Below are 55,716 nucleotides of genomic sequence, written 5' to 3' on the forward strand. Positions count from 1 at the left end.
AAGGGGAAAGCTATCGACTGAAGCACGCGCTCTCCCATCAAAAGAAAATGACTTCTTCTTAAGTGACCGAAAGTTTCGCTGGCGGGGTTGTGTACAAAAGCCTGCATGATTATGTACTTTTTCATTGCAAAAAACAACCCCCGGTGGCCTAATTGATAGATATTGTTTTCCACGCCCCAATACAGGCGCGCTTCATGGGCTAAATCGGGACGAAGCTCTCCCGTAATGATCTCATCGGCCCGATTCCCACCGTGCGTTGTTACGGTCCCTTCGAAATCGACGATCATGGCTTCCCCCATTGAATCATTCACCCCGTCCGTCCCGCACATAGCAACGGAGGCGGTGTAAGCAAGGTTAGTGAAGGCGTTGGAACGATTCGTCAATTCCCAGGATTGTTGGATGGGAGGCGTGTAACCGGCTGTCCGTAAGATCACATTCGCGCCTTTATAGGCTAATTCCCGGCTTACTTCGGGAAACATGCCATCATGGCAAATGGCGAGACCTAACACACTGCCATTGGGACCTTGGCAAACAGGCAGACCGGTGTCTCCTGGTTCCCAAGGCTCTGCAGGTACCCAGGGGTGCAGCTTGCGATAGTGCAATTGAATGACACCCTGATTATCAATAATAAGACCGGTGTTGTACGGGTTTCCCTTTGAATTGGCTTCCATAATCGAAAAACAAGCCCATTGGTTGGTTCGACGACAACTTTCCTGCAGTTGCTGAACTTCCGGACCATCAACAGTACACATCAATTCTTCGGTTGTATCCATGGTGAGTCCGTGAAGCATATATTCGGGAAAAACGACAAGGTCAATGGGAGCGATAAATTGTTTCGCTTTTTCCATCATGTCACAAACTTTTTGTGTCTGTTGTTGCAGATCTTCTTTCGAATGGATGGTGGGGAGATCAAGCTGAACTAAGCCCACAACAACGCCATTTGGAGTTTTGTTTAAGCCACCTAAACCGTTCATTATATTCCTCCTTGTGTAAAAATGAAAAGTCTGAAATTCTTAAAGACAAGCCTTCCTAGTATTGAAAAAGCTTATCTTTAATATTTTTCCTTTCGAGGAAAGCTTAAAATCAATGATCTAAAATTGAATACTATGATAGCGTCTGCTTTCCAATATAATAAATATTGGAAAGTCACATACAAATAAAGTCTGTATACATAGGTTTTGCTTTTTTGTCTAAATACTACTGATAATCGTCATTATGTTGAGTGAAAAGGAACTAGAAAAGACACAGAATTCCTCAAAGTTTTTAAAGGTAAAGAAAATAAGTTCAATATACTGAACTTGTTTTCTTTAATATCTCAAAACTAGAAGTATACTTAATATATTGAGACAAAACCAAATAACTTCCGATAATACATCTTATGTTAACTAAAATCTTTAAGAGAACGTAAGAAGTTAATCTTTGCCCTTTTTTCTTTAATCAGCTTTCTTAATTATAGATGTTCATCTCGCAATAAAGAAAAGCAACATGCCGATAAAAATAATGGCGACGCCGACCACGATTATAATCATATATAAACAAATTCTAGTTTCAAGCCCGGATAAAAAACCAATAACGTTCCAATCAAGAAGCTATTACTCTACTTCTCATATAGCAATCTGTTCAAATTAGATTTCAAAGACTAATATTCACTAAATTATATATATTTAAGTTTACATAAACTTAAACGTTTTAATAAACATAATTCAGCTTTCAATAAATCAACTCATTTACATATAATATATGGGTTATCTACCCTAATTCTGTTTTTCATCAGCATCAACAATTACTAAAAACTAATCCATAGCATTGGCAATTGTCTATTTTTTGTCAACTCCTTACTCGTTAAAATAAAAGTTTTTCTCTATGTACTGTCTTAATAAAGCCATGCCGCTTATGTAACGTAGCAAAAATCGTAATTGGATGTTTTGCCACGTTGTCTACTCCTCGATTTATATGATTTCCAAGCGTTGCGAAAGGTCTACCTTTATCAACGCTAAAAATTTCCATTTTATTCAAATGAAAGGCTCTTCACCACAAGTTGGACTTGACCCGATAAGTATATGAAAAAAGCGGCTCTTCCTTTATCTTGGTATTGGACTAGAACACCGAGAAAGGAAGAAGCCAGTTGATTACCCATTTTATCAAAGAACTGCTGCACCTTCCAGCCTACGACTGGATCCATACATCCAAACCAAACGGCACCTGGGTGTTTCATCTTTCCCCGAAATACCGGCAAACGAGCTGTCCGGTGTGCGGGAGCGCCTCGCGACGGAAAGCAGAAACCGGACGGTTTCTCCGTCACACCCATACCGCCTCCACCGGCATCATTTGGATCCGTGTCCCCCGGGAACGCCGGGCTTGTACCGGATGCGGGGCCACGTTCACGGCCTCTCTGCCGGACCTTCCGGACCGTGGCTCTGCGACAGAGATGTTTCAGGAGATGGTGGTCCAGGCCTGTATCGGCCGCTCCATCGCCGATGGTGCCCGTACGTTCGGTCTTCCGTATACCACCCTGGAGCGCTGGTTTTACCGCCGGGCCCCAGCCCTGCTGACCGTTTCCACCCCCACGGTGGTCACCGTCGATGATTTTGCTTTTCGCAAAGGCCATACCTATGGAGTGGCCGCGATGGACTGGCACACCGGCCAGGTGCTGGCTATCGGAAGGGGGCGGTCCACCGCTGCGATTGCCCGTCTGTTGGATCAACTGCCAAACGCCATCGACGGCGTCGTGACCGACGGTGCTCCGGCCATGGCTCAGGCCGTTCACCATACCTACCCGGGCGCCGATCATATTCTGGATCGCTTTCATCTCATTCGATGGTTTACGGAAGCCCTAGCACGGAGGCGACGGTATTTGAACGTGGACCGCCGGCATCACGGAGCCAAACGACGGGCGGTGCGGCTGCTGAGCCGGCCGCCAGAAAGCCTGAGCGACCGGGAACGAGAAGAAGTGCGGGGGTGGTGCCGGGATGGGCCCATCCGGGCCATTTACCAGGCCCTTCAACACTTGCGTTATGTGTTGAAAAGCCGTACCTGGCCCCAGGCCCGGTATCGAATGAACGATTGGCAGCGTCGGTTTCTCTTTCACCCCACAGCCGTGGTACGAGATATGGGTCAGAGTATATTGAAACGCGAGAACGGCGTTCTCGCTGCGGCCGCCCGTCCGGAATCCAACGGCGCCGCCGAAGGGACCAATCATAAAATCAAGCTGATTCAGCGACGCGGGCACGGGTATCGGAATTTTGCCCATCTCAGCCTGCGGATTCGCCTGGAAACCGGAAACCGTCGAAGAAGACTCGTCAAGTCCATGTTTTGGTGAAGAGCCAAATGAAAACAGCATGAGAAGATTATCGACAAATTGTACGTTTAATTGTACAATATAAAAAAGGAGCTGATAACAATGACCGTCATGAATTACTCCAACGCGCGAAAGAACTTTAAAGGATTGATTGATAAAGTTAACGACGACAACGAAGCCGTCACTATCACCACCAAAGAACGAAACGCGGTGCTCATCTCAGAAGACGAATACAATCAATACCTTGAAACCATCTACCTGTTAAACAACCCGAGCAACGCCAAACATCTATCGGAATCCATCAATCAATTACACCAGGAAGAAACCACGACTGTCGATATCGATGAGTAAGTTGAATGTCTTATTTACCCATCATGCGTTTCAGGCTTACCAATACTGGCAGACCAAAGATAAAAAAACGCTCAAACGAATTAACCAACTGATTAAAAGCATTGAACGAGACGGGGCGTTGGACGGTATTGGGAAACCAAAGAAATTAAAAGGGAATTTAGCCGGCTTTTACAGTCGTCGTATTGATATCGAGCATCGCCTGGTGTATACCGTGGATGAAACACAAATCAGTATAATTGCCTGCCGATATCATTATTAGATGAAGCTTGTCGAGAAATATCCTTATAATACAGCGAACATAAAGGCTTGCTGGTTCCTTCCAGGTAGCCTTTTTTATGTTCCTCTCAAAAAGCGTATTTTTTGAGAGTCATATAAAGAACAAATCAACCTTTCTTTTTTTTACAAAAGAAAGAAACCTCGTCTCATGCGTGGCACCTGCTTCTGTCTATGGAGGAACAGGCAACATCCTGCCTTTTGTTATGGACTTTTATTTTTTATGAATATTTACGGTCCATGAAATTTTTGATCAACAAAAGAGAAAGCAGGAAAAGAACAATACCACAAATTTTTCATTTAGATTTTTTGGACTGGGAGGACTCCTTAGCCAAGTGCTGATAGGTCTGAACCAGTTCCTGTTTTTTCGTTCCGGCAGCTTCTGCAAGCTTGAATGCCTTCTTCATCTGTTCTTTTTGTTCTTCCCGGGACTGTTCCGGATCCATCACGTGACGGAGAATGGACGCAGTCCAGGCATCCTGCGAAGAACGGCCTTCCCGTAAGTACTTCCATAAGAAAACCGCCGCTCCAAGAACCATAAGGCCACTAAGTTTCCCTAAACGATGGCGCCGATAGCTGGCTGCATACGTTTTATGCATCTACTCATTCCCTTCTATTGCTGAATCAATGAATATTGTTATTATATTTTAGCATACGCGCACCCGTATTTTAGGAATCCAAAATTTTTTTTAAGAAAACTGGTTGACACTCCTGGGAATTTGTTTTAAGGTATTCATATACCCCATAGGGTAATATCGTTATGAAAGAAGGAACGTCTGATGGAATACACGGATCAAATGAAGCACCGGGTCAAACGTGTGGAAGGTCAACTACGTGGTATTCTCCGTATGATGGACGAGGAGCAGGACTGTAAGGAACTGGTGTCCCAGATGAACGCGGCTCGCACAGCCTTAGACCGCGCCGTGGGCCTCGTTGTCGGTTCCAATCTCGAACAATGCGTTCGAGAACAGACAGAAAACGGGGACAATGACGAACAGGTTATTCAGGAAGCTGTTAACCTTCTCGTGAAAAGCCGTTAATATTTTTTACCCCCTTGTATACCCTTACCGGTATATGTATAATAAGAATTAGACAAGGAGATGATGGCATGACGGAAACCAAAAAGACCACCATTGTATTATTCAGCGGCGACTACGACAAAGCCATGGCGGCGTACATTATCGCCAACGGCGCAGCCGCGTATGACCACGAAGTAACTATTTTCCACACTTTCTGGGGATTGAATGCTCTCCGCAAACCGGAAAAGCAAAGCATTGCCAAAGGAAAACTGGAAGCGATGTTCGGCAAAATGATGCCCCGAGGCGCCGACCGCATGGGCCTCTCCAACATGAACTTTCTCGGGATTGGACCGAAGCTGATTAAAAAAGTGATGAAAAAGCACAATGCCATGCCGCTGCCGGAGCTGATCGATATGGCCCAGGAGCAGGATGTACGACTGATCGGCTGTACCATGACCATGGATCTGCTTGGTCTGGATGAAAAAGAACTGCGCGATGACATTGAATACGCCGGCGTTGCGGCCTATCTGGGCGAAGCCTCCGACGGCCATGTGAATCTGTTTATTTAAATGGAAGCTCCCTGATCCTCAGGTATAGCTTGTGCGCCCATGAATGAGAACTATTACGACAGTTACGAAGCATAAAAATTAATCTAAAGGAGACATGATGAATGGAACCAAAAACAACGATTGATGCGAAGGGGCTTGCCTGCCCGCAGCCGATTCTGAAAACCAAAAAAGCCATCAAGGACATGGACAGTGGCGAGGTGCTTGAGCTGCACGCGACCGACAAAGGGGCGCAGAGCGACTTAACGGCCTGGACCAAAGCCGGCGGACACGAACTGCTGGACCACACCGAAGACAATGGCGTCTATAAATTCTGGATTCAAAAAGGCTAACAAAATCACAGTACAGGGAAGTCATGGTTTCACTTCCCTTTCGGGGAGGTTTTTCCATTGTCACTGCTGTTTATCGTCGTGATTTTCCTGCTGGGGTTTGTCGGTTCCTTTGTTTCCGGCATGGTTGGGATCGGCGGCTCGATCATCAAATACCCCATGCTGTTATACATCCCTCCTCTGCTCGGTGTGGCGGTCTTTTCCGCTCATGAAGTGTCCGGCATCAGTGCCGTTCAGGTCTTTTTCGCCACCATCGGCGGCGTCTGGGCCTACCGCAAAGGCGGCTACCTGAACGGGCAGTTGATTCTGTACATGGGCGGCAGCATTCTGATCGGCAGCTTTATCGGCGCCTATGCCTCGAATTTCTTCAGCGAAGCCGGAGTCAACATGGTGTACGCTCTGCTTGCGACCATCGCCGTGGTCATGATGTTTGTACCGAAAAAAGGCCTGGACGACCAGGATCTTACACGGATTACGTTCCATAAGCCTCTCGCCGCTGGATTGTCCTTCGTGGTCGGGATCGGGTCAGGCATTGTCGGGGCCGCCGGCGCATTTATCCTGGTGCCCATCATGCTGGTTGTGTTGAAAATCCCAACCCGCATGACGATCGCGACCTCGCTCGCCGTGACCCTGATCTCATCCATCGGGGCGACCGTTGGTAAAGTGGCGACCGGCCAGGTGCTGTACGGCCCGGCCCTGATCATGATTGTGGCCAGCCTGATCGCAGCGCCGCTCGGTGCCAAAGCCGGCCAGAAGGTCAACACCAAGCTGCTGCAAAGCATATTGGCCGTCATCATTTTAGCTACGGCCATTCAAATATGGATCCAGATCCTTAGCGGATAAATTGTTTGATTCTAGACACCTTCGGGCATAGCAAGAAGTAGAAAGCAAATAAGGAGGCATTCCCATGTTTCATTATACCGTCACCACCTCGAAACCTGTCCGTACAGCCGTCGAAGATCTCGAAGCCAACCTTAAAGACATTGGTTTTGGCGTGCTCTGGCATTTTGATCTGCAAGGCAAATTACAGGAAAAAGGCATCGACTTTCAGGACCAGCACCGGGTGCTTGAAGTGTGCAATCCGAAAGAAGCTGAACAGGTTTTAAATAAAAACAAGCTAATCGGCAATTTTCTTCCATGTAAAATAACCGTGTACGAAGAAGCAGGCTCTACGTATATTAGCATGCCCCGCCCGTCCGTATTGATGGAATTGGCCGAAGAGCCAGCGTTAACAGCGACCGCTGAAGATATCGAGCAGCGCTTGAAGCAAGGCATCGATCAAACCGTTTAAAAATTTTCTGGCCTCTTTTATACCCTATCCGGTACATGGTATAGAACGAATGAGAGGCAACTGAACGAACATGAAGGAAAAATACCCAACAACGATGAGGTGAATAGAATGACAGATGAAAAACGTATTGAAGAAGTCCAGCCCCAGGACGTCCAACAGGAACTTGAAAGCAACAGCGGCGTCCAAGTGATTGACGTTCGGGAGGACGAGGAGCTCGACGAAGGACGCATTCCCGAGTCGGTTCATATCCCTGTGGGAGATATCTCCGCGCGGATGAACGAACTCGATCCTAAGCAGTCCTATGTGACCGTCTGCCGCTCCGGCAAACGCAGTGAACGGGCAGCCGAAGCCCTCCAGGACCATGGCTTCAAAGTCCGCAGCATGGCCGGCGGCATGAACGAATGGACCGGTAAAACCGAGTAACATTTATTCTAACTTGAAGGAGCGATAATTGATGTATTTGAAATATTTTTATGACACGTCGTTAGCTCAGGCTTCCTATATGATTGGCTGCCAGGCCACCGGTGAGGCGGCCGTCATCGACCCATCCCGCAATATTGAAGACTATCTGCAGATTGCCCGCGAACAGGGTTTCCGTATTACCGGAGCATTTGAGACCCATATTCATGCGGACTTTGTCTCCGGGGTGACCGAGCTTGCCCGCCGGACTGGCGCCACCATCTATTATTCCACCGAAGGCGCCGACAACGGCGGCTACGAGTGGAATCAGGATCTGCCGCTCCACGGCGTGAAGCATGGCGAAACCATTTATGTTGGCAACATCAAGCTGAGAGCTCTGCACACGCCGGGCCATACGCCGGAGCATGTCTCCTATGAGCTCACCGACGGCGCCGCCGCCGATCATCCAATGGGCGTATTTACCGGCGACTTCGTTTTCGTCGGCGATGTCGGCCGTCCGGACCTGCTCGAAAAATCCGTTGGCGTCAAGGATTCCGCGGATCAAGGCGCCCGGCAGATGTTCGAGTCCCTCCAGCAGTTCAAGGAATACGGCGATTATATGCAGATCTGGCCGGGCCACGGCGCCGGCAGCTCCTGCGGCAAAGCGCTCGGTGCCGTACCAACAAGCACTGTCGGCTATGAGCGGATGTATAATCCCGCCTTTCAGCCGACCGACGAGCAGGCCTTCGTAGACTTTCTTCTCGACGGCCAGAGCGAGCCGCCAACGTATTTTGCCAAAATGAAAGAAGTGAACAAACAGGCCATGACTCCGCTCGCCGAGATCCCGGCAGCCGTGGAAATGCAGGGAACCGGCGACGACGTGGCCGCCCTGGCAGAGCAAGACCATACGATGGTCGTTGATACCCGCAGTGCCGCCGCTTTCGCAATGGGAAGCATTCCGGGCACCATCAACCTGCCGTACCCGGGCTCGTTTGCCGAATGGATGGGCCGGCTCGCCGACTATGACGCGGATATTTACCTGATCGCTGATCCAGCCGACCACCACGAGCTGCGCCGGATTCTTACCGGCATGGGCATGGACCGGCTGAAGGGATTCTTTGCCACGTCGGTGGTAGCCAGCGCCTCGAACCTGCGCACGTATACGAACGAAACACCGAAGCAGGTCGAAGAGCGTCGCCGTAACCAGGACGTGCAGATTCTCGATGTCCGCTACCAGGACGAATGGGACCAGTCCCACGTACCGGACGCGGTGCACGTGTCGCTCCAGCAACTGCCAAACCGGACCGATGAACTTTCCACGGATCAGCCGGTCGCCGTCCACTGCGCCTCGGGCAAACGCTCCGCGATCGCCGCCAGCATCCTCCAAAATCACGGCTTTGACGTGATCAACGTGGAGGGCGGCTTCATGAAATGGAAAAAGGAACAGCTCGAAACGACCAGCTAACCATCGCTGGAACGTGAACGATGTACTCAGGGGCTCTTACCTTATAGAGCCCCTTTTTTCATCGATCGGTAAAGAAGCATGCCAAGAGCTCCATTCGGCCTCTTCCATCTACTAGAGAGAGACAAACAACTATGCCGAACGTTTTTCTCCAAGACACTTATACGTTAGCACCAATAACAATACGAATGTTTAAAACTAAAGGTGATCCCTGATGCCAGCCACTGCTTCTATTGGAATTGTTGAAAACCGGCTTCCTTTTTTTCTATTGGTCCTCATCAACGTCTTTGTCGGCTCCATGGTCGGCCTGGAACGCACCGTGCTCCCGCTGATCGGTGAAGAGCTGTTTGGCCTCGCATCAGCCAGTGCCGCCCTTTCCTTTATTGTCAGCTTTGGATTTTCCAAAGCCCTGGTCAACCTCCTGGCCGGTGCGCTTGCCGATCGCTTTGGACGCAAGGAAATATTATTAATGGGATGGGCATTCGGCCTCTTCGTCCCTCTCCTGATTATTTTTGCCTCCGCCTGGTGGATGGTCATCGTCGCCAATATCTTTTTAGGTATCAACCAGGGGCTGACCTGGTCGATGACTGTAAATATGAAGGTGGATCTGGCGAAACCGTCTCAGCGCGGGACAGCTGTCGGCCTGAATGAGTTTGCCGGCTATATGGGGCTTTCCATGATGGCCGCCGTTTCCGGCTACGTGGCTTCGACGACTTCCCTGCGCCCCGAGCCGTTCTTTCTTGGTTTCGGCATCGTTGGCCTCGGGTTTCTGCTTTCCTTGTTCGTACCGGATACGAGCAGGCAGGTGGCCCGTCAGACGGCTTCCGGGGAAGCCTCCCTGCCCTTTTGGCAGGCGTTTGCCCAGACGACCTGGAAGCAGCCCGCCCTGTCGAGCTTCAGCTTTGCCGGACTGACGACCAATCTCAAGGACGGCATGGCGTGGGGCCTTTTCCCGCTCTTCTTCGCTTCCGGCGGGTTATCCGTCAGCCAAATCGGCGTGATCGTGGCGGCGTATCCCCTTACCTGGGGCATGGCCCAGCTGTTTACCGGTCCCTGGAGCGATGTAATCGGCCGCAAACGGCTCATCGTCGGCGGCCTGTGGCTGCAGGCCGTTTCCCTATGGGCACTCCTCGCCGGCGCTTCCTACGGATGGTGGCTCGGAAGCTCGGTGCTGCTCGGCCTCGGGACCGCGATGGTGTATCCGGTTCTCATCGCGGCGGTCAGCGACACGGCCCCCGCTCCCTGGCGGGCCAAAGCGAACGGGGTGTACCGTTTCTGGCGGGACAGCGGGTACGCCTTCGGGGCCTTGCTCGCCGGCCTGTTTGTGGACACGCTGAATGTTTCCTGGGCCATCGGCCTCGTGGCTGTGCTTCCCTTTGCCGCCGGCATCGTCACGCTCGTTCGTATGCAGGAATCCTGGAAAAAGGATTAACAGGCTGCGGTTATCTTTTCTATCTGCCTGTGCTGGCCGGTCCCTGTCGCCAGCGTCGTGCTTTTAGTGTTGAGTTCAGGGTATTTTCGCATATATGTGTAAAAAACAACGATTAATGGGAGGTGAAGTGAATGATGAACGGTAGCAGCGGCATGATGAGCGGTGGAATAGTTGGCTTTGGCTTTCTCGTGCTCCTTCTTCTGGTTCTTATCGTTGTGGTGCTTGTCTGGATGTTTCGGCCTTCGACCAAGCATTCGTCCCGGACCAAATCGGGCACCGCATCGGAACGGCTCGATCAACGTCTGGCGAACGGCGACATTTCTGAAGAAGAATACGACCGGTTGAAACGAAAAATCAACGACCATTAAATGGAAAGAAAGCAACGACTTCTCCTTTGATAGTTGTTGTTTTTTTGTTCCTAGAGGAGATTTATCACTTCTTCGATATAATTCCTATACCGTAAAATAAGGAATCCTTTTTTTAAAAGTAGTTTTTATACAGTATACGAAATTTTTAAGAGGATACTAACACCCAACGCATCGCCAACTTTTTGAAGTTTAATTTTCCGTTTAGCAAAAATGCTTTTATAGTAAAACACCCGAACACAAACAGTTTCGATGATTTTAAGGGATAGCTGTTGATAGAGGTCCAATTACTCGGTTTGGGAGTGATGGCTCCTTCGACAAGTCAGAACACTTGTTTCATTTGTTCTTTATGTATCTTCCGGAATGGCTCTCCGCCTGCAAGATACTGAAGTATAGACTGGCCCTGGGCCTCCGGCGAAGGTCGGGTTTGCTTTGACGCAATCCCCTGGAAACGGTAATTCCCCATGGGTACCATCATATTGAAAGCTCTTTTTATTGAAACTAGCGAAGGTCTTCACACTTTCTCCATATTTTTTTCATACAATCATAAATGATTTGCTCAAATTTAAGATATTAGTTACCTAATAGAGAAAGAAGGCCCGCTAGTGACCCCCTATCACGATAATACTCCAGGGCAGCGTATCGACATGCTTGATCAAATACGCGGCGTAGCTTTGCTTGCAATTTTTATTGTCAATATTTCCGGGCTTTCCCGCGTCGTTATGACTGATCCAACATGGCTCGACACTTCCCTCAAAACCATTATTTCAATTATTTTTGAAGACAGTGCCCGGCCGTTGTTTGCAATGATGTTTGGCCTCAGCCTCGTGCTCATTTACGATCGGATGCATGACAAAAGCGGTAATCCCTACCCCACCCTTATCCGGCGGCTCGTCATCCTGTTTTTCGTCGGAGGGCTTCACGGCTACTTTGTCTGGGCCGGGGACATCCTGCTCATGTACGCCTCAGCGGGGCTCGTGCTGCTCGGTTGTCTCCGGCTTCCTCCCCGGTGGCTGTTGGGATTAGCATGCTTTTTTTGGCTTGGTTATGCTGTCGGGATTGATCTTTTGAATGGGTACACATCTCTTCAGATGAACCCCGAACAATGGATGAAAGACGCCCTCCCTCCGAATCGAACTTATCCAACCGGGGTTGAATATCTGTTCATTGAATGGTCGTCGATGATCAACCATTTCGGCTATTTCTTTTTCGGCATGTACGCTTATCGAAGTAGCTTTTATTCAAAAGTACTTAAGAACCGGGGTCGCAAATGGCTATTCACTCTGGGCTGCTTTCTTATCGGCATTCTAGGAAAAACGGGGAGCTATATCAAAATCGACAGCCCTATCCTTTATCATTTGGACGATCTTTACGCCTTTCTGGTGAGTATCAGTATCGCCCAGGCACTGCTTCTGATTGGTACAAGCCATCAACGAGCTTCCACTGGGCTTTCGATGTTTACTGCTGTCGGGAAAATGACTTTCACTCATTACCTCCTGCAGTCGCTTATTTTTGTGAGCCTGTTCCGCCCAAGCGGTCGAACATTTTTCAACGGTTTTGGGGTTTTGGACCCACCGAGCTACGTGTACGCTTTAAGTATTGGTGTGCTGGTGTTTGCTATCCAAGTACTTGTTAGTCCATTATGGCTAAAATATTTTTACTACGGCCCATTGGAATGGGTTTGGCGAATCGGTACTTACATGAAATGGGTGCCTATGGTTCGCAGAAATGACCATCGTTATTAAAGGAACATTTCTACCATTTCAGGCATCAAACAAGCTGCTTCCCAGGAGATCTGGAAAGCAGCTTGTTTCGTTACCTTGTTTTTTTATTTTCACCTAAGCAGTTGAGCGTTAATCGCAACAATCACGGTACTGGCACTCATCAATACTGCCCCGACAGCTGGGCTGAGGAGAATCCCCAAAGGTGCCAATACCCCAGCGGCTAAAGGAATGGCGACAATGTTATACCCTGCTGCCCACCACAGGTTTTGGATCATTTTCCGGTATGTCTTCCGGGATAAATCAATCACGGAGAGCACATCTAATGGGTTGCTTTGCACCAACACGACGTCCGCCGTTTCCATTGCCACATCCGTCCCGCTTCCAATCGCGATTCCTACATCCGCCGTGGCGAGGGCCGGAGCATCATTGATGCCGTCGCCCGTCATGGCGACCTTTCGACCGGACTGCTGGACCTTTTTCACTTGGTCCGCTTTGTGATCTGGGAGCACTTCGGCATACACTTCTTCAATCCCAAGCTGGTTGGCTACCCAATCGGCGACACGTTGATGATCCCCAGTCAACATGATCGGTTCGATGTTTTGTTGCTTCAGCCTTTCTACCGCTTCTTTCGCTGAGTCGCGCACCATATCTGCGAGGGCAATCATGCCGGCGTAACCACCGTCAATCAGAACAAACACGACGGTTTTTCCTTCCGTCGAATACTGATCAAAGATCGCTGTGTCATAATCCATGCGTTCCTGCTTCATGTACCCGGGACTCACCACTTGGACCTGTTTCCCTTCGACCGTACCGCTTAGGCCTTTTCCTGTCATGGTTTCAAAATGCTGCACAGTCGGCGGGCGTTCCTGCTGCTCTTCCATCTTTCTCATAATGCCCCGAGCCAATGGATGTTCCGATTGTTGTTCCACCCCGGCCGCGTACCGCAAGACGTCCTGCTTGTCATAGGCTCCGTCTGCTTCAATATCGGTAACCCCAAAATTTCCTTCTGTCAGAGTACCGGTCTTATCAAAAATAACCGCTTCAATATTGCGGGCACTTTCAAATGGCGGTCGGTTGCGAATTAACAGTCCTTTCTTGGCGGAAATGGCGGTCGAAACGGACACCACCAGCGGAGCCGCCAGCCCAAGCGCGTGTGGACAAGTAATAACCATAACGGTGACCGCCCGTTGAACCGCCATATCAATAGCATTGCCCAAAGCTATCCAAATGATGAAAGTGCCAATACCAGCCGCCAAGGCCAAGTAAAACAGCCATTTGGCCGCACGATTGGCTAAATCCTGCGCCCGGGACTTCGATTCTTGCGCTTCTTGAACCAATGTGACGACTTGAGATAAATACGTCTCATCCCCCGTCTTGGACACCCGAATCGTTAAACTGCCATCCTGGTTGACCGCCCCACCAATCACTTCTTCCTCCACGTTTTTTTCTACCGGCACCGATTCTCCGGTCAGCATGGATTCATCAACCGACGACGATCCATCGATAATAATCCCATCCACGGGCACCTTTTCTCCTGGCTTAATGAGCACATGATCGTCTTTCTGCACCTGATCGACCGGCACGTCTTCGGTGCTTCCGTCGCTGTTTAATCGATGGGCTTCATTGGGCATCAGTTTAATCAGTTCTTTCAACGCATTCGAGGCGCCCATGATCGAACGCATTTCAATCCAATGGCCCAACAGCATGACGTCAATCAGCGTGGCCAGTTCCCAGAAAAAATTCCGGCCGGACCAGCCGAACACGACCATCGTGCTGTAGCCATACGCGACCACGATCGCTAGGCCGATCAGCGTCATCATGCCCGGGTTCTTCTGCTTGATTTCATCAATGGCGCCCGTTAAAAATGGCCAACCGCCGTAGAAAAAGACGATCGTTGCTAAACCAAAGAGAATCCAAACATCATAAGGAAAGCCCCAGTCCAATCCCAGAAACTGCTGGATCGCATTCGTTAACAGCAAAATAGGAATCGTCAGGATGAGCGATACGACAAACCGACGCTTAAAGTCTTGAATCATCATCTCATGATGGTCGTGATGATCGTGTCCTTCGTGATGGTCCTGGTGCTCATGAGAAGCATCCTGATCTTCTTCGTGTTCGTGCTTCTGATGGTTATCCTTGGCCACGTTATCCCTTCTTTCTAGTATATTGTTCTTCAAATACCCTTCCCCAGTATTTTTGCCTATAAACGTTTTAGCCTGTCTTATACGTTTTAACGCCTTTAGGGGACCGTCAATCATTTGGTGTAAACGGCGATCCATTTCCAATCGTAACGTGAACCCTGCGTTTGAATCATGTCTTCCCCATGATGGCGGACCTGGGCGACCTTCAGATGGCAGCGGCTGGCAAATGTTTCATGGTAGGCCCCCTCCCGACTGATGAAAACCGTTCGAAGGACCTCTTCAGGCAATCCTCTCCCTAAGATGAATCCTCATGTTCATTAAAATAAGCCCAGCCTATACCAGCTGGGCAAAAACCTAACGTTGGGAACCAGCAACAGTACCCGCCTTCTCTTATCATGCTTTCTGCTTGTCCTGGTTGTTTTCTAGTCGACCAGTATTTGCATGTTTAGATTCTGATCCTTTCAAGGACTTGACTTCTTCCCTCAGCTGATGATTCTCCTCCATGACATCTGCCATCTTTAATGGAACAGATTCTTTTTCTTCTTGCGAAGAAGCCTGTAGCTGACTGCTACTGGGCTCTTCGGTATCCTTGTTTTTGGTCCCGCCAAACATCCCCTTCATGCAGAACAACATTATAAGGGGACAGGCTAATAATAAAAGAAGTGTCCAGCTCATCATTTCACCTCCATTTTCATGTAAGTATAAACCCCATTTGTGTAGAAAGTTTAAAGAATTCCATGCAATTGGTTTTTATTTTACTTTTTTTATGTTGTATGGAAAGACGAAGGAGGGCTCCTGAACATTCTCTTATCGGAGGCCCGCGTCCAACGATATCGCCGTAAAAATAACATATCCTCCCTTAGATGCCGGGCCCGTCTTTGCTTAAGTATCTTGTTTTGGCAAGCCCGGCCCGTCTCCGATAGACCATCAGGCTTACGGCACCGACAATCAAGAGCACCGAAAGCAGCTGCGCCACCCGGATCGTATCAAACAGCATGAGGCTGTCGGTTCGCATCCCTTCGATGAAAAAACGCCCGAAGGAATACCAGATCACATACGTTAAAAACAATTCCCCGCGGCGGAGATTAACCCGGCGCAGCCCTAAAAGCAGTACAAATCCGGCCAGATTCCACAGCGATTCATACAAAAATGTTGGATTGTAGTAAGCCCCTTCGATATACATCTGATTAATAATAAAGTCCGGCAACTGCAGCCCTTCCAAAAACGAGCGACTCACTTCGCCGCCGTGAGCTTCCTGGTTGATAAAGTTGCCCCAGCGGCCGATGGCCTGTCCTAAAATCAGGCTTGGCGCGGCAATGTCCGCCAGTTTCCAGAAAGAGATGCGCTTGATTTTCGCAAAGACGATGGCCGTAAGGACGGCGCCAATCAGTCCACCGTGGATCGCGAGGCCGCCTTCCCATATCGCCAGAATACTGCCCGGGTTCCGGGCATAATAACCCCACTCAAAAATTACGTAATACAACCGGGCCCCGATAATGGAGATCGGAATCGCGAAAATGAGCAAATCCGCAAAAATGTCATCCGGGAGCCCTCGTTTTTTCGCTTCATAAGACGCTAATATATAACCAAGCAGAGCGCCCAGGCCAATGAGAACGCCGTACCAGTAAATCGGTACCGACCCCACTTCAAAGGCGATCCGGTCGATCGGCTGCATCGATGAAACCATCATATGTTCTGTCACTCCTAACTACTATAGGTGCTCTAAATACTTTTTTCCCGTCCTTCATCATCTATTTCACCGGGCCGATAATTACCGGGCCGTGTTCACACTCCACCGTTTCAGCCCGAAGCTCATTGCTGCCGTTTGGTATCCAGGTCGTTCGTCAATTAGCCGATCCTCCGTTATCGATATAAAAAAGGAGAGCTTTAAAGAATATTTAGACTTCCACGTTATAACCCTATTCTTCCATAGCTTCTAAGTGAACCACAGCTTTTGCTACGCCATCTCATGTGTTTAATGAATGTTCCACGAATATGTTGCAGGGGTCCCATGTCATACCCTGAACATGGACCATCTTTTCCATTGTTTCACCTCCTTTACCTGATGATTTTCACCCTTTATAAACGTGTCATATAACTTTCCGAAACCCCTGTTTTGCCGAAAGGTTACATGGAAATCCTGCGTTTATATTATAAGGGACTCATGTGTAGAAAGTATGAAGACAACGTATAAAGTAGCCCCATGCAATTATTTGGATAAAAATGACTCCAACGAAAGATTCTTAAGAAATCTTCACAATTTCTCCATATTTAAGAGGTACAACTACTTATGTACCCACTTTGATGCACCAAGGAGGAAAAATACAATGAACAAACACATGACATGGGGAATCGCTGCGACCACTTTCGGTCTGCTGCTGGCCCCGGTAACCATGGAAGCTTCTCAAAGCGATAACACCAACGCTTCTAGCCCGATGGCAGATCATCACGAAGAAAGGAGTTCCTCGGGCATGATGGCCGAAGGAACGCAGGGACCAATGGTCAATATGCTCCAGCAAATGTTGCAGGATCGTGGCATTTCCACCGACGTAGACGGCATTTTTGGTCCCCAAACCAACCAAAGCGTACAAACATTTCAAGAAGAGGCTGGTATCGCCGTGGACGGCATCGTTGGTCCCCAAACGATGATGGCATTGCAAGACAGTATGAGCGAAAACATGGGGATTTTACGTACTGGAGACGCCAACATGCACGTCCGCCATATGCAACAGCTATTAACCAATCAGGACATTGAAACGAACACCGACGGCATCTTTGGCCCAGAGACCCGAGAAAACGTGATGAATTATCAGCAGGAACACGAGCTTCAAGTAGATGGCCTCGTTGGTCCGGAAACCATGGGACACATGATGGACGGCATGAACCCGGAAGATCGTCAACAAATGATGGGCATGATGGGAATGATGAACAACGATCAGCATCAGCAAATGAAAGGGTCCATGGGAGAACACAAGGAGAGGCATATGAATCCTTCCAGCTCCGGAGAAGTCCCGGATGATCTGTCGAAAGCGGAAAGCCCTGCATTTGAAGTAGGGGATACAGCTACGATAGAAGCCGATCATATGGAAGGCATGGAAGGAGCGACCGCCACCATCGTCGGAGCTTATGATACGACCGCCTATACCGTGACGTTCCAACCTACCCATGGCGGAGACCTTGTCGAAAATCACAAATGGGTCATCCATGAAGAATTGAACAACACAGGTGAAGCATCGTTACAACCGGGGGATACAGCCGTGCTTGACGTCTCGCACATGGACGGCATGAACGGCGCCACGGCGACCATCGATACCGCGGAGGAAACCACCGTGTACATGGTCGACTTCACCACCACGGATGGGGAAGAAATCACCAATCACAAATGGTTGACCGAAAGTGAACTGCGCAGTAACTAACGTTCATTCCGTGAAGCAAGCAACCGTTATAAGCAAACCAAACGTTCTCTCTACCAGAGGGAACGTTTGGTTTACCTACACGCAGTAGTGCCCGTGTCCAATAATGCTCGTGGAGATACTTCTATCGCGAGGAAAAGAGGGAAATAGACATGCCAGTCAACGAGGACCACCGTCGGTTGTTTTTGAAAAATACCCTGGGCCTGGATGATGGCTACCGTTTGGGAGGAAAGTTACACCTTTCTTCCCAATATCCGTGGTTGGAACAGTTCTTCCACTCGCTGATGCAGGACAAGTCGACACGCCGATTATTTCAACAACTGGCCAACTGGGACATGTACACGTACCGTCATTCCTTTGATGTCTTTCTTCTGGGCTCCCTGCTGGCTCACCAATTAGCATGGCCGAATAGACGCGAGATAGCGCGCGGGTTGCTGCTTCATGATATCGGCAAAACGGCTATCCCCCGCTCGATCTTAACCAAACAGGAAACCCCCACGCTGCGGGAATGGAAATTACTCAAAACCCATGCTCGGCATGGGTATGACATCCTAACAGCCCATGGGTTCTCGGAAACCATTGCCTGTATGGCCCACAGCCATCACGAACGCTTGGACGGCCGTGGTTATCCGGATGGAAAGGCGGCGTCTGACCTCGAAGATCCTGTTCGACTTTTAGCCGTCGTCGATGTCTATTCCGCGCTGTCTCTGGACCGCCCTTACCTTTCAGCGGTGCCGCCCCACCAAGCAGTGCCCATGGTACGAGAAGAAGTTGGTCCGTTAGATCCACGGTATGTTCGTGCTTTGGGCGAGTTGCTGGGCATTTTTCCCTTGGGAGCCACGGTTCAATTAACGAATGGCGCCACGGCGGTTATTGTGGACATGGAGGAAGCGCTCCCCACACTGCCTCGCGTCCGGAACAGTCAAACCAACGAGACCTTCTACCTTCCCATCGATCAAACCATCCAGATCAATCAGTGGATCGACCCCTTTTAACGTTTGCCGTATTTCTGGGCGCAGCGCTCATCTTTTCATGACGATATAAAAAAGAAGAAGCAAGGCGCCCAGAGGAAGGAAAACCCAAAAGCAGACCAGCGCCAACTGATAAATAGACGTATGCAACGTCATAAACGGCGCCGCCCAGATGGCAGACATCGTCAGGCAACCGAGACCGATAACGATAAACGCGATAACAACCACCCATTCGATCCGCTTCATGTCATGTTCCTCCCTTCCATTCCTTGTATACAGACGCAGGCCCCATCACGACTCTTCAAACTTATACCCCACGCCCCAGACGGTGTGAATCGGGTTTTTTGCTTGATAAAAGGGGGTTAATTTCCATCGAAGGTTTTTCATGTGCGTATCCACCGTGCGCACGTCGCCCATGTAATCCATGCCCCAAATCTGCTGAAGCAACAGTTCCCGGCTAAACACTCTTCCGGGCTTCACGACCAACGTATGAAGCAGGTCAAATTCCTTCGGGGTTAACACGACTTCTTCTTCCGAGATGGACACCGATCGCTTGTCCGGATTCATCCGCAGCCGGCCTCGTTGGATTTCCTGAGACGGTTCCGGGGATAAGGGAAAGTCATAGGACCGGCGAAGAAGCGCGTGGACCCGGGCCACCAGTTCTTTGGCTTCAAATGGTTTCGCCAGATAATCATCCGCCCCCAACTGCAGCCCCTCCACCCGGTCCTCCAGGCCGGCCCGGGCGGTCAGCATCAATATCGGTACCGCACTGGACGCGCGCACCGTTTCACAAACTGTCCAGCCATCGGTTTCCGGCATCATCAGATCCAGGATGAGCAGGTCATACGACTGCTTGTCCCAGAGAGCCAATGCTTCTGTTCCTCCAGACGCTTCGGTAACACGGTAACCGGCGTGCTGCAAGTAGATACGCAGCATCTGCCTCATCGGAAATTCATCATCTACTACCAGAATGTGATATGTTTCGCTGTCTTTCATTTTCTTCCCTTCCTTTTACGAGCACCCATCTATGTATGTTAATTATATATTATTATGAAGAAAGCCGCCGGACGTGGTCCAGCGGCTCCCCGTGCTCTCCGGTTATGTGGCTATTTGTTCGCACGCTTCCGCGCAGCGATAGCAGGCATCGGCGCAGTCTTTGCAGTGCTGATGATGCTCGTGCTTCGCGCATTCATCTCCGCAAGCGCGGCAAATTTTGGCGCACAGCGCACAAATCTCTTTCGCAAAGGGGCTGTTGCTTTGCATGGCTTTCGCCGCAAAGGCACATATATCTGCGGCTTCGCGATCGAGGCGGATACATTCGGCCATCATTTTCACGTCGTCTTCTTTCAGGCAGTCATCAAAACAGCGATTGCATTGTTCCATGCAACGAAGGCATTCTTGCACACATTCGTCGTAAGTCATGGCAACCATCCTTTCTTTTTTTTGAGATTCCCTCACCCCGCCACCTACTTTTATTGTGCCCCCTGCATGTGAAGAAAGTGTGAAGAACCATCAAAAAATTTCTTTCCATTAAACATCTTTTCCAAGCGAGGGGAAGATGAGCCTGAAACACGTGCCTTCTCCCGGGATACTGGAAACGTGAATCTCTCCGTCATGCGCATGCATTAATTGCTGCACGATGGCCAATCCCAGCCCCGTGCCCCCGCCTTCCCGCGACCGGGACTTATCCACCCGGTAAAATCGATCGAAAAGAAACGGCCGGTCCTCCTCCGGGATGCCGACGCCTGTATCCGTCACGGTGATCACCGGTTGGTGATTGGCATTGGAGAAAGCTTGAATCGAGATGCTTCCAGTTTCCGTATAACGCAGGGCATTCGTTAACAGGTTCGTGACCACCTGTTCCAATCGCCGTTCATCTCCGTCCACGACCAGTTCTTCCTCGATGTCTACGTATAGTTCCAGCCCCTGCTGACGGGCGGGGAAAGCAAACCCGTCGACGATGCGGTGAATCAACGGACCAACGGCTACTCGTTGGTGGATGAAGTTCATATGGCCATCATCCATTTGCGCCAGGTCGAACAGTTCTTCCACCAGACGATTTAATCGTTCGGCTTCATTCGACAGAATAGCCACGTACGCCTCCTGGTCTTCCGCATGATCGTACAGCTTTTCCTGCAGGATATGCGAATAGCCTTTGATGTACGTCACCGGTGTTCGCAATTCATGCGAAACATCCGCCAAAAACGCTCTTCGGGCGTCCCGGTACTGTTTCAGGTCCCGGGCCAGATCATTAATCGCCGTGCCCAGGGATCCTACTTCGTCCTGGGACGGATGCTCGACCCGAACCTCCAACTCACCTTTGGCTAGTTGACGGGTCGCTTGTTCCATCCGCACCAAAGGCAGCGTCAGGCGCCGGGCCAGCACAATGATACAACCAAACGCCAGCAGAAAACTCCCGACGACCGCAAGCGTCATCAATCGCTGAATCTCCTGAATGTCCGCTTCGATCACTGATTGGGACGATAACAGATACAAGCTTCCCGTTCCTTCTTCATTCGTCGGCAGGGCCCTGCCGACAACCAGGTAGTTTTCTCCCGTGGCTTCTTCAGTATAGGTTCGTTCCACCATGCCCCCTGCTCGGATCTCCTCGCGTGCTTCCGGAGGCATTTCAGCGGCAAAGGCCGTCGTATTGTCTCCCACGTGCCGGTTGGATTGAAAATGCTCATCCAGTACATACACATCCTGATGCGCGGCGGTCAACGTTTCCAAAACGCTGGTGGCAATCGTACCGTTTTCGTCGTACATGGACCCATAGTGAGAAACGCTTTGCCTCATGTCCTCCACTTCTCGCTCAACGAAGAGCCCAGAAATCACTTCATGGATAACCAAAGCGAGTGGCACTAACACCACGACCAATAACGAAAACAAAATAGCGGCTAATTTCACGGCAATATGTTTCCGAAACGTTCGCAGCCCCCTTCGCACTTTTTCACATCCCTTCTACGGCGCGAACGTCGATATGTTCTCATTCGCCCGGTTTTTTGGGAGAAAAGACCGTCCCCTATAGTAGTAGACTATCTTGCCAAAGGATGGCAACACAAGTGAGAGCCCTCTTCCATGATGAACGAGGGCTCTCTTCGACCATTTATTTGTCTTTCTGAAGCACGCGGCGTTTTTGTTCAAATTCTTCTTCCGTTAATTCGCCCTTGGCAAACCGATCCCGCAACGTGTTTAACGATGCCTCCGAAGACGAAGCCCGTGCCTTGTTGTCTTTTTTGGCATTGATCGCGACATGGACAAGCGTGTAAATAGCCACAATTACCAGCGCGATCAGCAGAAGCATCCAGAGCCACATCCCCCAAGACATCATGGACATTCCTCCATTCATCATGGACGTATTTTCATTCATCATGGACATGTTTTCATTCATGATTGAGATATCTTCTTTGTTCATGGTTATTCCTCCTCTTCCTAAGACATGATCGCATACAAGTTTGAAGAAAACGTGAAGATGATCTACATTTCTTCTATAGACGCCTCCATGACAGCTGGTGAGGTATTATCCTGGTATCAGTACCGGTGGGCGATGGAAACCTTTTTTCAGGAAACCAAAAGCAAGCCGTCGATGGGCGGGTATCGCCTGCGGAGTGCTCCGGCCATCCGACGCTACCTGCTTCTCCTTCAAACCGCCTGGCTGCTGCTTGCCTGGGCTTTTGCCGGCATCATCAGCGAGGTCTTCCATACCAGCCGTCAGGAGCACCGGCGACCTTAGAAAGCGTGTATGAATCCTACCAGCGTGGCCTGACCCGCAAACCCATCACTTGGATGATATTATCGATGATTTCCCATATTTCATCCATGACCAACATTTGTTTTCAAAATTGCAACATTAGAGTTTTTTACATATCTTTGCGATGGTTTTCGCTTTTTCTCCATGATATGCTGTATTTTCAGCAATTCTGACACTACCATGAACAGTTGACGCAGGTGATAATGATGAATCAGCACTTTGAATGGGTGAATAGTGCCAAAGGTCTTGGCATTATCCTGGTGGTCCTCGGCCATGCTCCCATTGACGATATTTTACGCCAGTATATTTTCGCGTTCCATATGCCTTTATTCTTTCTTTTATCTGGGATAACGTTTAAAGGCGGCTATACAGACCTCCGGCCGGTCGATTTCGCCAGGAAAAAAGGCCGTTCGCTGCTTATTCCTTATTTTACCTTTTCCATCATGACATACGCCTTCTGGTTTTTTCTGGAACGCCCTCTTCTGGGTCAAGATGACGTTGACGCTATTGTTCCTGCTCTCGGTATTTTTTACTCTGCCGGAGACAACTACCTGCTCACCTACAACCCGGCTATATGGTTTTTAACCTGTCTGTTTGTGGTCGAAATTGGTTTTTTTCTGCTGCTCAAATACGTCCCGTGGAACAGCATCCGCATGATCAGTATTGCCGCTGTCGCGGCAGCAGGATATTTTTCCACCCGCTGGTTTGACCCCCTGCTTCCCTGGAGTATTCAAGTAGCTACCGTTGCCATATTGTTTTTCGGCCTTGGTTATTTGTTAAAAGCCCGGACAACCATATTCGAGCAGCCCTTCGGATGGGCAGCAGGCGCAGCAGCACTCGGCTTGATATATCCGCTCATTCAATTGACGAACCGGATCGACATGCGCGTTGGGGAATATCAGTCTGTTCCTATTTTCATATCTACTTCTCTGCTCGGTATTGCAGGTATTTTATTTTTAAGCTTCCGCCTGGAAGGAAAAAGCCGCATCCTCAATTACTTGGGGCAGAACTCCCTGATCATTTTCACTCTTCATTTTATGATTTTTGCCATCATCCGTCTAACGCTTCAATACGGCTTCGGCATTGAAGGCAATCCTATGCCGATCACTTCGTTATGGGGGATGATGTTTACGGTAGTTACGCTTTTCATCAGTGTGCCGTTCGTGTATTTGATCAAAACCAAAGCACCGTTTCTTATCGGTAAATAACACCCCGCTTCCCCCGAACCGAAACCGGACTGTTAAAAGCAAACGGTGGATGACTAGATTATAAATTGGACCAGTAACAAAAAATAAATAAAGCCGACATTGAAAATCGTTCCCAGAGTATTTCTGCCCCTTTTGATTTACAGATTGACAGAAATTGACCCCCTTGGTACGGTTAAATTATCATAAAACCAATAAATCTACTTGGTTTTTGAAGGAGGAGCATGCATGAAGGCTGCAAATAACGTTACAGAACTCATTGGAAATACTCCTGTCGTAAAGCTCAACCGTTTAACCGGGGAAAATGATGCAGATGTTTATTTGAAACTCGAGTATATGAATCCAGGAAGCAGCGTGAAAGACCGTATTGGTCTTGCCATGATCGAAGCTGCTGAACGGGATCGTCGTTTAAAAGAAGGGGATACCATCGTTGAACCGACAAGCGGTAACACCGGCATCGGCTTGGCGATGGTAGCTGCTGCCAAAGGCTATCCGGCAGTGTTGGTCATGCCGGAGACCATGAGCACGGAGCGTCGCAATCTTCTACGTGCCTATGGCGCGGAACTGGTGCTTACACCGGGACCGGATGGCATGGGTGGCGCGATTTCCAAAGCGTATGAGCTCGCTGAAGAAAAAGGCTACTTTATGCCGCAGCAGTTTGACAACGAAGCGAATCCAACAATCCACCGTGAAACAACCGGTCGCGAACTGCTGGAGCAGATGGACGGACCGATTGATTCCTTCGTTTCCAGCATTGGTACGGGTGGCACGATTTCTGGTGCAGGTGGTCTACTGAAAGAGCACTATCCGGAGATGCGTATTGTTGGTATTGAACCAGCGGCTTCCCCGATTTTAAACGGCGGAAATAAAGGCCCTCACAAAATCCAGGGCATTGGTGCCGGCTTTGTACCGGGCACGCTGAACACCGACATTTATGATGAAGTAGCGGAAGTAACCACAGAGCAGTCGTTTGACTATGCCCGCCGTGCTGCCCGGGAGGAAGGCATTTTAGGCGGCATTTCTTCCGGCTCCACCATTTATGTCGCCCTGGAAGAAGCGAAAAAGCTCGGCAAAGGCAAAAAAGTCGTGGCGGTCATTCCGAGTAACGGGGAACGTTACTTGAGTACCCCTCTTTATCAGTTTGAAGACACTGTAGACTAGCATAAAATCTTTGAAGCGTCCGTCCCCTGAAAAAGGGACGGACTTTTTTCATCTTAGCTTATCCATGGAAAGCACAACCCTTTTTCTCGAAAGCCATCTTCCGTGGTTTCCCCATGCCAACCATTGCTGGGACGATGGGGCATCAGCCCGATTTGTATTGAATGCTTTTTAGATATTTATCATTGCTACTTAAACGTATGAAAGGTAACGTTACCATCAACACTTCAATTTTTAAACGTGTTTTTCTTACGTGTTTACTAGTGATGATGAAACGAGTTACTCGTGCATCTTCCAAAGAACTGAGCAAAGCCATCGAAGCATGAACTATAGACGTAATCAAAAAGCTTCAAAGAAAAGGACTTCTAGAACAATCACACCTTGGTCTCACGAACTATTTCCGACTACCAAAACGTCAAACAAAAATCTACCTGCCAAAGCAGATAGATCATTACCATCAATTCAGTCCCCCGATAGTTTGTATTGGCTTTTAAGAAGAATAAGGGAACACATCTTTACTATTCATCATTGGCAAAACACTATGATTACAAAAACACCATTTAGCTGTAAAAAGGATTGTTAGGCTTGAAAAAACAAACTATTTTCAAGCCTAATCGAATAAAAGCTCTTTGAACAATGGCTTTCATGATATATATCGGGTTATTGCGATGAATAGCCACGATGATTTCAGAAGCAGCTGCTTCCTCAAGACCTTCTGTTTCTACGCAGCATACAAATGAGCTCAATTCCCTATATCATAGGCATGTCTTCTTGCTCGCAGCGACGCGCAATAGCTTATCCTTGGTGTCCCCTGCTCAGGCAACGTCGAGCATATAAACAAGGCCGGTGTAGGCGCTTAGTACAAACATGAGCCCGAGAATAAAGACGCTGAACGGCGAGCGTCCGCGACGAAAGTTCTGTCCCATCAAATATAAAAACCCGAGTGATAATAACATACTTAAAATGGTAATGGGGTGCAACTGCAGCTGAAAAGAAGCGCTGTCCGGCACCGAAGCAGGATAGAGCACGTGAAACAAAAAGGCCGGATCTTCATCCTGTAGGGTACCGCTCGGCTGCTGCTCGGTCATAAAAGCAGTGACCACGAAGATAAGCATAGCGGTTAGACTTTCCGCCCGTAGCCACGGCCGCGGATTGTAATTCGTTGTCTGATGCAGTCGCCTGCGGACAAACACGCCGTTAAAAAGGGCGAAAACGAGAATGACAACGTACAATAAATGCTTCCATATCAACGCTTCCCCGTAAGGGAGCGCCCATGAGCCTATAAACGGGTCTGTCAGCAACTGTCCCATAATTACGCCGGTCGAGGCAATGATAATGATACACATAACGGCGATCAGCGTGAACCATTCCAAAAATGAAGCCCATTGTTTATAGGAAACCGCAAACCAGCTAACCATCAACAACGTTCCGATCCAAAGACTCACCGCCAGCAAATGGAAAAAGTGTAGCGTACCTCCGATGAGCGAGGTCGCGTTGGCGGCGTGTCCCGACGCGCCTAAAGCACCGATCATTCCTATGATAAGAACGATGCCTACGACGGCAGCAGCCCGTGGCATGCTGGTGGAATGAAAGAAAAGGATAAATATCCCAATCAGGAAAAAACTCAGGACAAACAATACGACCCAGCTCTGACCCACTTCATATTGGGCTAATATGCGCTTAAGGGCATCAAAAAAGGGAACTTCCCTACCAGCAGCTACCGTCCAGCTGAGCTGGGCGATAGGCACAAAAGAAACGACTGGTAACAAAGCAGCAGCTGCTGCCGGAACGGCAAACGGGATCGAGAGCGCCGGCCGATGTGTCGAAGGAACAATCTGAAGCAAAAGCGTACCGGCGAGGACGGCGAAAAATACATACTGCAAAGCGTTACTTGCTGCCAGAATCATGATCGGCGTTTTAAGCGGACCAGGAATAGAACAACAATGACAGCGACGAGGCCGAGGCCAATTAATGCGAGGGGGATGTTGGAGCCGGATTCTTCTTCATCCACGCCACTGTCAGTCTGCCCTTCGGCGCTTTCCTCCGCGCCTTCCGTTTTGTTGTCCGAAGAGGCTTCATCGGAAGAATTTGTTGCTTCTGGCGCTTCTTCGGCGATAAACGAAGAACTGCCTTCGATAATGTGCCCGTCTTCACTGACGACCTCAAAAGAAGCTTCATATTCTCCCGCCTCGAGCGGAGCTTCCATCGAAACATTCAATTGATCTTCGGGTTCGAGGGAAACGTCAGTGGTTTTCACTTCATTGCCTTGTTTATCTTGAACCATGATGTCGTTGTAGTCTTCGATCGGGCCATCAAAATAAAACGTGATATCTTCCGGTGCTTCCACCGTGGCGCCCTTTTCAGGGTCAGAGCTTTCTAGACCTATATGTGCTTCAGCCACCGCAGGCGAAAGCAGAAAGCCGGCGGCGAAGCCAACGATTAAACGACGCATAGGTTTTTCCTCCTTTTATATGAATGATAGCGTGATTATCAACTCCTGCTCCCTTTATACCAAAGAATACGTTGAAAAAAGGAAAGGATGTGAATACTTTACGAAAATCTGTTGAAAACATCTTCGGTTATCTATGTAAGCGCAACCCTTCTTGAAAAACACGTTCGGTGGTTGTGCCATGCCGACCATTGCTGGGACGATGGTCAATCAACCCCGTCACATAGGCGACTTCCTGCTTCGTCAGGTGAGCGAAATCCTTGTTTTTTTAGTATCTAAAATTATTAACTTCTAGACAACACTCTGAAAGGGGCTGTCCTATTTTTAGGACAGCCCCTCAGACTGTCGACAATGGCTCTAAATTGAGAGCGTGTCGGCAGTTTTTTTATGCTATGATAACAAGAAATAGCCTGGAAAGGGGTTATGGCGCATGATGAGGCGGAATACGGAAGAAGCTCGTTACCGGGAAGCAACCATTCAGTTGGATCAGTTAGTGCCCGCGGACCACCTGGTCCGCCAGATCGAGGCCGCGCTGGATTTTTCTTTTATTTACGACGAAGTTGCGTCCCTCTATGCCCCCATCGGCCGGCCGAGTATTGACCCGGTCCGGCTGGTGAAAATGGTGCTGCTCCAGTATTTGTTCGGCATTCGCTCCATGCGTCAGACCGTTCGGGAGATCGAAACGAATGTGGCGTACCGATGGTTCCTCGGTTTGGATCTCCTGGAGCCCGTGCCGCATTTCTCCACCTTCGGCAAAAACTACACGCGCCGGTTTCGGGACAGCGGGTTGTTCGAAGCGATGTTTGAACGGGTGCTGGGGGAAGCCGTGGCTGCCGGCTTTGTGGATCCGTCCGTCTTTTATATCGATGCCACCCACGTGAAAGCGAACGCCAACAAGAAAAAATTTGATCGAGTTCAGTTGGCGGCCGAAGCCCGGGCCTACCAGGATCAACTGGATGCCGAAATTCACCGGGACCGCGAGGCCCACGGAAAAAAGCCCCTGCCTCCCGCCCGCCGCGAACCGGGCGGACGGGAGGTCAAACAAAGCACGACGGATCCTGACAGCGGCTATTACGTCAAAGATGAACGGGAGAAGATGTTTGCCTACAGCTGGCATACCGCATGCGATCGGCACGGGTTTATCCTCGGAGCGATCGTGACCGGGGCCAACGTGCATGACAGCCGGATCTTTCATGAGCTGTTGGCCCAGGTGACGGCCCGGGCGGGCCGACCCTACGCTGTCGCGGTGGATGCCGGCTATAAAACCCCGGCGATTGCTCACCTGCTTCGCGAGCAGGCGATTCGCCCGGTGATGCCTTATACCCGGCCCAAGGGCCCGCCGGGGCGTTTGCGCAAACAGGACTTTGTGTATGATGCCTATCTGGACGCGTATCTCTGTCCCGAATATCAGGCCCTGCGCTACCGCACCACGAATCGGGAGGGCTATCGGGAGTATGCCTCGGATCCCGTCATTTGTCAGTCCTGCCCGCTGCTCGAGACCTGCACCCAAAGCCGGGATCACCGGAAGGTGATCCTCCGCCATGTCTGGCAGGACGATCTGGACGAAGCTGAACACCTTCGGCACACCCCGTGGAACCGGAGGACCTATGCGGAACGAAAAGAAACCATCGAACGGGTTTTTGCAGATCTCAAACAAAAGCATGGCTTGCGCTGGACGCTCCTCGCCGGAGGGGAACGAAACACCGCGCAGGCGATGCTTGTTTATGCGGCGATGAACCTCAAAAAACTCGCCACCTGGCGGTGGCGACAGACGTATGCTTGTCCTTTGGGGCTTCTTTTTTCTCTCGAGGGTATAACAAAGGCCTCCGAAAATGGATTTCGGAGGCCTTTGTCTACAATCTGAGGGGCTGTCCTATTTTTAGGACAGCCCCTCTGGCTATATCACCAAAATTATTCGTTATTGTCGGAGAACGCCAACTGTACGTTTCTTTAGTTTCATTTAGATAGTCGTTTAAGATCAGAGAAAAGACAACAATGAGCCAAGGGTTCCATTGATCACAAAAATGTACACGCCCAGCCCGATATAAATGGACGCCATGACCCATCGCCCAAACTTCTCCGTTATTTCTCCCACTCCTGGGATATCCGTCAATTTTTGAGCCGTAAAGACCAACACAAAGATTAATACCACAAAAGTGATTAAGGTGGTTAGGAGTTCTGGTACGTTAATCGACACAAAGTACGGCACAAAGAGACCGATGTTATCCGCCCCACAGCTGCCTATGGCGATCAAAGCGACGGTGGTCGTCAGTTTCCCCAGCCCTCGTTGATTCAATTGTTCTTCGACGGCTTCTTCATCATCATCGCCTACAAAAGCTACTTTAATACCCAGATACATGGGAATAATCCCCAAAAGCCCCAGCATCCAGTCTTCTGGGACAAAATTCAACACATAAGCTAAAATCAAACTAATGGCAATGAGCGCCAACGAGCCGACATATTGGCCAAGATATATTTGCCGGTATTGCTTTTTCGTTTTCGCTTTCCCGAAAAAGATCATCAATATCACAAGAAGATCGATGGCTGTCGCTGCGTACAAAATTGTTGCTGTAATGATGGTCGAAAACATAGAATTCTTTCCTCTTTTCGTTTTAAATAGTTTTCTCCACTACCTATCCATGAACTGCATGCTCACCTTCAATTATTCTTCATCATGAGCATCACAAGCCTTAAGTAATATCCTATATTTAATCTACAAAGTAAAAATGTTATCTCTTCAGCTTACGATTGACATAATAAATCAACTCCTCTTGACCCCGGACTATGGTACACGGTTTATACTACCCCTAGAGGTGATTTCTTTGGAAATGAAAATTAGCGAGTTAGCCGACATTTGTAATGTGAACAAAGAAACGATCCGTTACTACGAACGCCAATCATTAATAGTTCAACCCTACCGAAACCATTCAGGCTATCGGATATATGGAACAGCCACAGTAAAGCGTATTAATTTTATTAAAAAAATGCAATATCTTGGTTTTTCACTAAGTGAAATACACAAACTATTAGGCGTAGTAGACAAAGATTCTGATCGTTGCAAAGATATGTATCAATTCGTTTCAGAAAAACAGCAAGACGTAGAAAAGAAAATTAATGACTTACAACACATCCAAAAAGTTTTAAATGAATTAAAAGACTGTTGTCCGAATGAAAGGGACTTGTACGCCTGCCCGATGATAGAACACGTGATTGAAGATGTGGAAAAGGAAGAAGGGCCTGTATGAGAAAAAATACATTATCCAATAAAGATTGCTACTCTTAAAAAATGAAGGGGAAATAAATATGAAAACAATTCGAATGGAAATCAAAGGAATGACATGTGTAAGCTGTGAAAATCATGTACGAGACACCCTTCGTCAAAATGGCGCTGAAAATATTCATGTGAACTATCAAAAAGGGGAAACGGAATTCCTATTACCACATGGGTACAAAGAAGAAAATATAAAGAAAGAACTACAAAAAACCCCATACCAACCGGGGACGGTGATTCCTATTTCATCTGATAGTGAAAAAAAAGCTTCGGAGGGGTGGTACGATTATGATTTTTTAATAATTGGGTCCGGAGGAGCAGCTTATTCTGCAGCCATTCAAGCCTCTGAAAATGGGTTACGAGTAGCCATGGTAGAAAAAGGAGATATTGGTGGCACCTGTGTCAATATCGGATGTGTTCCTTCTAAAACCCTTCTGCAAGCTGGACACCTTCAATTCCAAACCGAACAACAGCCATTCCAGGGTTTGATGACTTCGGCTCAACAACCAAATATGGATGAGCTACAAACACAAAAAAAGCAATTGGTTAACCAATTGCGCCAAGAAAAGTACGAAGACCTGATTGAAGAGTACGGGTTCGATCTCATCAAAGGAGAGGCTTACTTCCGTGATTCACACACCATATCCGTAGAAGGGAAAGATCTAACGGCTGAATTCTTTTTAATTGCTACAGGAGCTTCTCCCTTCATTCCCGATATTCCTGGATTAAAAGAAACGTCCTTTTTAACAAGTACGTCTGCTTTAGAGTTGCGTGAAGTTCCTGACCATCTACTTATTATAGGATCTGGATACATTGCGCTGGAATTAGGACAAATGTATCGCCATTTAGGTGCTGAAGTGACGATGATGCAACGCAGTTCAAGCTTTTTGAAAGGCTATGATCCAGAAATTTCTGAAGCCATGGAAAATGTATTACAAGAAGAAGGCATCACTTTATTGAAAGATGTCCGTTATCACAAAGTTGAAGAAACAAACGGTCAAAAGTTTGTTCATATTGAAATGAAAGGAAAATCAACAATCGTTCAAAGTGATCATCTTCTAATTGCTGCAGGGAGAAAGCCCAATACGGAGCGACTTCAAGGAGAGAACATTGGTTTAAAATTTGGGAAAGATGGCGAAGTCTTAATCAATAACTTTCTTGAAACCAATATTTCTCATATCTACGCAGCCGGCGATGTAACACTTAGTCCCCAATTCGTTTATGTGGCAGCTCACCAAGGGGGCATCGTTGGACAAAACGTAGCCAAACAACCAGCAAAAACGCAAAATCTAGAATATGTCCCTGCAGTGACATTTACGACTCCCTCCATTGCTTCTATTGGACGAACAGAACACCAGGCCAAACAAGCGGGCTATGAGGTAAAAACGTCCGTGTTTCCATTAGGATCAGTTCCAAGAGCGTTAGTAAACCACCAAACTCATGGTGTTTTCAAGCTGATCATGGACGCGAAAACCAACCAAATTATTGGTGCTCATGTGGTTTCTGAAAATGCAGGAGATGTCATTTATGCCGCTACGTTAGCTGTGAAATTTAAATTAACCGCTCATGACCTCCAAGAGACCATGGCTCCTTATCTTACGATGGCGGAAGGACTAAAATTAACCAGCCTTACTTTCGATAAAGATGTCTCGAAACTGTCTTGTTGTGCTGGTTAAAAATCTATACCCTATAACTTCCGATCAACTATAGTTGATCATGGGTAAAATACTGAATTTGGCAGTTCAAAAAGTAAGCACGTGTAACGTGAAAAGATATTAGGAGGGAAATAAAAATGATCAACAAATACGATCTTATTGTGATTGGTTCAGGTTCTGGAGGATCACTCACCGCAGCTAAGTGTAATCAAGCAGGATGGCATGTAGCCATGGTAGACGACCGCCCTTATGGAGGTACTTGTGCTTTACGAGGGTGTGATCCTAAAAAGGTATTGCACGGGGCCGTCGAACTATATGATTGGCACGAACGGATGAAAGGACTTGGAATTCATGGAGATACGACCATTCATTGGCCGGAGCTTATGCAGTTTAAAAGAACTTTTACAGCTTCTGTGCCCGATAAAAAAGAGCAGGCATTAAACCAAAAAGGAATAGATACGTATCATGGAAAAGCTTCATTTATTTATGAAAATCAATTAACGGTAGGAGAAGAAGTCCTTGAGGGGAAGTATATATTGATTGCCACTGGTGCTATGCCCAGCCCTTTATCGATTCGAGGTGAAGAATATTTAACCTATAGTGATGAATTTTTAGAACTGGACAACCTTCCTGAAAGCATCGTTTTTGTAGGCGGAGGGTATATATCCTTTGAATTTGCTCATATTGCAGCACGAGCAGGAGCAGACGTTCACATCATTCATCGTGGTAAAAGACCTTTAGAAAATTTTGATCCTGATTTAGTTGATTCTCTACTACAAAAATCAAGAGAATTGGGTATCCAAATTCATTTAGATCACTCTGTGGAAAGTATCGAAAGACGTCAGGATAAATTTTACGTACAAGCTCAAAGCAATGGAGAGAGTATATCTTTTCAATCCGAGTTAGTTGTGCATGGAGCAGGCCGAGTACCTGCCTTGGATTTAAATCTAGATAGAGGGAAAATTGACAAAGACAAAGATGGAATTGTCGTAAACGACTATCTCCAAAGTGTAACTAATTCGCATGTTTATGCCTCCGGTGATGCTGCCTCAACCAGTGGTTTACCTCTTACCCCCGTAGCAAGCATGGAATCCCATATAGTCGCTTCTAATATATTGAAAGGAAACATGAAAAAAGTAGACTATCCACCAATGCCATCTGTGGTTTTCACAGTGCCGAAGCTATCTTCCGTAGGAATGACGGAGAAGGAAGCAAAAAAATCAGAAAAAAATATTGAAGTGAAGCACCAAGAAGTGGAGGGATGGTTCACTTATAAACGCACGAATGAATCTCATACAAGTTTTAAAGTTCTTATCGATAAAGATGACGATCGAATTGTTGGGGCTCATTTGATGAGCGAAGAGGCTGATGAACTTATTAACCATTTTGCAACAGCTATCCGTTTTGGCATCTCTACAAAAGAATTAAAACAAATGACTTTTGCTTATCCCACGGCGGCTTCTGATATTGCTCACATGCTATGAATGTAGTACGACCTTAAAAAATAAATAATAACTTTTAAATGTTCTTGCTAATACTATAACCCAGGGCTAAAGATGATGACACCACAGATAGGCCTAATCGGTTTCCGGTAAGACCGCCGGTTTTCGACCACAACGCTGTTTATAGGAAGATGCGATAGTAAATCAAGGGAAGAATTAGGTCGATGTTAGCATCCAAAAAATGGCGATCGTCCTGAACTTGGCCCCGTCATCTAAATGAATGGCTCTTCTCCTAGGACCGCTATAGAAACCGTCTTTAAGATCTAATGGGGGATTCGGGAGGCCACGAAGAGAAAAAACACAGCATATAAAGCCATGAGAAGATTTGGCCCAAGGAGCACGTATGCTTATTATTCTAAAACAAGAAAAAGTTCCATTAATGGATTAGGTGGCTGAAAAATTCCATGGAGAGATAGCCATCTGCTTTCATCTATATAAGCATTCCTATCATTGGTTGGTTTACCGAACTAAATAGTACTTTTTGTTTTTAATGATTTTTGATAGATCGAGGGCGCCATGCCGGTATAGGCTTTAAACTTCACCGAAAATTGCGTGCTGTCATTGTATCCCACGTCCAGGGCCACGTCGATCATCGAAAGATGCTGGTTGTGCAGCAATCGTTTCGCTTCTTCCAGGCGCAACGTATGAAGATACGCCAGGGGCGTCATGCCATGGATAGCTTTAAAGCTGCGATGAATATAGGACGGATGTTTCTTCAAGGCCTCGCCTAACTGAGCCAAGCGATACGGATCGTGATAGTGCGTCTGAAGATAGGCCGCTGCGGCTTTGGCCACTTCTTCCTGATAGCCCTCCCAGTCTTCGGCTTCCGGTTTACACCGGGTACAGGGCCGAAATCCTTCGTGGACGGCGGCTTCGACACTCCGGTAGATAAATATATGTTTCGGATTGGGCGTCCGGGAGGTGCAGGAAGGCCGACAGACGGTCTTCGTCGTCGACAGCGCATAATAGAAAATCCCGTCATAGGTTTTGTTGTTGGTTCGAATGGCTTCCCATTGCTGTTCATTCATGGCGTTTTTTCGCTCCTTTGAAATTCCAGGTCAATATGGCTAATGCGCCTCCCGAAATCGCAGGGTACACTGGCTTTAACGGTAGGTTGTGCACATCGTACCCTTTAGAAAGATAAGGGGGCTCATTTGATGAATATGATCGAAAAATCACAAACGTTTTTTATTCTAGCTGCTGTGGGTCTTGGGTTGTTTCTAGGGCAATTCACTTGGATCGAACAGCACGCCGAGGCATGGATTATGCCCTTTTTATTCCTCATGCTCTACGGGCTTTTTTTGACGATTCCGCTTCAGGGATTAAAACAAGCCTTTCACAAACGAACCTTTGTCAGCACCAGTGTGCTGATGAACTTCGTATGGACGCCTCTGTTGGCCTGGGGGTTGGGAGCTTTGTTTCTCGCTGATCATCCGGCCCTGTGGCTGGGGTTCATCCTGTTATTAGTCACCCCTTGTACCGATTGGTATTTGGTCTTTACGTCGATAGCCAAAGGGAACGTCTCCCTCTCCACATCTATTTTACCGGTGAATTTGCTTTTACAGGTAACATTATTGCCGGTGTACTTATGGATTTTTGCCGGAACGATGGGAACGTTTGAAGGCGCCATGATCCTGGAAGTAATCCTATTTTTAGCTGTGCCGTTTGTATTGGCTACGCTGACCCGTTACCTGTTCCGACAAAAGAAAAAGATCCTGGAACAAAAGGTCATTCCTTTTTTTGCTTCGTCCCAAATCGTGTTTTTGTGTTTAGCGATTACGGCCATGTTTGCCTCGGAGGCATCGTATTTGCTCAATAATCTCCAGGTGATTCTTCTGATGCTGCTTCCCCTTGGGCTCTTTTATCTCATCAATTTCTTCCTGGCTCAAGGCCTGGGAAAAGTCTTTGCTTTCCCTGTGAAAGACATCATCAGTTTGAACATGACCACCATTGCCAGGAATTCCCCGATAGCCTTAGCGATCGTGCTGACCGTTTTTCCGGATCAGCCGCTTATTGCGCTGGCGCTGATTATCGGCCCTTTATTGGAATTGCCGGTCTTAGCCGTCCTTGCTCAAGTGTTGGTAAAGATGAACAACAGCCCCAAGCAATTTTAATTTTTTCTTGGGGTGTTTTTCCTGCTGGTTATTCTTAGAGCAACACTCACCAATCACTCAACCTCACCGAATTTATTAGCGGATACTGTTGGAAACTTTTATTTTTATATGATTACAGTACTTTTTGATAGGCTATACATTAAAGTCTAACGTTGCTGTGTTTTGATGTTAAAGATCAATTAGGGAAGGGCCCTAGAAACCTCTTTTACAATTGTCAAGAGAATGCCACTCATGTTTATTGTCTTTGATCGATGCCGGTGTTACGGTAAAAAATACATACACAATGCAAGAAAGTAAAGGGGCGGAATGTTGGGACGTGAACAATACTAATACAGCAGTCAAACAGTCGAGCAGCATCAAAGCTATTATTTCTTTAATCTTGGGCGTTGATGCGTTTATTTTTCTTATAATTCTTTTTCCTTTCAGTCTTATTTTCGGCATAATTGGTTTATGGACTGCCACCAAAGCCTTAAAGGATATTAAAGTTTATCATTATCGTGGCAAAAAAACAGCTTTAGCTGGGCTATTTTTCAGCATAATTGGAATAACTATAGGGACCGTGGTTACGTTAAATGTGTTTATATTATAAGTAAAGACCGGCGCTTCTAGGTTGCTCTGACCTAACAGCGCCGGTCTTTTTTCTAATTACTACGGTTTGATATTTTTCTATTCATAATGTTCCATCTCCTGTTGAAAGTGCTCTGATAGTAGTGTCAATCATTTAAAGAATTTATCAAAAAGTTGTGTTTTTTTCCTTACTATAATATTATTGCTTTAAGGCAACATTTTATCGTTAAAGAAAATAAAGTCTAAAAACATTTTTCTAGACCAATTTAGATAATAAAGCGGACATTTGTATTTTATTCGGCCGAAGGAGTTTTCTAACGTGATGAATTGGTTTATGGAACTATCACCCATGTGGCAAGCATTTATTGGAACCCTATTTACTTGGTTCATGACAGCTGCTGGTGCCAGTCTCGTATGGTTTACCAATAAAGCGTCTACACGCTTTATGGATAGCATGCTAGCTTTTGCTGCAGGCGTGATGATTGCCGCTAGCTTTTGGTCTTTATTGGCCCCAAGTATCGAAATGGCGGAGGACCAAGGAGTGCTCCCATTCGTGCCTCCTGTCATAGGGTTTTTGCTTGGAGGGGTATTTCTATTACTATTAGATTACCTCATTCCTATGCTTAACCCGGACCGTTATTTTCCCGAAATTAAGGATCCTCGCTCCAAACACCGAACATTCATGCTTGTTTCTTCGATCACCCTGCATAATATTCCAGAGGGGCTAGCCATTGGTGTAGCTTTTGGCGCTTTAGCCAACAACTTTTCTGAAGCAGGTCTAGCAGGAGCTATTGCCTTAGCTATTGGCATTGGTATTCAGAACTTCCCAGAAGGAACAGCTGTATCTTTACCCCTTCAACGAGAAGGAATGAGCAGAAGAAAAAGCTTTTTTTACGGACAGTTTTCTGGATTTGTCGAACCCGTAGCCGCCTTGCTTGGAGCTTGGGCAGTAGTCGTAATTGAACCTTTAGTTCCGTATGCGTTGAGTTTCGCCGCTGGGGCAATGATCTTTGTCGTTGCGAAAGAAGCTATTCCCGGCTCGCAAGAACGCGGGCATATAAGACTCACGACTTGTGCCTTGATGATAGGGTTCAGCATTATGATGGTGTTAGATGTTTCTCTGGGATAACTAAAACCAAATGATCCTTCCAACATGGGAGCAACAAAACTATCAACTAATATCTTTTGTATATAAAAGAGCAAAAAGGGCTGTCCCATTTTTTAGGACAGCCCTTTTTGCTGCGATATGAGACTGCTTAAAGTAATTACTATCATTTTAAAAGTATATTACTTTAGGATCTAATTTCCTCATTGTCTAAATATCTGGTTTTAGAAAGCCCACTCCTTTTTCGGTACAAAATCAAACTTACGGCTACTACGATCAACAGCACCGAAATTAACTGCGCCACCCGGATGGTATCAAACAGCATCAGGCTATCGGTCCGCAGCCCTTCAATGAAAAAGCGCCCGAAGGAATACCAGATCACATACGTCAAAAACAGTTCCCCGCGCCGGAGATTGACCCGGCGCAATCCTAACAGTAACAAAAACCCAGCCATATTCCAAAGCGACTCATACAAGAACGTTGGATGATAATAGGCGTCTCCAATATACATCTGGTTGATAATGAACTCCGGCAGGTGCAGGCCTCCTAAAAATGAGCGACTCACTTCACCGCCATAGGCTTCCTGATTGATAAAGTTGCCCCAGCGACCGATTGCCTGGCCCAAAATCAGACTCGGTGCAGCAATGTCCGCCAGCTTCCAGAAAGAAACGCGCTTGATTTTCGAAAAAATGATGCCTGTAAGCACAGCGCCAATCAATCCACCGTGGATCGCAAGGCCGCCCTCCCACACGGCAAAAATACTGCCCCAATCCCCAGCATAGTATTCCCACTCAAAGATGACGTAATACAATCGGGCGCAAATAATCGAAATTGGTATAGCGAAAATGAGCAGGTCTGCGAAAATATCGTCCGGAAGCCCCCGCTTTTTCGCTTCGTAGGAAGCCAGTATGTACCCAAGCAAAGCACCGACGCCAATAAGTATGCCGTACCAGTAAATAGGGATCGATCCAATCTCAAAGGCGACCCGGTCGATCGGCTGTATTGATGAATAAATCATGTCTTCCGCCACTCCCGCCTGCTAAATATGCACTAACTCCGATGTTTTTTATGAGTTATCGCATCGAACATTTATTTTTTTAAGTTTAGCTCGTTATCTAGGATATCAGAAATGCTAACAATAGTTCCTTTCGTTTTGAGTGCTTTATTTAACTTAGCAGCATAGGTCGCTATCGGTACTATTTCTTTATGCTTGAAAAAATGTTCGTCGATTTCAAGAGGACTTATATTTTCTTTGACTAAACGTTGTTGATGTTCCATTAATACCTGCTGAATATATAATGGCATTTTCAATCTCTCGACTTGTTGTTTAAAGGTTAATGACACAGTGTTTCCATCTACAAATTCTTCAAGAAAGTTATCTTGTGGCCGATTACATTTTACCGGAAGAAGTTGCAGCACCCATGCATCCTCTGATTTTTTTTGCACTGCTGCCAACTGAAAGGCTACGAGCTCTTTCAAAATCTCAGGAGCACTTGTGTGCGGCAGTAATTCCTGGAAATAGGATCGACTGATACTAAAAGGACGGCTCTCAACAGGAAAATAACCATGCCTGATTTGCTTCCAATCCGATATTTCTTGCAAGACAGCATACGCATATTTACTGCTAGCTGAAAGTTGTTGATAATGTTCATCGAATACAAAAGCCAATGGCAAAGTTAAATTTTTATTTTGATAAGTCATGTGGGCCTCCTTTTTCATTAAAGTATTATGCATACAACACTGCTTATTAAAACATATATTCTAATATTTACATATGTTATTATTTAAATATTTTTGACCATTTTTTGTCCGTTATTAAACTATTGTATGACGTTTCGTTAATGGCACTTACATACAGTCGTATAAACCTTTAAGATGAACCAACATTAGCTCAGGCATCATCAAATAGATTCCCACTGAATCTTTTTACATTGGGAGAGGGGCGTAATTATGAAATTAGGCCAAGATAAGATATTAGCTATTATTGTTTTTGTTGTAGCCTTTATTTTAATGCTTTCATTAATAGGGCGTTTATTTTAAATATAAGGAGGGATAATAATGTTTGATTTAGACCCGGCCACAGCTAGCCGAATTTTAACTGCCACGACTTTAGGCTTTCATATTATTTTCGCTACTATCGGCGTTGGTATTCCGCTTTTAATAGCTTTAGCTGAATGGACTGGCTTACGAAAGAATGATCCGCATTATACCCTTTTAGCTAGAAGATGGGCTCGTGGATTTGTCATAACTGTAGCTGTTGGAGTTGTGACAGGAACTTCAATTGGGCTGCAATTAAGCTTGTTATGGCCAAATTTTATGGAACTAGCTGGCCAAACGATTTCTCTACCACTGTTTATGGAAACCTTCGCTTTCTTTTTCGAAGCAATTTTTCTAGGCATCTACTTATATACGTGGGATCGATTTCGCTCTGGCTGGAAGCATTTTATATTAATTATCCCTGTAGTGATAGGAGCTTCGTTTTCTGCTTTCTTTATCACGACCGTAAATGCCTTCATGAATCAACCTCAAGGATTTGAATTAGTCAATGGTGTTATCACAAATATCAATCCCTTAGTCGCCATGTTTAACCCAGCTACCCCAACCAAAACAGCTCATGTGATTGTTACTTGTTATCTGGCTTCTGCTTTTGTTTTGGGGGCTATCGCAGCCTTTAAAATTATGCGCGGCAATAAAAATGTTTATCACAAAAAAGCATTGAAATTAACCATGGTATCAGCCTTTGTCTTCGCTTCAGCTACAGCACTTATCGGAGACCTTTCGGGCAAATACTTAGCTGAATACCAGCCAGAAAAATTAGCAGCGGCCGAATGGCATTTTGAAACTGAAAGCGAAGCTCCTCTTATTGTAGGCGGCTGGTTATCAGAAAACCAACAGGTTTCTGGTGCCTTAGAAATCCCGTACGCGTTAAGTATTTTAGCGCACAGTGATCCTACTGCCGAAGTTACCGGTCTAGACGCCTTTCAACCTGAAAACACACCTCCGCTATACATTCATTATTTATTTGATGGCATGGTCGCTTTAGGCATTTATATGCTAGTAGTTTCTTTATTGTATTTGCTCATTAGTAAATGGAAACCTGCCTGGCAATACAGTAAATGGCTGATGCGAGCCATTATTCTTGGAGGACCATTGGGGATCTTAGCTATTGAATTTGGATGGATATTTGCAGAGATCGGCCGTCAGCCTTGGATTTTATACCGTATTATGCGAACCCAAGAAGGCGCGACCACAGCTGAGAACGTGGATCTCATGCTATATTTATTTATTTTATTGTACGCAGTATTGGGAATTACGGTAACCGTCGTATTACGAAAGATGTTTAAAGATAACCCTGCTGCCCACGAGTTCGAGCGTCGATATGAGAAACGAGGGGATGAATCATGAGCCTCGAAGTATTAGGGTTATCGGTCTTATGGTTTTTTCTATATGGTTACATGATTGTAAGTTCCATTGATTTTGGTGCTGGCTTTTTCCATTTTTTTAATAAAATTTCCCGTAAGGATCACCAAGTTAATTCATTGATTCAACGGTATCTTTCTCCGGTGTGGGAAGTCACCAACGTGTTTTTCGTCTTTTTCTTTGTGGGGATTGTAGGCTTTTTTCCGTCTACAGCTTACTATTTCGGCACTGCTTTATTAGTACCGGTCAGCTTTTCGATCATCTTAATCGCTATCCGTGGCTCTTATTACGCATTCAATACGTATGGCGCCAAAGATAGTCAAATATATTCGTTTTTGTATGGAGTAACGGGGTTGCTGATTCCTGCATCATTAACGATCGCCCTTACCATTTCGGAAGGCGGCTATGTAGCCGTGGATGAGGAGAATGTTCAGCTATTATATAATGAATTATTCTCCAGTTTTTATGCGTGGAGCGTGGTCATCTTAGCTATTGTGAGTGTTCTATTTATTTCAGCTTCGTTTCTACAGTTTTATGCATATAAAGCGGGAGATAACGACTCCTATCGGCTTTTTCGGCGATATACGTTCATATGGGCTCTGCCTACACTTCTTGCTAGTTTACTGGTTTTCATCGGCCTTAGTAAGCAAAATCCAGATCACTTTACCGATATTCTCAATATTTGGTGGATGTTTGGTCTTTCGTTGTTCTTTTTCTGCCTAGCTGTTTATTTCACTTACCGGCAACAGCGACTTGGAATGACCTTTGTGCTAGTGATGCTTCAATTCTTCACCGCTTGGTTCGGTTATGGAGCTTCCCATCTTCCATGGTTATTATATGGAGAACTTACGATTTATGATGGCTTTGTCAATGAAACGATGGCTTGGTTCCTGATAGCCGCCTTTATCGCAGGATTATTTTTACTCATTCCATCCTTGTATTTATTGATGCGCCTATTTTTGTTCGATGCTTCTTATGTTCGCGGAGAAAGGAAATGATGAGACATGGAATTTTTTCTAATCATGATTGCGCCGCATCTCATTTTAGCCACTGCTGTATTAACAGTGTTTGCTTGGTTCGGTCAGAAATCTTCAAATCTATAAATAAGGAGCACCGCCCTTGATTGTTGGGCGGTGCTCTTTATTTATATAAAATTGTACATTTATTGACGTTTGTTTATATTACGTCAGTTTTGAATTTTTGCTTGTTACTTTAAGAAGTGCTATCACGTTTCTTATTCAATGACACACTATAAAGGACGGTGAAAATCATATGAAAAAATTACTTGTCAAAACGATTCCTCTCTTTTCGCTCGTTGTCTTACTTGCAGGTTGCCAAGGGGTGCTAGATCCTCGAGGACCGGTAGCCAAAACCCAATATGATCTTATTATTTATTCTATCGTGTTGATGAGTTTAGTACTTATTCCTGTTTTTATCGTGTTTGGCATTGTTGTTTTCAAATATCGTGAAAATAAGTCTGATCCAAATTACGAGCCTCCTGATATGGAAGGAAATAAAAAACTAGAAATTCTCTGGACTGTCATTCCTATTGTGATTGTGGCTTTTTTAGCAGTACCAACCGTTCAAGCAACGTATTCCTTAGAAAAATCCCCAAGTCCAGACAAAGACCCGTTAGTTGTTCAAGTCACTTCAGCGCAATGGAAGTGGATTTTTCGGTATCCAGAGCAAGGAATTCAAACTGTTAACTACCTTAATATTCCCAAAGATCGACCGATTAAATTTGAATTGACGTCCGCAGCCGCCATGAACTCTTTTTGGATTCCTCAACTCGGGGGCCAAAAATATACCATGCCAGGGATGAATGAAACTCTATACTTAGAAGCGGATGAAACTGGTACTTTTCAAGGAAAAGCCGCAAATTTCTCTGGTGAAAACTATAGTGATATGACATTCGAGGTGAATTCTCAAAAGAAACAGGAGTTTGCTGCTTGGACGCAACAAATACAAGAAACAAAACCCCCCATCACAAATCAAGGGATGGATCAACTGTTAAACCCGGGGACCGTCGAACCTATGGCTTTTTCTTCCTATCCTAGAAAATATGACTATCTGCGAAACATGAGAGGAGGTCCCAAAAACAATGCTGACCAACATTAAGGATTTCTTGTTCAATGATTTTTTTGTTACAGGAGAACCGTTTATATACGCGGCCGATATCATGATTGTGCTCACAAGCTTATTTATTATAGGCATCTTAACCTACTTCAAAAAATGGAAATGGTTATGGAACGAATGGATCACTTCTGTCGATCATAAGAAAATTGGCATTATGTACATGATAGCTTCACTAATGATGCTTTTTCGAGCAGGGATAGATGCGCTGATGATGCGTACACAACTTATGCTTCCCTCAATGAATTTTTTAGATTCTCAACAGTATAATGAAATTTTTACAACCCATGGAGTAGTCATGCTACTATTCATGGCCATGCCCTTCCTATTTGGACTAATTAACGTGGCTATGCCTTTACAAATTGGCGCTCGAGATGTGGCTTTTCCGTACCTTAACTCATTAAGTTTTTGGTTATTTTTCTTTGGTGCGATGCTTTTTAACTTATCATTTGTTATTGGTGGCTCGCCAGACGCTGGTTGGGTGAACTACCCAACATTAGCGGGGGATAAATTAAGTCCTGGGCCAGGCATCAATTATTACCTCCTCAGCCTCCAAATCTCTGGTCTAGGAACACTAATGAGCGGGGTAAATTTTATCGCTACTATTGTCAAAATGCGTGCACCAGGAATGACATTAATGCGGATGCCCATCTTTACTTGGTCAACATTAATCACTTCCATTATTATCGTGTTTGCTTTTCCAGTGCTCACAATAGCTTTAGCTCTTCTTACTATTGATCGTATTTTTGGCTCCCATTTTTTCACCGTTGCGGGAGAAGGCCTTCCTATGATGTACGTAAATATGTTTTGGTTATGGGGACATCCTGAGGTATATATCTTAATTCTCCCGGCATTTGGTATTTTTTCAGAAATTATCAGTACCTTTGCTAAAAAGAAACTGTTTGGATATCGAGCAATGGTTTATTCCATGATTGTTATTTCGGTATTAAGTTTTGTGGTTTGGGTGCATCACTTTTTCACCATGGGAAATGCGCCAGCCGTCAATTCCGTGTTTTCTATATCTACGATGGCCATTGCTGTCCCCACTGGCGTAAAAATATTCAATTGGCTGTTAACATTGTACAAAGGGAAAATAAAAATGAGTACAGCCAATTTATGGGCTCTCGGTTTTATTCCTATATTTGTTATTGGCGGGGCTACAGGAGTAATGTTAGCTAGTGCGCCAGCAGACTATCAATATCATAATAGCTATTTTCTCGTCTCCCATTTTCACTATGTTTTAATCTCTGGGACAGTGTTCTCTATTTTTGCCGGCCTTCATTATTGGTGGCCGAAAATGTTTGGCCATACCCTAAACGAAACATTAGGGAAATGGGGCTTCTGGTTGTTTGCTATCGGATTTAACTTAACCTTCTTCCCAATGTATATTGTAGGACTTTTAGGGATGACGCGTCGCGTCAACGATTATAGTGCTGATGCTGGTTGGACATCATTAAATTTTATTGAAACGATAGGTGCTTACTTGATGGGCATTGCGTTTCTAGTCATTGTTTACAACATTTATTACAGTGCCCGGTACGGACAAAAAGATACCACCGGAGACCCTTGGGACGGACGAACGTTAGAATGGTCTATTCCATCGCCAGCGCCGGAATATAATTTTGCTCATACCCCTCAAATCACGGGAATTGATTCTTATTGGACTGAAAAACATCAACCGAAAACTATCGAAAAGAAAAAAGACTACAAGGCCATTCATATGCCGAACAATTCTGGTCAACCTTTTTTCATGTCTTTATTTTTCTTTATCGCTGGTTTCGGCTTAGTATTTGAGTGGATTTCAATAGCTATTATCGGTGCTGTAGGCATAGCCGCGGTAATGTTTATTCGTTCATTTGATAAAGATAAAGGCTATCATATTCCAGCATGGAAAATAAAAGAAACAGAAGAAGGGAGGCCAACTAAAAATTATGACAGAACCACATAATAATGCTCTCTCAGAACTGCCACCAGAATATGAAGACGAAGACGGTCAAGTGAAGATATTTGGGTTTTGGATCTTTTTAGCTGCAGAACTTGTGCTGTTTTCATGTTTATTTGCAACCTATTTAGTATATTTAGATCGGACAGCCGGAGGACCTACAGGGTCCGAGATTTTTGAATATCCCGGCGTGATTATTCAAACCTTTTTATTGTTAACTAGTAGTTTCACCTCTAGTATTGGTATTTTCGAACTCCGCCGTCGTAATAAAAACCGTTTACTAATCTGGATGGCCATCACGCTACTACTAGGTCTCGCTTTTTTAGGAATGGAAATCAATGAATTCATCACTTATGTAGAAGAAGGTGTAAGCATTTCGACAAGTGCTTATTGGTCTTCGTTCTATATCCTAGTCGGTACACATGGAGCCCACGTCACTTTCGGCATTTTTTGGATGTCAACGGTCCTCGTTCACCTTCTTCGAGAGGGCATCAATGCGACAACTTCAAGAAAGATATTTATTGCGAGCCTTTATTGGCACTTTTTAGATGCTGTGTGGATTTTCATTCTCACAGCTGTCTATCTGATTGGAGGAGGGCTTTAACCTTGAATGAAAAAGTATTTAACCACCATCAAGAGCATTTTCCATGGAAGCAGTTGCTCGGCTTTTTTGTCTCTATTATTTTAACCGTTTTGGCCTTATTCATGACCTTTTTTATGTCTTATAGTCGAGAAGTAACGATTGTGGCCATTGTTGCGTTAGCTGCTATTCAATTGATCGTACAATTAACCATGTTCATGCACCTCAATGAGTTAGACAAAGCATTTCAAATAGCTATCGTTGCTTACGGTTTGACAGTAGCGCTCATCGTTGTCGCAGGCACAATATGGATCATGGAAACTGGCATGTAGTAATTTCTAACTCCCATGAAAATATTTAACTTGAATATCCCCCTTTAAATAGAGCAATGAACGTTCTCATTACTTCTGTTTCAAAGGGGGATTTTTATACATTATTAAGACTACGATCGAAAAACATCGAGCTAATCCTGGCCTTTCGTGTACGGACGAAAAGTAAGGCTGAATGTTGTCTCAGGTAGTGAGGATTCAAACGATACGAATGTTACGAGCACAGCATCTCTGAGGTTCTCCCAACCAATAATATAAGAAATATGTCAACGGCTTGATCCCGGTATTATATCGGAATCAAGCCGTTGAAGTGATTTCTTTATTTTTGGTATTTACTTGATAGCATAGTGTTCTCTTCACATTAAAGGTCTTTTTATTGCTCTTCTTTTAATGTGCATGGTGATCATGAGGTTCTTCAGGAGAAGCAATAGCACACAACAGGCGCTCTTCATGATCATGGGCACTTGTTTCTAACTGAATCGTGGCATGATAGATACCAAGGTCTTGAAGCTCTGTTTCGATTTCGCGTAACATGTCTTGTCCTTCTTGAATCGTGTAATCACTGCTTGTCACTGCGTGACAAGAAAGCATAATCTGTTCACTAGTAATATTCCATACATGCAAATCATGGATCGACTGTACTTTCCCATGCTTTTCAATGGTTTGTTTTATTTTTTCCAGTTCAATGTTTTTTGGCGTTCCTTCCATTAAAACATGAACGCTTTCGCGTACTACACGTCCTCCGCTTATGGTAATTAAAATAGCGACAATGACACTCGCCACGGGGTCTGCCCATCCCCAATTGAAGAAGAAAATGAGCAAACCAGCCACAATAGCGCCTACAGAACCTAATAGGTCACCAATAACGTGTAAAAAGGCAGCACGCAAGTTAAGGTTTTCTTCCGTATCTCCCTTGGACATAAGCATCCAAGCAACCAAAACATTGACCAATAACCCCACAATACCAATAAACAACATGCCCACTGACGCTACTTCCGGCGGATCCATGAAACGTTGATAAGCCTCATAGAAAATATATCCAGCAATAACAATTAGTGTAGCTCCATTAAATAAAGCAGCTAGAATTTCAAAACGTTTATACCCAAACGTTTTGCTTTTACTGACCGCCTTTTCTCCAACAATAAACGCGATCAATCCTACACCAAGCGATATAGAATCACTTAGCATATGTCCCGCATCAGCCAATAAAGCTAAACTATTGGTTAGAAATCCACCAATGGCTTCCACAACCATGTAAATGGTGGTGATAATAAATGCGATCATTAAAGCTTTTTTGTTTGCCCCATGGGCATGATCATGATCGTGACTCATTCAACTCCCTCCTTATCATCTCTTAGTTAGTGCTGAGCGTGTTCAATCATTTCGTTAAGCATATGCATTACGTGCTCGTCGTCTTGCGAATAATAAAGACTTTGCCCTGCTCGACGATATTTGACCAATCTTAAATTTTTCAAAAACACAAGTTGATGTGAAACGGAAGCCTGCTTGAGTTCCAAGTGTTCCGCAATTTCATTCACAGAGTACTCTGCATGAGCTAAAAGATGCAAAATGCGTATACGATTAGGATGAGACAACGCTTTGAATGTCTGTGAAACCATAAATAACGTTTCTTCATCCAGAGCTTTTCCATTATAAGAATCCATCACACGTGCTCCTTTCAATTGTCATTTAATGTTCAATACAATAATATATTAACATATATTAATATATTATTAAAATAGATGATTATATTCTTTATAATAATGTGAGGTGATTTTTATGACGTATAGAAAGCCTATACCCATCCACGGGCTAAAAATGCTTCGATTAAGCCAAGAAATACAAAAAGTAGATGTCGCATCCCCCATCTTTCATCATTTTTCGCATCCGGTGCGGCTACGTATTATGTACGCGTTAACTATTGAACAAGAATTAAACGTTACAGAGACTGCTGGATTGATTCGAAGTTCGGCCGCCACAGCCTCTCACCATTTACGCAAAATGCATGAAGTAAATATCTTAGAAAAAAGAAAGCAAGGGAGAGAGAATCATTACAGAATTAAAGACAAACACCTAGAACATGTTGTTAGTAAAATCATTGCTTGGAAAGAACAAGGATAACACCGTTTAGTTGTTCCTTCGCATGCTTGACGTATAATAAATGATTCTCTTGAAGGAGGCCCTATGGAAATCCTAATGTCGATGCTTGGTGGCTTTTTATTTATGGTGGGCACCTACCTTGTTTTATCAAAAAACATTATCCGAATGATTATTGGCAGTTCGGTATTAACCCACGGAGCTAATATCATGCTATTAACCATGGGAGGACTCAAAGGCGGTTTGCCTCCCTTATTACGATTGGATGCAGATACTTATGTCGATCCCTTGCCCCAAGCTCTCATTTTAACCGCTATTGTTATTAATTTTGGTATTACTTCTTTTATTCTTGTGCTCGGGTATCGAACGTTTAAAGTAACCGGGACGGCTGAAATGGATAGGCTCAACAACCTCTATGACCCTAACACCCAAGATTCAACCAAATGATTGGCCACAAACACCCTGGGCGATCACGTTTCTAACACCCTCGAACGAGTGACGACAATAATCATATAAATCATGATGGTAAAAATTACACTAATGGTTAATGCATGAATCAACACGGTTGTTAAAGAAGAGCCATTCAGTACAATAACTAACCCAGAGAGCGCTTGTACTACGATTAAGAGAAAAATAGATGTACTTAAATGCCCTAAGATAGAATATCGATACTTCTTCCATGACCAAACCAAGAGAGCGATAATCATTAGAATCAAAACAATCGCTGCACTCCGATGAATCCATTGAACCGTGATGTCATACGAAGCATGCTTAATATAAGCCCCTGTATAAATCACCATATACGAATACACAGTGACACTGATTAAATACCAGAAGTATGTTTTACTGACCGATCCCCGTTGCCATTGTAACGGATTTTTTTCAAAAGAAAATACCGCAAGCAAAGCCACAGTTGAAAAAGAAATCGTGCTTATCCCAAAATGCAAAGCTAATATAAACCCTGAATTTCCCCATATGACTGCGCCTGCTCCCATTAAACCTTGAAAAACAATAAACAACACGGCCATTAACGCGATAAATTTCGTTTCACGAATATGAGCCAATTGTTTTGTCGACCAAAAAGCCAGAATTAAGACACAGAGACCCATTAAACTAGACCACAGCCGATGACTATATTCAATAATGGTAGCTAAAGCAGGGTTTTGGGGGACCACTTCTCCAAAACACAACGGCCAGGTGGCGCCGCACCCTTCTCCCGATCCCGTATTAGTAACGATGGACCCTTGAAGCAAAACAATGAGCATTCCTACAGCAGTAAATACACTGAAAATCTTTAATCCCAATTTCACCAGCAATCCCCTAACATAAAAAGATTCGACACATATTAATATATTAACATATGTCGAATCTTTTTAACGAGTGAACAGAGAGGGAACATTCTCGCTTGTCATGAGAATAAATATACTTTTAACAAGATTATACATCTAAAATAATTGTCGGCGTTTGCATGATACGTTTGTCGCTTACATCCCTTTAAAAAGGTTTATTATTTATATCTATTAGCAGAAGCCATGAAAATGACACTACATAAACGCTAAGCATCCTTATCAATATACTCTCATACCCGCCCCTGTAATGTTACCATTTGGTGACAATTCGTTAAAAAGCAAAAACAGGCGTTTGCTGTTTCATCTCGTTTGGTAAAAGCCTTAGAGCAACCATATTTATTTTCATGAAAGGAAGATGACACCATGGACCAACAAGAACCACATATCCAATCTCAGGGTCTCCCACGTATCGGGGAACAGGCACCGGCGTTCGATGCGGTAACGACGCATGGAACTATCTCATTGAACGACTATTCAGGTCAATGGCTTGTGCTTTTTTCTCATCCCGCAGATTTCACACCGGTATGCACGTCGGAATTTGTGGCTTTTCAGGACATTTACAACCGCTTAAAAGCAATGGATACCGAACTGTTAGGCCTCAGTATTGACAGCGTGAGTTCCCACATCGCCTGGGTTCGTAACATTGAAGAAAATTTCCAGACCACCATTGAATTTCCGATCATTGCGGACCTGGATCAAAAGGTCGCTGCCCAGTACGGCATGGTCATGCCGGAATCCACCGGCACCGAAACCTCCCGAGCGGTCTTTGTCATTGATGACAAACAAAAAATCCGGGCCGTCATTTATTATCCCCTCTCCACCGGACGAAACATGGAAGAAATCGTTCGGCTGGTGGAAGCGCTGCGTACCACGGACGAGCACGGCGTATCCACCCCGGCGAACTGGCAGTCTGGGGACAAAGCTATCGTGAGCCCGCCAAAAACCAAAGAGGAAGCCAATGAGCGAATGAACAGCGATGACTACGACTGCGTGGATTGGTACTACTGTCAAAAAGACATCTAATAAAAACAAAGCTCCCGGCTTCTTTTAGCCGGGAGTCATTGCTGAGGCTGTCAGTATTTGCTTATCATTTCATGTTAAAACATCTTTCAAGTTTTTTATTTGTGCACACTTTTTGTGACATATCCAGCCTTACCTACATAACGACCCTATCGCAAACCCTTTCGATAAATTAAAAAGAGGGAAGATGAGCCCTTATGGGCCTCTTCCCCCTTTATCCATACGTCTATTCTATTAACCCTTAAAAATGCCTGAATTTCCCCCACGAAAGGGAACAAGCTTTTCATGCTTCAAGCGAAACAAATAAGATGCAAAGAAAAAATAATACAATTATTCAATGATACAAAAATTCAATTTTCACACTCCCTTTCCCAATGTTTATTTATATTTTTTTGTAGTGCATAGAATCCCCGTTTTAACAAATTAAAGTCCAACATTGACTACTATTAACAGAAAGAAAAATAGCCAATCCAATAAAATCTCTCCTTATTAATTATGGCATTTGAAATTTTAAAGCCCTTTTCTTTTCTTGATTCGTTTGACCGTGGACAGGCCGCAGTTCATTCGTTTAGCAATTTCCTGTTGGCCGTAGCCTTGCTGCAGAAGGTTGATAATCATATAGTATTTGTCTCGGTGTTTGCCTTCGGGACTAAATTCGGTTTGACGGCCTTTATACTTGCCTTGTGCTTTTGCAATCGCTATGCCCTGATCTTGGGCTTCTTTCCGTTGCTTCCATTGTTCTTCGGCCATCCATGCAAACACTTCTTTTAAGAGGTTCATCACCATCTGCCCCACGATTTCCATTTCTCCGTACTTCCGGGTGTCTAAAATCGGCATGTTCAGCACCACAATATGCACTTTCATCTTCGTTAAGACTTCCCATTCCTGTTTGATGCCTTCCATGCTCCGGCCAAGTCGATTAAGGTCATGGATGAATAAGGTATCTTCCTCCCGCAAAAAGGCTTTTGCATCCTCCCACCCTTTACGTTTCATTTGTCGGCCAGAATCTTTATCCGTGAAGATTTTTTCGCATCCGGCTTCCCGGAGTAATTGCATCTGCCGTTCTAAATTTTGTTCATTGGTACTTACTCTTGCATAGCCGATGTGTTTGCCAGCCATTCGGTTGCTCTCCTTTGCTTAGTTCTTCGCATTGACAGGTTCCGTATGTGTACAATTCGGATAATGATTGCAACCCATAAACGCTCCGTGTTTCGATGTACGCTTTTCCAGAAGGCCGCCACAAGCCGGACACGTCCGTTCTTTGGGCTTCACGGTTTCATAAACGGTCTTTGCATCAAGGGCCGGATTCACCTGTAAAATCCACCGCTGCAAGTCCTCCCGATCAAACAGCTTCACGCCCGTTTTTTCGGCTCCGTTTTTGGCACTTTGGGTGAACAAGCTGTTCGTTAATACCCACGCTTCATTGGCTTGGAAATAGGTTTGAGCAAAATACACTTCCTGTACGGCTTTGATACCTACTTTATGGTTTACGCCGTACCGTTTGGCCTGTACGACAATCCGATTCTCCTTATCTAAAATGAGATCCGCTCCGTAGTCGTGAGACGCCTTTGACCCTTTGGCCTTGTACTGCAACTGCCGGAACAGCTCGACCAGAAAATGCTCAAACTGCACCCCATCCATCTGGTCGATGTAGGGAAGGCCGCTGTCGATGATGCGTTGAAACTGCCGTTTTTTCTGCCACCATTGATAGAGATAAACAACCCCTTGCCCCAGGAACACCAAAACGATCAGTACGATCACAGCTGTTATAAGAGTTGAAATAGATAAGCCTTCCATCGTAACGCTTCCTTTTCTCTTAACGTGTTTTCCCTATTAGACGGGAATCGTTTCTTTGACAAAAAACACGATGATTAAAAAACCAATGCCTGCCATCCCAAGTTTTGTAGCGAGTTCTTTCTGTTGCTTCACAAAGAACAAGAAAGCTGTTCCCCCGATCACTACCACCAAAGCGATGTTCCATAAAACATCAACGATGGTTTTCAGCGTCTCAATCGTGGTTGTAATCGAACCATCTACATCCACCGCATAGAGGATGATATTCACCACAGCAAGCACCGCAAATAAACAGGTAATAGTAAACCATATCCATTCCGCTTTTCGGTAAAAATGAACAAGGATGAACCCGAGCAAGATCAAAACTAATATATTGCCAATAAGTATCACAAAATCCCTCTTTCTTTTAATGCTTCTTTCCACGCTTCTTATTTTAATAGAAAAAAGTATCGGCTTACAGCTATTATATAGGCATTTGATTCACTATTATCTGAACCGCAATTAGGAACACCATAGCTGGTAAGCCGAGCTTTAACATAAGTTCATCATCTTTTTTAACAAAGAATGCCACGGCCATGATCACCACCGTAATGCCCATAGCAATAGCCCAAACGTGGTTATATATTTCTTTTAAATTTTGCGGAGAGGGCAGTGTAGAAGCATCTGATTCAAAGAAAAAAACATAGCCACCGCGATCGGAATATTTACAACTACGGCGAAAATAATGTCACCAATTCTCATGCTAATCTTCCTTTCTTGTTCTATTTTTCTAATGTAAATGAACCATTTAAAAGAACCTTAAAAAACATTGATATGCCAGCATTTCTCTCTTGTTCTTTAGGGTATACCCAAAAGACCTTATAAATCGTAAAAAAAGAAAGCATTTGTTTTGTACACTCCATTATCTAACTAATAGTTTAGATTTATTGATTCAAAGATACATAGATTCAATTACTCTTATAAGAAGAACCATAGAAAAATTTTATGGTTCCTCTATTTCTATTCATGTAGAGCTTTTTCTTTATCTCTTTCGTATTTAGAAATGCCGATATTGATTAGTATTCCCAACGCTGGGAGCAATAGGATAAACCATAATGGAAACACATAAACGCCACTAAAATGTAGGACGCCAATCAAAATGATAAGTAAAATAAATCCCAATCTCACTTTATCCAATCGTTTTTCCTCTCCTTTTTCTAACCCTGTTTATGTTTGATCTCGAACGGGGTTTCCTTCTTCATCTAATAGAACGGTTAATCCATTTCCATTCCCTATGGACGAATTGATATAGTTAATGCCGGTTTCTCGATCAACAATAATGGAAACTTCCCCAAGAAATGAAATGCTGTTCTTGTGTTTGAGGTAAAACCGTTGGTCTTGTTCCTCTTTTTTTCGTCCAAACACAGCCGTCACCCTTCCCTAACATGATTTACTGTTGTTCTAACGTCAAAATCTCGATCGCTTGTTCTTCGGTATCCCATTCTTTCGCATACAGGCTTTTGATTTTCGCTTTCGCAGCTTCTTCGTGATCGGCCTAAATCTCTCCCTCGAAGATGCTAGGGAAAAAGTGATCGGTCATCGCAAAAGCAAACGACCGCATCGGTATTCATCCTTTCTAGTATCTCATTTTCCTCTCATTAATTCATTCATCCGTTTCTGCCACTGAACAATTTGAACCACCTTGATAAAGGTGAACAGGGACAGGGCCACGAGAACAACCACAATCGCCAGCCATGACAACCATTGTTGCAACCAGAGGGATGCCGATGACACCGCCATAAGCATAATACTAACGATTAATAGTTGCTTGGAACTGCTGTAAATCTTCGTTTCTAATTCTTCCATGTTCCAATCTTGATTCATGTCGATTCCTCATTTATCTATCTTTTCTCAATGTCTATACCTATCGTAACATTCCTACCAAAAAGACCTAATTATACAATGATTCAATGATATTTATATACATTGTTTAAAAGATACGAAGAAACAATGTTTCCAAGTTTATTTAAATATTCTGTTTAAACGAACGCTTGTTCGTGTATACTAAGTAGTAACGAAAGGACGTGATACCCATGAAATCCAATAAACTCACCCCAACCAGTAATCTCCGGTGGGAAAGTAGTCGCATGATTCTCCCGGAATGGCGCAAACAATGGCTCCAACGGCAGGAAGCCCAAACGTGGCAGGAGCCGCCCGAACTGGACGACCAGATGATCGAGGAAATCATGCAGATCATTCATGACGGCATGGCGTATACGTGGTTATTGGAGGTCACGTACTGGCAGAACGGCCAGTTTCACACGGCGACCGGCTATGTGGCCCGTTTTCGGGATGCACCGCCGCAGGTTTGGTTTCAAATAGGTGGAACTGTGGCAACCATTCCTTTTCAACATATCCAATCCGTGACGTGGCAGGGATAAAAGGAGGGCGAACCGATGAAACGAGTGGTGTTTCTGATCGACATGATGAGTTTTTATGCGTCCATCGAAAAGGTCTATCATCCGCATCTGTCCCAGCATCCAGTAGTCGTCGCCGGCGACCCGGAACGGCGCAGTGGCGTGATTCTGGCCGCCTGTCCCGTGGCGAAAAGCCACGGCATCAAGACCGCCCAAGCCCTGTGGGAAGCCCAATCGCTTTGTCCCGAGGTCACGGTCCTTAAACCCCGGATGCAACTCTATATCGACATATCCACGCAGATCAATGAACTGTTTTTAACGTACACCGATCAAGTGGAGCCGTTCTCCGTGGATGAATCGTTTATCGAATTGACCGGAACGGTCCATCAGTCCCGGCCCGAGCAAGCCGCTAAACGTCTGCAAAACGATCTTCTCCGATTGTTTGGTATTTATGCCCGTATCGGCATTGGGGAAAATAAAATTCTGGCGAAAAGTGCGTGTGATCTGCAAGCCAAAAAACGCCCGAAAGGAATCTTTCATCTACACAAGAACCGTCTAGCCGATGATTTTTGGCCGTTTGCGATTGGCGAGCTGTTCGGCGTCGGCAGTCGCATGGAAAAACACTTCATGCAAACCGGCATCCGCAAGATCGGCCATTTAGCGACGTATCCTGTCGAAGAATTACAGCATCGGTGGGGGATTAACGGGGAGTTGTTGTGGCAGTATGCGAACGGCATCGACCCATCTCCGGTGACGCCCGACACGCACCAGCAGAAAAAGAGCATCGGCCACGGCATGACCCTGCCGAGAGACTACCATCAACGATCAGATGTTATGGTCGTTCT

The 55,716-nt window shown here is 45.6% G+C and carries 64 protein-coding genes and 1 pseudogene (1 of these 65 only partly in view); 38 read left to right on the forward strand and 27 right to left on the reverse strand.

The genetic code is table 11. The annotated features are described in order from the left end of the window. Both ACTTK7_RS10605 and ACTTK7_RS10610 read right to left on the reverse strand, forming a co-directional pair. Positions 1-974: formamidase (locus ACTTK7_RS10605; protein ID WP_462868055.1), on the reverse strand; the 974-nt coding region annotated here is incomplete at its 3' end. 868 nt (positions 975-1,842) lie between these two features. Next, positions 1,843-2,016 (reverse strand): hypothetical protein, encoded by a 174-nt coding sequence (locus tag ACTTK7_RS10610; protein WP_462868056.1) that lies wholly within the window; start codon positions 2,014-2,016, stop codon positions 1,843-1,845. Positions 2,017-2,125: 109 nt separating this feature from the next. Here ACTTK7_RS10610 and ACTTK7_RS10615 point away from each other — a divergent pair, with 109 nt between their 5' ends. From ACTTK7_RS10615 to ACTTK7_RS10625, 3 genes are all read left to right on the forward strand, one after another. Then, positions 2,126-3,319 (forward strand): ISL3 family transposase, encoded by a 1,194-nt coding sequence (locus tag ACTTK7_RS10615; protein ID WP_462868058.1) that lies wholly within the window; start codon positions 2,126-2,128, stop codon positions 3,317-3,319. Between the two features lie 81 nt (positions 3,320-3,400). Further along, on the forward strand, positions 3,401-3,649 hold the full coding sequence (locus ACTTK7_RS10620) for a type II toxin-antitoxin system Phd/YefM family antitoxin (RefSeq protein ID WP_462868060.1): 249 nt from the start codon (positions 3,401-3,403) through the stop codon (positions 3,647-3,649). After that, entirely contained in the window at positions 3,642-3,908 is a 267-nt protein-coding gene (locus ACTTK7_RS10625; RefSeq protein WP_462868062.1) for a Txe/YoeB family addiction module toxin, read from the forward strand. Before ACTTK7_RS10620 ends, ACTTK7_RS10625 begins: the two co-directional genes overlap by 8 nt. Positions 3,909-4,218: 310 nt before the next feature. On the opposite strand, the gene ACTTK7_RS10630 is transcribed toward ACTTK7_RS10625, so the two are convergent. Next, complete coding sequence (locus ACTTK7_RS10630) at positions 4,219-4,521, reverse strand: hypothetical protein (protein ID WP_298788780.1); 303 nt, start codon at positions 4,519-4,521, stop codon at positions 4,219-4,221. Between the two features lie 180 nt (positions 4,522-4,701). Between ACTTK7_RS10630 and ACTTK7_RS10635 the strand changes: the two genes are divergently transcribed. The 10 genes and pseudogenes from ACTTK7_RS10635 to ACTTK7_RS10680 all read left to right on the forward strand — a co-directional run bounded on the left by ACTTK7_RS10635 (position 4,702) and on the right by ACTTK7_RS10680 (position 10,788). Next, a complete protein-coding gene (locus ACTTK7_RS10635) occupies positions 4,702-4,962 on the forward strand; it encodes a metal-sensitive transcriptional regulator (RefSeq protein ID WP_462868064.1) in 261 nt (86 codons plus the stop codon). 68 nt (positions 4,963-5,030) lie between these two features. Beyond that, positions 5,031-5,510 carry a DsrE/DsrF/DrsH-like family protein gene (locus ACTTK7_RS10640; protein WP_462868066.1) on the forward strand — a complete coding sequence of 160 codons (480 nt, stop codon included), beginning with the start codon at positions 5,031-5,033 and terminating at the stop codon, positions 5,508-5,510. 101 nt (positions 5,511-5,611) lie between these two features. Further along, the gene (locus ACTTK7_RS10645; RefSeq protein ID WP_298788878.1) at positions 5,612-5,839 is read left to right on the forward strand and encodes a sulfurtransferase TusA family protein; all 228 of its coding nucleotides are present in this window, start codon (positions 5,612-5,614) and stop codon (positions 5,837-5,839) included. Positions 5,840-5,896: 57 nt separating this feature from the next. Next, positions 5,897-6,679, forward strand: a complete 783-nt coding sequence (locus tag ACTTK7_RS10650; protein WP_462868068.1) for a sulfite exporter TauE/SafE family protein — start codon at positions 5,897-5,899, stop codon at positions 6,677-6,679. A 64-nt stretch (positions 6,680-6,743) separates the two neighbouring features. Next, positions 6,744-7,127: a DUF302 domain-containing protein gene (locus ACTTK7_RS10655; protein ID WP_462868070.1), complete on the forward strand. Its 384-nt coding sequence runs from the start codon at positions 6,744-6,746 to the stop codon at positions 7,125-7,127. A 108-nt stretch (positions 7,128-7,235) separates the two neighbouring features. Continuing rightward, on the forward strand, positions 7,236-7,550 hold the full coding sequence (locus ACTTK7_RS10660) for a rhodanese-like domain-containing protein (protein ID WP_462868071.1): 315 nt from the start codon (positions 7,236-7,238) through the stop codon (positions 7,548-7,550). Positions 7,551-7,629: 79 nt separating this feature from the next. Beyond that, a pseudogene (locus ACTTK7_RS10665) lies at positions 7,630-8,106 on the forward strand (MBL fold metallo-hydrolase); the annotation flags it as partial. Positions 8,107-8,145: 39 nt separating this feature from the next. Then, positions 8,146-8,991: a rhodanese-like domain-containing protein gene (locus ACTTK7_RS10670; protein ID WP_462868157.1), complete on the forward strand. Its 846-nt coding sequence runs from the start codon at positions 8,146-8,148 to the stop codon at positions 8,989-8,991. A 211-nt stretch (positions 8,992-9,202) separates the two neighbouring features. Further along, positions 9,203-10,420, forward strand: coding sequence for an MFS transporter (locus ACTTK7_RS10675; RefSeq protein WP_462868073.1), 1,218 nt, complete (start codon positions 9,203-9,205; stop codon positions 10,418-10,420). Positions 10,421-10,551: 131 nt separating this feature from the next. Further along, entirely contained in the window at positions 10,552-10,788 is a 237-nt protein-coding gene (locus tag ACTTK7_RS10680; protein WP_298788869.1) for an SHOCT domain-containing protein, read from the forward strand. 319 nt (positions 10,789-11,107) lie between these two features. Here the strand turns inward: ACTTK7_RS10680 and ACTTK7_RS10685 are convergent, their stop codons facing one another. Beyond that, a complete protein-coding gene (locus tag ACTTK7_RS10685; protein ID WP_462868075.1) occupies positions 11,108-11,263 on the reverse strand; it encodes a hypothetical protein in 156 nt (51 codons plus the stop codon). Between the two features lie 127 nt (positions 11,264-11,390). On the opposite strand from ACTTK7_RS10685, the gene ACTTK7_RS10690 reads away from it, so the two are divergent. After that, positions 11,391-12,530: a DUF418 domain-containing protein gene (locus ACTTK7_RS10690; protein WP_462868077.1), complete on the forward strand. Its 1,140-nt coding sequence runs from the start codon at positions 11,391-11,393 to the stop codon at positions 12,528-12,530. A gap of 89 nt (positions 12,531-12,619) precedes the next feature. On the opposite strand, the gene ACTTK7_RS10695 is transcribed toward ACTTK7_RS10690, so the two are convergent. From ACTTK7_RS10695 to lgt (ACTTK7_RS10710), 4 genes are all read right to left on the reverse strand, one after another. Next, on the reverse strand, positions 12,620-14,653 hold the full coding sequence (locus tag ACTTK7_RS10695; RefSeq protein WP_462868079.1) for a heavy metal translocating P-type ATPase: 2,034 nt from the start codon (positions 14,651-14,653) through the stop codon (positions 12,620-12,622). A gap of 110 nt (positions 14,654-14,763) precedes the next feature. After that, on the reverse strand, positions 14,764-14,937 hold the full coding sequence (locus ACTTK7_RS10700; protein ID WP_462868081.1) for a hypothetical protein: 174 nt from the start codon (positions 14,935-14,937) through the stop codon (positions 14,764-14,766). Positions 14,938-15,043: 106 nt separating this feature from the next. Further along, positions 15,044-15,325 (reverse strand): DUF2933 domain-containing protein, encoded by a 282-nt coding sequence (locus tag ACTTK7_RS10705; RefSeq protein WP_462868083.1) that lies wholly within the window; start codon positions 15,323-15,325, stop codon positions 15,044-15,046. 184 nt (positions 15,326-15,509) lie between these two features. Then, the gene (lgt, locus tag ACTTK7_RS10710) at positions 15,510-16,337 is read right to left on the reverse strand and encodes a prolipoprotein diacylglyceryl transferase (RefSeq protein ID WP_462868159.1); all 828 of its coding nucleotides are present in this window, start codon (positions 16,335-16,337) and stop codon (positions 15,510-15,512) included. 640 nt (positions 16,338-16,977) lie between these two features. On the opposite strand from lgt (ACTTK7_RS10710), the gene ACTTK7_RS10715 reads away from it, so the two are divergent. After that, entirely contained in the window at positions 16,978-18,066 is a 1,089-nt protein-coding gene (locus ACTTK7_RS10715) for a DUF1541 domain-containing protein (protein ID WP_462868085.1), read from the forward strand. A 149-nt stretch (positions 18,067-18,215) separates the two neighbouring features. Further along, positions 18,216-19,058, forward strand: a complete 843-nt coding sequence (locus tag ACTTK7_RS10720) for an HD-GYP domain-containing protein (RefSeq protein WP_462868087.1) — start codon at positions 18,216-18,218, stop codon at positions 19,056-19,058. Between the two features lie 27 nt (positions 19,059-19,085). Here ACTTK7_RS10720 and ACTTK7_RS10725 read toward each other — a convergent pair whose 3' ends face one another. The 5 genes from ACTTK7_RS10725 to ACTTK7_RS10745 all read right to left on the reverse strand — a co-directional run bounded on the left by ACTTK7_RS10725 (position 19,086) and on the right by ACTTK7_RS10745 (position 22,449). Further along, positions 19,086-19,280, reverse strand: coding sequence for a hypothetical protein (locus ACTTK7_RS10725; protein ID WP_462868089.1), 195 nt, complete (start codon positions 19,278-19,280; stop codon positions 19,086-19,088). A gap of 45 nt (positions 19,281-19,325) precedes the next feature. After that, entirely contained in the window at positions 19,326-20,030 is a 705-nt protein-coding gene (locus tag ACTTK7_RS10730) for a response regulator transcription factor (protein ID WP_462868090.1), read from the reverse strand. A gap of 102 nt (positions 20,031-20,132) precedes the next feature. Continuing rightward, entirely contained in the window at positions 20,133-20,465 is a 333-nt protein-coding gene (locus tag ACTTK7_RS10735) for a four-helix bundle copper-binding protein (RefSeq protein WP_462868160.1), read from the reverse strand. A 99-nt stretch (positions 20,466-20,564) separates the two neighbouring features. Further along, positions 20,565-21,980, reverse strand: coding sequence for a sensor histidine kinase (locus ACTTK7_RS10740; RefSeq protein WP_462868092.1), 1,416 nt, complete (start codon positions 21,978-21,980; stop codon positions 20,565-20,567). A 160-nt stretch (positions 21,981-22,140) separates the two neighbouring features. Continuing rightward, complete coding sequence (locus tag ACTTK7_RS10745; protein ID WP_462868094.1) at positions 22,141-22,449, reverse strand: SHOCT domain-containing protein; 309 nt, start codon at positions 22,447-22,449, stop codon at positions 22,141-22,143. Positions 22,450-22,506: 57 nt separating this feature from the next. Here ACTTK7_RS10745 and ACTTK7_RS10750 point away from each other — a divergent pair, with 57 nt between their 5' ends. The 3 genes from ACTTK7_RS10750 (at position 22,507) to cysK (ending at position 25,151) form a co-directional block, all read left to right on the forward strand. Beyond that, positions 22,507-22,767: a hypothetical protein gene (locus tag ACTTK7_RS10750; RefSeq protein WP_462868096.1), complete on the forward strand. Its 261-nt coding sequence runs from the start codon at positions 22,507-22,509 to the stop codon at positions 22,765-22,767. 224 nt (positions 22,768-22,991) lie between these two features. After that, entirely contained in the window at positions 22,992-23,993 is a 1,002-nt protein-coding gene (locus ACTTK7_RS10755; RefSeq protein ID WP_462868098.1) for an acyltransferase family protein, read from the forward strand. 225 nt (positions 23,994-24,218) lie between these two features. After that, positions 24,219-25,151, forward strand: a complete 933-nt coding sequence (cysK, locus tag ACTTK7_RS10760) for a cysteine synthase A (RefSeq protein WP_462868100.1) — start codon at positions 24,219-24,221, stop codon at positions 25,149-25,151. An 812-nt stretch (positions 25,152-25,963) separates the two neighbouring features. On the opposite strand, the gene ACTTK7_RS10765 is transcribed toward cysK, so the two are convergent. Together ACTTK7_RS10765 and ACTTK7_RS10770 are read right to left on the reverse strand one after the other, a co-directional pair. Beyond that, on the reverse strand, positions 25,964-27,031 hold the full coding sequence (locus ACTTK7_RS10765) for a copper resistance D family protein (RefSeq protein ID WP_462868102.1): 1,068 nt from the start codon (positions 27,029-27,031) through the stop codon (positions 25,964-25,966). 20 nt (positions 27,032-27,051) lie between these two features. Beyond that, complete coding sequence (locus tag ACTTK7_RS10770; protein WP_462868104.1) at positions 27,052-27,600, reverse strand: copper resistance CopC family protein; 549 nt, start codon at positions 27,598-27,600, stop codon at positions 27,052-27,054. A gap of 427 nt (positions 27,601-28,027) precedes the next feature. On the opposite strand from ACTTK7_RS10770, the gene ACTTK7_RS10775 reads away from it, so the two are divergent. Next, on the forward strand, positions 28,028-29,461 hold the full coding sequence (locus tag ACTTK7_RS10775; RefSeq protein ID WP_462868106.1) for an IS1182 family transposase: 1,434 nt from the start codon (positions 28,028-28,030) through the stop codon (positions 29,459-29,461). Between the two features lie 114 nt (positions 29,462-29,575). Here ACTTK7_RS10775 and ACTTK7_RS10780 read toward each other — a convergent pair whose 3' ends face one another. Next, positions 29,576-30,187, reverse strand: a complete 612-nt coding sequence (locus tag ACTTK7_RS10780) for a CadD family cadmium resistance transporter (protein WP_462868108.1) — start codon at positions 30,185-30,187, stop codon at positions 29,576-29,578. Positions 30,188-30,419: 232 nt separating this feature from the next. On the opposite strand from ACTTK7_RS10780, the gene merR reads away from it, so the two are divergent. The 3 genes from merR (at position 30,420) to ACTTK7_RS10795 (ending at position 34,007) form a co-directional block, all read left to right on the forward strand. Continuing rightward, a complete protein-coding gene (merR, locus tag ACTTK7_RS10785) occupies positions 30,420-30,842 on the forward strand; it encodes an Hg(II)-responsive transcriptional regulator (RefSeq protein ID WP_462868109.1) in 423 nt (140 codons plus the stop codon). 58 nt (positions 30,843-30,900) lie between these two features. Continuing rightward, positions 30,901-32,544 (forward strand): mercury(II) reductase, encoded by a 1,644-nt coding sequence (gene merA / locus ACTTK7_RS10790; protein WP_462868110.1) that lies wholly within the window; start codon positions 30,901-30,903, stop codon positions 32,542-32,544. A gap of 116 nt (positions 32,545-32,660) precedes the next feature. Further along, positions 32,661-34,007 carry a dihydrolipoyl dehydrogenase family protein gene (locus ACTTK7_RS10795; RefSeq protein ID WP_462868112.1) on the forward strand — a complete coding sequence of 449 codons (1,347 nt, stop codon included), beginning with the start codon at positions 32,661-32,663 and terminating at the stop codon, positions 34,005-34,007. 485 nt (positions 34,008-34,492) lie between these two features. Here the strand turns inward: ACTTK7_RS10795 and ACTTK7_RS10800 are convergent, their stop codons facing one another. Beyond that, positions 34,493-35,053: a bifunctional transcriptional activator/DNA repair enzyme AdaA gene (locus ACTTK7_RS10800; RefSeq protein ID WP_462868113.1), complete on the reverse strand. Its 561-nt coding sequence runs from the start codon at positions 35,051-35,053 to the stop codon at positions 34,493-34,495. 129 nt (positions 35,054-35,182) lie between these two features. Between ACTTK7_RS10800 and ACTTK7_RS10805 the strand changes: the two genes are divergently transcribed. From ACTTK7_RS10805 to ACTTK7_RS10815, 3 genes are all read left to right on the forward strand, one after another. Beyond that, entirely contained in the window at positions 35,183-36,139 is a 957-nt protein-coding gene (locus ACTTK7_RS10805; RefSeq protein WP_462868115.1) for an arsenic resistance protein, read from the forward strand. Positions 36,140-36,455: 316 nt separating this feature from the next. After that, on the forward strand, positions 36,456-36,728 hold the full coding sequence (locus ACTTK7_RS10810) for a DUF4190 domain-containing protein (protein ID WP_298788838.1): 273 nt from the start codon (positions 36,456-36,458) through the stop codon (positions 36,726-36,728). 297 nt (positions 36,729-37,025) lie between these two features. Further along, positions 37,026-37,835 carry a ZIP family metal transporter gene (locus ACTTK7_RS10815; RefSeq protein WP_462868117.1) on the forward strand — a complete coding sequence of 270 codons (810 nt, stop codon included), beginning with the start codon at positions 37,026-37,028 and terminating at the stop codon, positions 37,833-37,835. 163 nt (positions 37,836-37,998) lie between these two features. Here the strand turns inward: ACTTK7_RS10815 and lgt (ACTTK7_RS10820) are convergent, their stop codons facing one another. Then, positions 37,999-38,826: a prolipoprotein diacylglyceryl transferase gene (gene lgt / locus ACTTK7_RS10820; protein WP_462868161.1), complete on the reverse strand. Its 828-nt coding sequence runs from the start codon at positions 38,824-38,826 to the stop codon at positions 37,999-38,001. 74 nt (positions 38,827-38,900) lie between these two features. Further along, complete coding sequence (locus tag ACTTK7_RS10825) at positions 38,901-39,512, reverse strand: hypothetical protein (protein WP_462868119.1); 612 nt, start codon at positions 39,510-39,512, stop codon at positions 38,901-38,903. A 357-nt stretch (positions 39,513-39,869) separates the two neighbouring features. Here ACTTK7_RS10825 and ACTTK7_RS10830 point away from each other — a divergent pair, with 357 nt between their 5' ends. The 7 genes from ACTTK7_RS10830 (at position 39,870) to ACTTK7_RS10860 (ending at position 46,218) form a co-directional block, all read left to right on the forward strand. Next, a complete protein-coding gene (locus ACTTK7_RS10830) occupies positions 39,870-41,216 on the forward strand; it encodes a cytochrome ubiquinol oxidase subunit I (protein WP_298788832.1) in 1,347 nt (448 codons plus the stop codon). Beyond that, complete coding sequence (locus ACTTK7_RS10835; protein WP_462868121.1) at positions 41,213-42,229, forward strand: cytochrome d ubiquinol oxidase subunit II; 1,017 nt, start codon at positions 41,213-41,215, stop codon at positions 42,227-42,229. Before ACTTK7_RS10830 ends, ACTTK7_RS10835 begins: the two co-directional genes overlap by 4 nt. A gap of 6 nt (positions 42,230-42,235) precedes the next feature. Beyond that, positions 42,236-42,334: a cytochrome bd oxidase small subunit CydS family protein gene (gene cydS / locus ACTTK7_RS10840; protein WP_462868122.1), complete on the forward strand. Its 99-nt coding sequence runs from the start codon at positions 42,236-42,238 to the stop codon at positions 42,332-42,334. Positions 42,335-42,503: 169 nt separating this feature from the next. Further along, positions 42,504-43,349, forward strand: a complete 846-nt coding sequence (gene qoxA, locus ACTTK7_RS10845; RefSeq protein WP_462868124.1) for a cytochrome aa3 quinol oxidase subunit II — start codon at positions 42,504-42,506, stop codon at positions 43,347-43,349. Then, positions 43,333-45,312, forward strand: coding sequence for a cytochrome aa3 quinol oxidase subunit I (gene qoxB, locus ACTTK7_RS10850; protein ID WP_298788825.1), 1,980 nt, complete (start codon positions 43,333-43,335; stop codon positions 45,310-45,312). Before qoxA ends, qoxB begins: the two co-directional genes overlap by 17 nt. Next, positions 45,296-45,910: a cytochrome aa3 quinol oxidase subunit III gene (gene qoxC, locus ACTTK7_RS10855; RefSeq protein WP_298788823.1), complete on the forward strand. Its 615-nt coding sequence runs from the start codon at positions 45,296-45,298 to the stop codon at positions 45,908-45,910. Before qoxB ends, qoxC begins: the two co-directional genes overlap by 17 nt. 2 nt (positions 45,911-45,912) lie before the next feature. Beyond that, the gene (locus ACTTK7_RS10860; protein WP_298788821.1) at positions 45,913-46,218 is read left to right on the forward strand and encodes a cytochrome o ubiquinol oxidase subunit IV; all 306 of its coding nucleotides are present in this window, start codon (positions 45,913-45,915) and stop codon (positions 46,216-46,218) included. A gap of 384 nt (positions 46,219-46,602) precedes the next feature. Here the strand turns inward: ACTTK7_RS10860 and ACTTK7_RS10865 are convergent, their stop codons facing one another. Together ACTTK7_RS10865 and ACTTK7_RS10870 are read right to left on the reverse strand one after the other, a co-directional pair. Beyond that, the gene (locus ACTTK7_RS10865; protein WP_298788819.1) at positions 46,603-47,547 is read right to left on the reverse strand and encodes a cation diffusion facilitator family transporter; all 945 of its coding nucleotides are present in this window, start codon (positions 47,545-47,547) and stop codon (positions 46,603-46,605) included. A gap of 26 nt (positions 47,548-47,573) precedes the next feature. After that, complete coding sequence (locus ACTTK7_RS10870) at positions 47,574-47,879, reverse strand: ArsR/SmtB family transcription factor (protein ID WP_298788817.1); 306 nt, start codon at positions 47,877-47,879, stop codon at positions 47,574-47,576. A gap of 115 nt (positions 47,880-47,994) precedes the next feature. Between ACTTK7_RS10870 and ACTTK7_RS10875 the strand changes: the two genes are divergently transcribed. After that, complete coding sequence (locus tag ACTTK7_RS10875; protein ID WP_462868127.1) at positions 47,995-48,336, forward strand: ArsR/SmtB family transcription factor; 342 nt, start codon at positions 47,995-47,997, stop codon at positions 48,334-48,336. A 63-nt stretch (positions 48,337-48,399) separates the two neighbouring features. Then, positions 48,400-48,759 carry a Na(+)/H(+) antiporter subunit C gene (locus ACTTK7_RS10880; protein WP_462868129.1) on the forward strand — a complete coding sequence of 120 codons (360 nt, stop codon included), beginning with the start codon at positions 48,400-48,402 and terminating at the stop codon, positions 48,757-48,759. 23 nt (positions 48,760-48,782) lie between these two features. Here ACTTK7_RS10880 and ACTTK7_RS10885 read toward each other — a convergent pair whose 3' ends face one another. Further along, entirely contained in the window at positions 48,783-49,622 is an 840-nt protein-coding gene (locus tag ACTTK7_RS10885; protein WP_462868131.1) for a COX15/CtaA family protein, read from the reverse strand. 402 nt (positions 49,623-50,024) lie between these two features. On the opposite strand from ACTTK7_RS10885, the gene ACTTK7_RS10890 reads away from it, so the two are divergent. Beyond that, entirely contained in the window at positions 50,025-50,684 is a 660-nt protein-coding gene (locus ACTTK7_RS10890) for a peroxiredoxin (RefSeq protein ID WP_462868133.1), read from the forward strand. Between the two features lie 507 nt (positions 50,685-51,191). On the opposite strand, the gene ACTTK7_RS10895 is transcribed toward ACTTK7_RS10890, so the two are convergent. The 5 genes from ACTTK7_RS10895 to ACTTK7_RS10915 all read right to left on the reverse strand — a co-directional run bounded on the left by ACTTK7_RS10895 (position 51,192) and on the right by ACTTK7_RS10915 (position 54,338). Beyond that, positions 51,192-51,800, reverse strand: coding sequence for a recombinase family protein (locus ACTTK7_RS10895; RefSeq protein WP_462868134.1), 609 nt, complete (start codon positions 51,798-51,800; stop codon positions 51,192-51,194). A gap of 18 nt (positions 51,801-51,818) precedes the next feature. After that, positions 51,819-52,478, reverse strand: a complete 660-nt coding sequence (locus ACTTK7_RS10900) for a restriction endonuclease (RefSeq protein ID WP_462868136.1) — start codon at positions 52,476-52,478, stop codon at positions 51,819-51,821. 36 nt (positions 52,479-52,514) lie between these two features. Then, complete coding sequence (locus ACTTK7_RS10905; RefSeq protein ID WP_462868138.1) at positions 52,515-52,865, reverse strand: hypothetical protein; 351 nt, start codon at positions 52,863-52,865, stop codon at positions 52,515-52,517. A gap of 816 nt (positions 52,866-53,681) precedes the next feature. Beyond that, on the reverse strand, positions 53,682-53,879 hold the full coding sequence (locus tag ACTTK7_RS10910) for a DUF6440 family protein (protein ID WP_462868140.1): 198 nt from the start codon (positions 53,877-53,879) through the stop codon (positions 53,682-53,684). Positions 53,880-54,098: 219 nt separating this feature from the next. Beyond that, complete coding sequence (locus ACTTK7_RS10915) at positions 54,099-54,338, reverse strand: hypothetical protein (protein WP_462868141.1); 240 nt, start codon at positions 54,336-54,338, stop codon at positions 54,099-54,101. Between the two features lie 209 nt (positions 54,339-54,547). Here ACTTK7_RS10915 and ACTTK7_RS10920 point away from each other — a divergent pair, with 209 nt between their 5' ends. After that, positions 54,548-54,895, forward strand: coding sequence for a YolD-like family protein (locus ACTTK7_RS10920; RefSeq protein WP_462868143.1), 348 nt, complete (start codon positions 54,548-54,550; stop codon positions 54,893-54,895). A gap of 15 nt (positions 54,896-54,910) precedes the next feature. After that, positions 54,911-55,716, forward strand: the 5' portion of a protein-coding gene (locus ACTTK7_RS10925; RefSeq protein WP_462868145.1) for a DNA polymerase IV. Its footprint extends 418 nt past the window's final position; 806 of the gene's 1,224 nt are visible here — the first part of the coding sequence; the start codon lies at positions 54,911-54,913; the stop codon falls past the right edge of the window.

This window comes from Marinococcus tarijensis (assembly GCF_054971385.1).

Excerpts from the sequence above, each read along its gene's own strand:
- ACTTK7_RS10720 (WP_462868087.1), top strand. The coding sequence starts at position 18,216 with ATGCCAGTCAACGAGGACCACCGTCGGTTGTTTTTGAAAAATACCCTG.
- qoxA (WP_462868124.1), top strand. The coding sequence starts at position 42,504 with ATGAAAAAATTACTTGTCAAAACGATTCCTCTCTTTTCGCTCGTTGTC.
- ACTTK7_RS10865 (WP_298788819.1), bottom strand. The coding sequence starts at position 47,547 with ATGAGTCACGATCATGATCATGCCCATGGGGCAAACAAAAAAGCTTTA.
- ACTTK7_RS10670 (WP_462868157.1), top strand. The coding sequence starts at position 8,146 with ATGCAGATCTGGCCGGGCCACGGCGCCGGCAGCTCCTGCGGCAAAGCG.
- qoxB (WP_298788825.1), top strand. The coding sequence starts at position 43,333 with ATGCTGACCAACATTAAGGATTTCTTGTTCAATGATTTTTTTGTTACA.
- ACTTK7_RS10625 (WP_462868062.1), top strand. The coding sequence starts at position 3,642 with ATGAGTAAGTTGAATGTCTTATTTACCCATCATGCGTTTCAGGCTTAC.
- ACTTK7_RS10890 (WP_462868133.1), top strand. The coding sequence starts at position 50,025 with ATGGACCAACAAGAACCACATATCCAATCTCAGGGTCTCCCACGTATC.
- ACTTK7_RS10745 (WP_462868094.1), bottom strand. The coding sequence starts at position 22,449 with ATGAACAAAGAAGATATCTCAATCATGAATGAAAACATGTCCATGATG.
- ACTTK7_RS10775 (WP_462868106.1), top strand. The coding sequence starts at position 28,028 with ATGATGAGGCGGAATACGGAAGAAGCTCGTTACCGGGAAGCAACCATT.
- merA (WP_462868110.1), top strand. The coding sequence starts at position 30,901 with ATGAAAACAATTCGAATGGAAATCAAAGGAATGACATGTGTAAGCTGT.
- ACTTK7_RS10780 (WP_462868108.1), bottom strand. The coding sequence starts at position 30,187 with ATGTTTTCGACCATCATTACAGCAACAATTTTGTACGCAGCGACAGCC.
- ACTTK7_RS10800 (WP_462868113.1), bottom strand. The coding sequence starts at position 35,053 with ATGAATGAACAGCAATGGGAAGCCATTCGAACCAACAACAAAACCTAT.
- ACTTK7_RS10675 (WP_462868073.1), top strand. The coding sequence starts at position 9,203 with ATGCCAGCCACTGCTTCTATTGGAATTGTTGAAAACCGGCTTCCTTTT.
- ACTTK7_RS10730 (WP_462868090.1), bottom strand. The coding sequence starts at position 20,030 with ATGAAAGACAGCGAAACATATCACATTCTGGTAGTAGATGATGAATTT.
- ACTTK7_RS10685 (WP_462868075.1), bottom strand. The coding sequence starts at position 11,263 with ATGATGGTACCCATGGGGAATTACCGTTTCCAGGGGATTGCGTCAAAG.
- ACTTK7_RS10880 (WP_462868129.1), top strand. The coding sequence starts at position 48,400 with ATGGAAATCCTAATGTCGATGCTTGGTGGCTTTTTATTTATGGTGGGC.
- ACTTK7_RS10640 (WP_462868066.1), top strand. The coding sequence starts at position 5,031 with ATGACGGAAACCAAAAAGACCACCATTGTATTATTCAGCGGCGACTAC.
- ACTTK7_RS10870 (WP_298788817.1), bottom strand. The coding sequence starts at position 47,879 with ATGGATTCTTATAATGGAAAAGCTCTGGATGAAGAAACGTTATTTATG.
- ACTTK7_RS10660 (WP_462868071.1), top strand. The coding sequence starts at position 7,236 with ATGACAGATGAAAAACGTATTGAAGAAGTCCAGCCCCAGGACGTCCAA.
- qoxC (WP_298788823.1), top strand. The coding sequence starts at position 45,296 with ATGACAGAACCACATAATAATGCTCTCTCAGAACTGCCACCAGAATAT.
- ACTTK7_RS10620 (WP_462868060.1), top strand. The coding sequence starts at position 3,401 with ATGACCGTCATGAATTACTCCAACGCGCGAAAGAACTTTAAAGGATTG.
- ACTTK7_RS10635 (WP_462868064.1), top strand. The coding sequence starts at position 4,702 with ATGGAATACACGGATCAAATGAAGCACCGGGTCAAACGTGTGGAAGGT.
- ACTTK7_RS10630 (WP_298788780.1), bottom strand. The coding sequence starts at position 4,521 with ATGCATAAAACGTATGCAGCCAGCTATCGGCGCCATCGTTTAGGGAAA.
- ACTTK7_RS10645 (WP_298788878.1), top strand. The coding sequence starts at position 5,612 with ATGGAACCAAAAACAACGATTGATGCGAAGGGGCTTGCCTGCCCGCAG.
- ACTTK7_RS10705 (WP_462868083.1), bottom strand. The coding sequence starts at position 15,325 with ATGAGCTGGACACTTCTTTTATTATTAGCCTGTCCCCTTATAATGTTG.
- lgt (WP_462868159.1), bottom strand. The coding sequence starts at position 16,337 with ATGGTTTCATCGATGCAGCCGATCGACCGGATCGCCTTTGAAGTGGGG.
- ACTTK7_RS10895 (WP_462868134.1), bottom strand. The coding sequence starts at position 51,800 with ATGGCTGGCAAACACATCGGCTATGCAAGAGTAAGTACCAATGAACAA.
- ACTTK7_RS10680 (WP_298788869.1), top strand. The coding sequence starts at position 10,552 with ATGATGAACGGTAGCAGCGGCATGATGAGCGGTGGAATAGTTGGCTTT.
- ACTTK7_RS10755 (WP_462868098.1), top strand. The coding sequence starts at position 22,992 with ATGAATCAGCACTTTGAATGGGTGAATAGTGCCAAAGGTCTTGGCATT.
- ACTTK7_RS10735 (WP_462868160.1), bottom strand. The coding sequence starts at position 20,465 with ATGGTTGCCATGACTTACGACGAATGTGTGCAAGAATGCCTTCGTTGC.
- ACTTK7_RS10655 (WP_462868070.1), top strand. The coding sequence starts at position 6,744 with ATGTTTCATTATACCGTCACCACCTCGAAACCTGTCCGTACAGCCGTC.
- cysK (WP_462868100.1), top strand. The coding sequence starts at position 24,219 with ATGAAGGCTGCAAATAACGTTACAGAACTCATTGGAAATACTCCTGTC.
- ACTTK7_RS10830 (WP_298788832.1), top strand. The coding sequence starts at position 39,870 with ATGTTTGATTTAGACCCGGCCACAGCTAGCCGAATTTTAACTGCCACG.
- ACTTK7_RS10750 (WP_462868096.1), top strand. The coding sequence starts at position 22,507 with ATGATCTACATTTCTTCTATAGACGCCTCCATGACAGCTGGTGAGGTA.
- ACTTK7_RS10715 (WP_462868085.1), top strand. The coding sequence starts at position 16,978 with ATGAACAAACACATGACATGGGGAATCGCTGCGACCACTTTCGGTCTG.
- ACTTK7_RS10795 (WP_462868112.1), top strand. The coding sequence starts at position 32,661 with ATGATCAACAAATACGATCTTATTGTGATTGGTTCAGGTTCTGGAGGA.
- ACTTK7_RS10875 (WP_462868127.1), top strand. The coding sequence starts at position 47,995 with ATGACGTATAGAAAGCCTATACCCATCCACGGGCTAAAAATGCTTCGA.
- ACTTK7_RS10770 (WP_462868104.1), bottom strand. The coding sequence starts at position 27,600 with ATGCGTCGTTTAATCGTTGGCTTCGCCGCCGGCTTTCTGCTTTCGCCT.
- ACTTK7_RS10915 (WP_462868141.1), bottom strand. The coding sequence starts at position 54,338 with ATGAATCAAGATTGGAACATGGAAGAATTAGAAACGAAGATTTACAGC.
- ACTTK7_RS10920 (WP_462868143.1), top strand. The coding sequence starts at position 54,548 with ATGAAATCCAATAAACTCACCCCAACCAGTAATCTCCGGTGGGAAAGT.
- ACTTK7_RS10725 (WP_462868089.1), bottom strand. The coding sequence starts at position 19,280 with ATGAAGCGGATCGAATGGGTGGTTGTTATCGCGTTTATCGTTATCGGT.
- ACTTK7_RS10835 (WP_462868121.1), top strand. The coding sequence starts at position 41,213 with ATGAGCCTCGAAGTATTAGGGTTATCGGTCTTATGGTTTTTTCTATAT.
- ACTTK7_RS10805 (WP_462868115.1), top strand. The coding sequence starts at position 35,183 with ATGAATATGATCGAAAAATCACAAACGTTTTTTATTCTAGCTGCTGTG.
- ACTTK7_RS10900 (WP_462868136.1), bottom strand. The coding sequence starts at position 52,478 with ATGGAAGGCTTATCTATTTCAACTCTTATAACAGCTGTGATCGTACTG.
- ACTTK7_RS10825 (WP_462868119.1), bottom strand. The coding sequence starts at position 39,512 with ATGACTTATCAAAATAAAAATTTAACTTTGCCATTGGCTTTTGTATTC.
- cydS (WP_462868122.1), top strand. The coding sequence starts at position 42,236 with ATGGAATTTTTTCTAATCATGATTGCGCCGCATCTCATTTTAGCCACT.